This is a genomic window from uncultured Agrobacterium sp., from assembly GCA_913777615.1.
Lineage (GTDB): Bacteria > Pseudomonadota > Alphaproteobacteria > Rhizobiales > Rhizobiaceae > Agrobacterium.
In genome coordinates this window covers 169171-226080 of record CAJYTK010000022.1, presented here as the reverse complement: position 1 = coordinate 226080, position 56910 = coordinate 169171, and the positions used below count along the sequence as shown (strand labels likewise).

54 protein-coding genes (2 of these 54 cut by a window edge) are annotated in these 56910 nt (G+C 57.4%); 28 read left to right on the top strand and 26 right to left on the bottom strand.

The genetic code is table 11. The annotated features are described in order from the left end of the window. Positions 1 to 99 carry the 5' end (the start) of a DNA replication/repair protein RecF gene (gene recF, locus QZ862_RS20575; RefSeq protein ID WP_296101577.1) on the bottom strand. Its footprint begins 1026 nt before the window's first position, so only the first 99 of its 1125 coding nucleotides appear in the window; it begins with the start codon at positions 97 to 99; the stop codon falls past the left edge of the window. Between the two features lie 193 nt (positions 100 to 292). On the opposite strand from recF, the gene QZ862_RS20570 reads away from it, so the two are divergent. Continuing rightward, positions 293 to 1402, top strand: coding sequence for an alpha/beta hydrolase (locus tag QZ862_RS20570; protein WP_296015928.1), 1110 nt, complete (start codon positions 293 to 295; stop codon positions 1400 to 1402). Between the two features lie 251 nt (positions 1403 to 1653). On the opposite strand, the gene QZ862_RS20565 is transcribed toward QZ862_RS20570, so the two are convergent. The 3 genes from QZ862_RS20565 to QZ862_RS20555 form a co-directional block, all read right to left on the bottom strand. Beyond that, a complete protein-coding gene (locus QZ862_RS20565) occupies positions 1654 to 2448 on the bottom strand; it encodes an ATP-binding cassette domain-containing protein (RefSeq protein WP_296015930.1) in 795 nt (264 codons plus the stop codon). Beyond that, on the bottom strand, positions 2448 to 3512 hold the full coding sequence (locus tag QZ862_RS20560; protein WP_296015932.1) for an ABC transporter permease: 1065 nt from the start codon (positions 3510 to 3512) through the stop codon (positions 2448 to 2450). Before QZ862_RS20560 ends, QZ862_RS20565 begins: the two co-directional genes overlap by 1 nt. A gap of 134 nt (positions 3513 to 3646) precedes the next feature. Beyond that, positions 3647 to 4669, bottom strand: a complete 1023-nt coding sequence (locus tag QZ862_RS20555; RefSeq protein WP_296015934.1) for a sugar ABC transporter substrate-binding protein — start codon at positions 4667 to 4669, stop codon at positions 3647 to 3649. 263 nt (positions 4670 to 4932) lie between these two features. On the opposite strand from QZ862_RS20555, the gene QZ862_RS20550 reads away from it, so the two are divergent. After that, positions 4933 to 6165, top strand: a complete 1233-nt coding sequence (locus QZ862_RS20550) for an ROK family transcriptional regulator (RefSeq protein ID WP_296015936.1) — start codon at positions 4933 to 4935, stop codon at positions 6163 to 6165. Positions 6166 to 6189: 24 nt separating this feature from the next. Here the strand turns inward: QZ862_RS20550 and QZ862_RS20545 are convergent, their stop codons facing one another. The 7 genes from QZ862_RS20545 to mepA all read right to left on the bottom strand — a co-directional run bounded on the left by QZ862_RS20545 (position 6190) and on the right by mepA (position 13164). Then, the gene (locus QZ862_RS20545; RefSeq protein WP_296101575.1) at positions 6190 to 7179 is read right to left on the bottom strand and encodes an Ldh family oxidoreductase; all 990 of its coding nucleotides are present in this window, start codon (positions 7177 to 7179) and stop codon (positions 6190 to 6192) included. Between the two features lie 79 nt (positions 7180 to 7258). Continuing rightward, entirely contained in the window at positions 7259 to 7894 is a 636-nt protein-coding gene (locus QZ862_RS20540; protein ID WP_296015941.1) for a 2,3-bisphosphoglycerate-dependent phosphoglycerate mutase, read from the bottom strand. 17 nt (positions 7895 to 7911) lie between these two features. After that, positions 7912 to 8739, bottom strand: coding sequence for a 4-hydroxy-tetrahydrodipicolinate reductase (gene dapB, locus QZ862_RS20535; protein ID WP_296101574.1), 828 nt, complete (start codon positions 8737 to 8739; stop codon positions 7912 to 7914). A gap of 17 nt (positions 8740 to 8756) precedes the next feature. Next, a complete protein-coding gene (locus tag QZ862_RS20530; protein ID WP_296101573.1) occupies positions 8757 to 10514 on the bottom strand; it encodes an ABC transporter ATP-binding protein in 1758 nt (585 codons plus the stop codon). Positions 10515 to 10639: 125 nt separating this feature from the next. Next, positions 10640 to 11656, bottom strand: coding sequence for a glucokinase (locus tag QZ862_RS20525; RefSeq protein ID WP_296101572.1), 1017 nt, complete (start codon positions 11654 to 11656; stop codon positions 10640 to 10642). 57 nt (positions 11657 to 11713) lie between these two features. Continuing rightward, positions 11714 to 12097 (bottom strand): methylglyoxal synthase, encoded by a 384-nt coding sequence (locus QZ862_RS20520; RefSeq protein WP_296101571.1) that lies wholly within the window; start codon positions 12095 to 12097, stop codon positions 11714 to 11716. Between the two features lie 83 nt (positions 12098 to 12180). Beyond that, entirely contained in the window at positions 12181 to 13164 is a 984-nt protein-coding gene (mepA, locus tag QZ862_RS20515) for a penicillin-insensitive murein endopeptidase (protein WP_296101669.1), read from the bottom strand. A 229-nt stretch (positions 13165 to 13393) separates the two neighbouring features. Between mepA and QZ862_RS20510 the strand changes: the two genes are divergently transcribed. The 7 genes from QZ862_RS20510 to QZ862_RS20480 all read left to right on the top strand — a co-directional run bounded on the left by QZ862_RS20510 (position 13394) and on the right by QZ862_RS20480 (position 23486). After that, entirely contained in the window at positions 13394 to 15238 is a 1845-nt protein-coding gene (locus QZ862_RS20510) for an extracellular solute-binding protein (RefSeq protein ID WP_296101570.1), read from the top strand. A gap of 146 nt (positions 15239 to 15384) precedes the next feature. Continuing rightward, positions 15385 to 16476, top strand: a complete 1092-nt coding sequence (locus tag QZ862_RS20505; protein WP_296101569.1) for a microcin C ABC transporter permease YejB — start codon at positions 15385 to 15387, stop codon at positions 16474 to 16476. Between the two features lie 41 nt (positions 16477 to 16517). Next, positions 16518 to 17630 (top strand): ABC transporter permease, encoded by a 1113-nt coding sequence (locus QZ862_RS20500; protein ID WP_296101668.1) that lies wholly within the window; start codon positions 16518 to 16520, stop codon positions 17628 to 17630. A 5-nt stretch (positions 17631 to 17635) separates the two neighbouring features. Further along, the gene (locus tag QZ862_RS20495; RefSeq protein ID WP_363315959.1) at positions 17636 to 19288 is read left to right on the top strand and encodes an ABC transporter ATP-binding protein; all 1653 of its coding nucleotides are present in this window, start codon (positions 17636 to 17638) and stop codon (positions 19286 to 19288) included. A 102-nt stretch (positions 19289 to 19390) separates the two neighbouring features. Next, positions 19391 to 20638: an FAD-binding oxidoreductase gene (locus QZ862_RS20490; RefSeq protein ID WP_296101567.1), complete on the top strand. Its 1248-nt coding sequence runs from the start codon at positions 19391 to 19393 to the stop codon at positions 20636 to 20638. 181 nt (positions 20639 to 20819) lie between these two features. Next, on the top strand, positions 20820 to 22181 hold the full coding sequence (locus QZ862_RS20485) for a glutamine synthetase family protein (protein ID WP_296015957.1): 1362 nt from the start codon (positions 20820 to 20822) through the stop codon (positions 22179 to 22181). A 3-nt stretch (positions 22182 to 22184) separates the two neighbouring features. Then, positions 22185 to 23486 carry an FAD-binding oxidoreductase gene (locus QZ862_RS20480; RefSeq protein ID WP_296101566.1) on the top strand — a complete coding sequence of 434 codons (1302 nt, stop codon included), beginning with the start codon at positions 22185 to 22187 and terminating at the stop codon, positions 23484 to 23486. On the opposite strand, the gene QZ862_RS20475 is transcribed toward QZ862_RS20480, so the two are convergent. Continuing rightward, positions 23481 to 23963, bottom strand: coding sequence for a gluconokinase (locus QZ862_RS20475; protein ID WP_296041169.1), 483 nt, complete (start codon positions 23961 to 23963; stop codon positions 23481 to 23483). The genes QZ862_RS20480 and QZ862_RS20475 overlap by 6 nt on opposite strands. A gap of 249 nt (positions 23964 to 24212) precedes the next feature. Here QZ862_RS20475 and QZ862_RS20470 point away from each other — a divergent pair, with 249 nt between their 5' ends. Then, positions 24213 to 24929, top strand: coding sequence for a YoaK family protein (locus tag QZ862_RS20470; RefSeq protein WP_296015959.1), 717 nt, complete (start codon positions 24213 to 24215; stop codon positions 24927 to 24929). Between the two features lie 4 nt (positions 24930 to 24933). On the opposite strand, the gene QZ862_RS20465 is transcribed toward QZ862_RS20470, so the two are convergent. Continuing rightward, the gene (locus QZ862_RS20465) at positions 24934 to 25386 is read right to left on the bottom strand and encodes a hypothetical protein (protein ID WP_296016028.1); all 453 of its coding nucleotides are present in this window, start codon (positions 25384 to 25386) and stop codon (positions 24934 to 24936) included. A gap of 329 nt (positions 25387 to 25715) precedes the next feature. On the opposite strand from QZ862_RS20465, the gene QZ862_RS20460 reads away from it, so the two are divergent. After that, on the top strand, positions 25716 to 26351 hold the full coding sequence (locus QZ862_RS20460) for a trimeric intracellular cation channel family protein (protein ID WP_296015961.1): 636 nt from the start codon (positions 25716 to 25718) through the stop codon (positions 26349 to 26351). Positions 26352 to 26512: 161 nt separating this feature from the next. Here the strand turns inward: QZ862_RS20460 and irrA are convergent, their stop codons facing one another. Then, positions 26513 to 26932 carry an iron response transcriptional regulator IrrA gene (irrA, locus tag QZ862_RS20455; RefSeq protein WP_296015963.1) on the bottom strand — a complete coding sequence of 140 codons (420 nt, stop codon included), beginning with the start codon at positions 26930 to 26932 and terminating at the stop codon, positions 26513 to 26515. Positions 26933 to 27230: 298 nt separating this feature from the next. Here irrA and fabA point away from each other — a divergent pair, with 298 nt between their 5' ends. The 5 genes from fabA (at position 27231) to QZ862_RS20430 (ending at position 31266) form a co-directional block, all read left to right on the top strand. After that, positions 27231 to 27746 carry a 3-hydroxyacyl-[acyl-carrier-protein] dehydratase FabA gene (fabA, locus tag QZ862_RS20450; protein ID WP_296015964.1) on the top strand — a complete coding sequence of 172 codons (516 nt, stop codon included), beginning with the start codon at positions 27231 to 27233 and terminating at the stop codon, positions 27744 to 27746. Between the two features lie 64 nt (positions 27747 to 27810). Further along, complete coding sequence (gene fabB / locus QZ862_RS20445) at positions 27811 to 29034, top strand: beta-ketoacyl-ACP synthase I (RefSeq protein WP_296101565.1); 1224 nt, start codon at positions 27811 to 27813, stop codon at positions 29032 to 29034. A gap of 6 nt (positions 29035 to 29040) precedes the next feature. Next, positions 29041 to 29847, top strand: a complete 807-nt coding sequence (gene fabI, locus QZ862_RS20440; protein ID WP_296040882.1) for an enoyl-ACP reductase FabI — start codon at positions 29041 to 29043, stop codon at positions 29845 to 29847. Positions 29848 to 30093: 246 nt separating this feature from the next. Then, a complete protein-coding gene (locus QZ862_RS20435; protein WP_296015971.1) occupies positions 30094 to 30675 on the top strand; it encodes a TadE/TadG family type IV pilus assembly protein in 582 nt (193 codons plus the stop codon). 9 nt (positions 30676 to 30684) lie between these two features. Further along, positions 30685 to 31266, top strand: a complete 582-nt coding sequence (locus QZ862_RS20430; protein WP_296101564.1) for a TadE/TadG family type IV pilus assembly protein — start codon at positions 30685 to 30687, stop codon at positions 31264 to 31266. Positions 31267 to 31534: 268 nt separating this feature from the next. On the opposite strand, the gene QZ862_RS20425 is transcribed toward QZ862_RS20430, so the two are convergent. After that, on the bottom strand, positions 31535 to 32854 hold the full coding sequence (locus QZ862_RS20425; RefSeq protein WP_296015975.1) for an MFS transporter: 1320 nt from the start codon (positions 32852 to 32854) through the stop codon (positions 31535 to 31537). A 300-nt stretch (positions 32855 to 33154) separates the two neighbouring features. Here QZ862_RS20425 and cyoA point away from each other — a divergent pair, with 300 nt between their 5' ends. The 8 genes from cyoA (at position 33155) to upp (ending at position 41305) form a co-directional block, all read left to right on the top strand. After that, positions 33155 to 34246: a ubiquinol oxidase subunit II gene (gene cyoA / locus QZ862_RS20420; protein WP_296101667.1), complete on the top strand. Its 1092-nt coding sequence runs from the start codon at positions 33155 to 33157 to the stop codon at positions 34244 to 34246. A gap of 63 nt (positions 34247 to 34309) precedes the next feature. Further along, positions 34310 to 36313, top strand: a complete 2004-nt coding sequence (gene cyoB / locus QZ862_RS20415; RefSeq protein WP_296101563.1) for a cytochrome o ubiquinol oxidase subunit I — start codon at positions 34310 to 34312, stop codon at positions 36311 to 36313. 3 nt (positions 36314 to 36316) lie between these two features. Next, on the top strand, positions 36317 to 36943 hold the full coding sequence (gene cyoC, locus QZ862_RS20410; protein ID WP_296101562.1) for a cytochrome o ubiquinol oxidase subunit III: 627 nt from the start codon (positions 36317 to 36319) through the stop codon (positions 36941 to 36943). Then, a complete protein-coding gene (gene cyoD, locus QZ862_RS20405; RefSeq protein ID WP_296101561.1) occupies positions 36943 to 37356 on the top strand; it encodes a cytochrome o ubiquinol oxidase subunit IV in 414 nt (137 codons plus the stop codon). Before cyoC ends, cyoD begins: the two co-directional genes overlap by 1 nt. 137 nt (positions 37357 to 37493) lie before the next feature. Continuing rightward, positions 37494 to 38279, top strand: a complete 786-nt coding sequence (locus QZ862_RS20400) for an SURF1 family protein (RefSeq protein WP_296101560.1) — start codon at positions 37494 to 37496, stop codon at positions 38277 to 38279. An 81-nt stretch (positions 38280 to 38360) separates the two neighbouring features. Next, the gene (locus QZ862_RS20395; RefSeq protein WP_296101559.1) at positions 38361 to 39581 is read left to right on the top strand and encodes a phosphopentomutase; all 1221 of its coding nucleotides are present in this window, start codon (positions 38361 to 38363) and stop codon (positions 39579 to 39581) included. Continuing rightward, positions 39578 to 40570, top strand: a complete 993-nt coding sequence (locus QZ862_RS20390) for an adenosine deaminase (protein ID WP_296101558.1) — start codon at positions 39578 to 39580, stop codon at positions 40568 to 40570. The genes QZ862_RS20395 and QZ862_RS20390 overlap by 4 nt, the downstream gene beginning before the upstream one ends. A gap of 105 nt (positions 40571 to 40675) precedes the next feature. Continuing rightward, positions 40676 to 41305: a uracil phosphoribosyltransferase gene (upp, locus tag QZ862_RS20385; protein ID WP_062427135.1), complete on the top strand. Its 630-nt coding sequence runs from the start codon at positions 40676 to 40678 to the stop codon at positions 41303 to 41305. Positions 41306 to 41482: 177 nt separating this feature from the next. On the opposite strand, the gene dnaA is transcribed toward upp, so the two are convergent. From dnaA to mutM, 4 genes are all read right to left on the bottom strand, one after another. Beyond that, positions 41483 to 43048: a chromosomal replication initiator protein DnaA gene (dnaA, locus tag QZ862_RS20380; RefSeq protein WP_296101557.1), complete on the bottom strand. Its 1566-nt coding sequence runs from the start codon at positions 43046 to 43048 to the stop codon at positions 41483 to 41485. Between the two features lie 774 nt (positions 43049 to 43822). Beyond that, positions 43823 to 44089, bottom strand: a complete 267-nt coding sequence (gene rpsT, locus QZ862_RS20375) for a 30S ribosomal protein S20 (RefSeq protein ID WP_062427133.1) — start codon at positions 44087 to 44089, stop codon at positions 43823 to 43825. A 258-nt stretch (positions 44090 to 44347) separates the two neighbouring features. After that, a complete protein-coding gene (locus QZ862_RS20370; RefSeq protein ID WP_296101556.1) occupies positions 44348 to 45121 on the bottom strand; it encodes an enoyl-CoA hydratase in 774 nt (257 codons plus the stop codon). 30 nt (positions 45122 to 45151) lie between these two features. Next, complete coding sequence (mutM, locus tag QZ862_RS20365; protein WP_296101555.1) at positions 45152 to 46057, bottom strand: bifunctional DNA-formamidopyrimidine glycosylase/DNA-(apurinic or apyrimidinic site) lyase; 906 nt, start codon at positions 46055 to 46057, stop codon at positions 45152 to 45154. A gap of 203 nt (positions 46058 to 46260) precedes the next feature. On the opposite strand from mutM, the gene ubiE reads away from it, so the two are divergent. Continuing rightward, positions 46261 to 47037, top strand: coding sequence for a bifunctional demethylmenaquinone methyltransferase/2-methoxy-6-polyprenyl-1,4-benzoquinol methylase UbiE (gene ubiE, locus QZ862_RS20360; protein WP_296083925.1), 777 nt, complete (start codon positions 46261 to 46263; stop codon positions 47035 to 47037). Positions 47038 to 47072: 35 nt separating this feature from the next. After that, positions 47073 to 48647: a 2-polyprenylphenol 6-hydroxylase gene (ubiB, locus tag QZ862_RS20355; protein ID WP_296101554.1), complete on the top strand. Its 1575-nt coding sequence runs from the start codon at positions 47073 to 47075 to the stop codon at positions 48645 to 48647. Between the two features lie 47 nt (positions 48648 to 48694). Here ubiB and hemW read toward each other — a convergent pair whose 3' ends face one another. Genes hemW through rph form a run of 3 tightly spaced genes read right to left on the bottom strand, consistent with a single transcriptional unit; the run spans position 48695 to position 51293 of the window. Then, positions 48695 to 49909, bottom strand: a complete 1215-nt coding sequence (hemW, locus tag QZ862_RS20350) for a radical SAM family heme chaperone HemW (protein ID WP_296101553.1) — start codon at positions 49907 to 49909, stop codon at positions 48695 to 48697. 8 nt (positions 49910 to 49917) lie between these two features. Next, positions 49918 to 50562, bottom strand: coding sequence for an RdgB/HAM1 family non-canonical purine NTP pyrophosphatase (gene rdgB, locus QZ862_RS20345; RefSeq protein ID WP_296101552.1), 645 nt, complete (start codon positions 50560 to 50562; stop codon positions 49918 to 49920). 14 nt (positions 50563 to 50576) lie between these two features. After that, positions 50577 to 51293 (bottom strand): ribonuclease PH, encoded by a 717-nt coding sequence (rph, locus tag QZ862_RS20340; protein WP_296015998.1) that lies wholly within the window; start codon positions 51291 to 51293, stop codon positions 50577 to 50579. A 164-nt stretch (positions 51294 to 51457) separates the two neighbouring features. On the opposite strand from rph, the gene hrcA reads away from it, so the two are divergent. Together hrcA and grpE are read left to right on the top strand one after the other, a co-directional pair. After that, a complete protein-coding gene (gene hrcA / locus QZ862_RS20335) occupies positions 51458 to 52549 on the top strand; it encodes a heat-inducible transcriptional repressor HrcA (protein WP_296015999.1) in 1092 nt (363 codons plus the stop codon). A 122-nt stretch (positions 52550 to 52671) separates the two neighbouring features. Beyond that, positions 52672 to 53307, top strand: a complete 636-nt coding sequence (gene grpE, locus QZ862_RS20330) for a nucleotide exchange factor GrpE (RefSeq protein ID WP_296083919.1) — start codon at positions 52672 to 52674, stop codon at positions 53305 to 53307. Between the two features lie 121 nt (positions 53308 to 53428). Here grpE and ptsN read toward each other — a convergent pair whose 3' ends face one another. The 4 genes from ptsN to lptB form a co-directional block, all read right to left on the bottom strand. Next, complete coding sequence (ptsN, locus tag QZ862_RS20325) at positions 53429 to 53890, bottom strand: PTS IIA-like nitrogen regulatory protein PtsN (protein ID WP_296016002.1); 462 nt, start codon at positions 53888 to 53890, stop codon at positions 53429 to 53431. A 68-nt stretch (positions 53891 to 53958) separates the two neighbouring features. Next, a complete protein-coding gene (gene raiA / locus QZ862_RS20320) occupies positions 53959 to 54534 on the bottom strand; it encodes a ribosome-associated translation inhibitor RaiA (RefSeq protein WP_296016004.1) in 576 nt (191 codons plus the stop codon). Between the two features lie 225 nt (positions 54535 to 54759). After that, complete coding sequence (gene rpoN, locus QZ862_RS20315) at positions 54760 to 56301, bottom strand: RNA polymerase factor sigma-54 (RefSeq protein WP_296101551.1); 1542 nt, start codon at positions 56299 to 56301, stop codon at positions 54760 to 54762. 208 nt (positions 56302 to 56509) lie between these two features. Next, positions 56510 to 56910: the 3' end of an LPS export ABC transporter ATP-binding protein gene (gene lptB, locus QZ862_RS20310; RefSeq protein ID WP_296016007.1), read on the bottom strand. Its footprint extends 406 nt past the window's final position; the window shows 401 of its 807 coding nt (coding positions 407–807); its start codon lies off the right edge, out of view — the gene reads right to left on this strand; the stop codon is at positions 56510 to 56512.

Here is a 56910-nt window from a genome sequence, read left to right as displayed (position 1 = left end):
AGTCAGCACGACATGGCGTTCATCCAACCGCAAGGATACCTCCGCGTAGTTGCGGAAATCCGTGAGCTTCAGTCGTGACAGGAAAACCTTGGCCGTCATGCCATATCCAGAATCGTCATGCCTACGACCTACAGTATCCCGAACGGTTTCGGAACGGCTTTCACTGAAAGAGCGTCCGGTTACAGGCCAACTTACGACCGAAATGTCGCTTACGTTTACGTGCGCGTCGGTCCGATTGCCAGGCACGGAAATTCTCGCTATCGATGCCTGTCTAATTTAGCGGATATTTTTCATGCTCAGGTTCGTTTCTCTGCTTATCACCCTTTGCCTGCTTGGGTCATGTGCCGCACGGCCTGGCGCCGAAGTATTGCAAGCCGTCAATACGAGGGTGGCATCGGGTAAGAGCATCACGGCCTATGTCGTCAGTACGCGTGAGCGCGAGCCGGGCAAAACATTGGCTTTTGGTGACGGGCGTGCCGAGACGCCGAATTATGCGCGCTTTGAAATTTCCATTCCGCCGGATCACCAGAAGGGCAAGATCGAGTGGCCTTCCAGAAAGTCCGATCCTCAGAAGAACTTCGTCGTGACAGATCGCGACATGCTGCCGAAAGACGCGTTCAAGCGCGATCTCGCCGATATCCTCACCTCCGGTAAAGATGTCGGCCTCTTCGTCCACGGCTATAATTACAGCTACCAGGAAGCACTCTTCCGGGCGACGCAGATGGCGGCGGATGCGGATATCAACGGTATACCTGTCGTCTTTTCGTGGCCCTCCATGGCGAATGTCACAGGATATGTTGCGGACAAGGAAGCGGCCACCTATTCCCGCGATGCCCTGGCAGACCTCTTGATCGATCTCGCGCAGAAATCGCCACGCAAGAATGTCATCGTCTTCGGCCATAGCATGGGGGCGTGGCTGGTCATGGAGGCCTTGCGCGAGCTTCGCCTTAAAGGCCGTAACGACGTCATCGCCAAGCTTCAGGTGGTGCTTGCGGCACCGGATATCGACACAGATGTGTTTCGCAAGCAGATCGAGGTCGTCGGTCGTCTTAATCCGCCGCTCGCCGTGCTCGTGTCCAAGGACGACCGGGCCTTGATGGCCGCGTCCATCCTGGCTGGCGAAAGAGACCGGGTTGGCGCACTGGACGTGAATGATCCGAAGATCAGAACGGCAGCTAAACGCGAGGGTGTCCAATTCATAGATATCTCGGAACTCGATTCCTCTGACGGTTTAAACCACGATCGGTATGCCGCGCTCGCCGCTCTGTTGCCGAAGCTCGACGAAAAGCGGCGTGGCGGCGGCAACGATCTTGGCCGTGCAGGAGCCTTCGTTCTAGATGCCGTCGGAGCGACGGTTTCAAGTCCGTTCCAGCTGGCAAGCAAGGTCGTCAATCCAAATTAGGACATTGCGGCCCGACCTGTTCCTTTATGATTGGGTTCTGACCTTTCAAGCGCCGTGAGTTATGTTGGACTCGCGACAGGACCGGTTGTCTGTCAGATGCTCTAGACGACCTTACACGCGACCGCTCAGCGTGTTTTGGCCATGTGCAAACGTAAAATTGCCGACCCCGAGGGGTCGGCAATCCTGATGATAGAATAAGGTGGCTCCTTGGAGGATCTCGTAAGATCATCCCAGGCCATACGTTTGGCGCCTTACGCCGCAATCTCCTGGCGGGGCGGTTCCTTGGCGCCCGTCATGAAGGCCACCGCATCCGACATCGAATGTTCCTTCGGATTGATGACGCACAGGCGCCTACCAAGACGATGGATATGGATGCGGTCGGCGACCTCGAACACATGCGGCATGTTGTGCGAGATGAGCACGATCGGCAGGCCTCTGCTACGTACCTCTAGAATGAGCTCCAGAACGCGTCGGCTTTCCTTGACGCCAAGTGCCGCCGTCGGTTCGTCCAGAATGACGACCTTGGAGCCGAAGGCTGCGGCTCTGGCCACTGCCACACCCTGACGCTGACCGCCGGAGAGCGTTTCGACCGCCTGATTGATGTTCTGAATGGTCATCAAACCAAGTTCGGACAGCTTCTCTCGGGCAAACTTGTCCATTGCCGCATTGTCGAGTTTGCGGAACACCGAGCCGAGAATGCCCGGCTTGCGGATTTCTCGTCCCAGAAACATGTTATCGGTAATCGACAGGGCCGGGGAAAGCGCGAGGTTCTGATAGACCGTCTCGATACCGGCATCGCGGGCCTCGAGCGGCGTCTTGAACTGAACCGGTTTGCCTTCCAGCCGGATCTCGCCTTCATCCGGGCGGATCGCTCCCGAGAGCGCCTTGATGAGCGAGGACTTGCCTGCCCCGTTGTCACCGATCACCGCCAGGATTTCTCCCGGATAGAGATCGAAGTCGGCATTGTCCAGCGCGGTCACGCGGCCATAACGCTTGACGAGACCATGACCAGAAAGAATGGGTTGTCTGTTCGTATCCTGGGCCATCAGACGGCTGCCTTTCTGATCCATTGATCCACTGCGACGGCGGCGATGATCAACCAGCCGGTCAACATAACCTTCCACTGCGGGTCTGCGCCGAGCATGTTGAGGCCCATGGAGACCACACCAACGAGCATAGCGCCAAAAAGCGTTCCGAGAATGGAGCCGCGCCCGCCGAAGAGCGAAATACCACCGATAACCGTCGCGGTAATGGCCTGAAGGTTGTAGTCGGTGACGGCAGCAGACGGCGAGATAGAGCCGTTACGACCGATGGCGACCCAGGCTGCAAAGGCTGCAATCACGCCAGCGATGGTGTAAACACTGAGAAGAACGCGACGGGTCTGAATGCCGGACAATTTTGCTGCTTCTGGATCGTCACCGACAGCGTAGACATGACGTCCCCAGGCCGTATGGTTCAATATGTACCAAAGCAGAGCGACAAGAGCCACCATGGCAATGACGCCGAGTGTGAAAATGGCAGAACCGATCCGGAAGTTGGTAGCGAAGATTTGCAGCAGCGGAGCGGCCTGCTGCACATCAGCATCGCGGATTGTCTCGTTCGCGGAGTAGATGAAATTCGTCGCCATGACGATATTCCACGAACCAAGAGTGACGATGAAGGGCGGCAGCTTGACCACGGCCACAAGAAAGCCATTGAGAAGGCCGCAAAGACCGCCGACCACGAAGCCTGCGAGCACCGCGATTCCTGTTGGCAGCCCGTATGTTACCGCCACATTGCCCATAACGACCGAGGAGATGACCATCACCACGCCGATTGAAAGATCGATGCCGGCGGTGAGAATGACCAGCGTCTGCGCCGAGCCGAGAATGCCGACGACCGCAATCTGCTGCAGAATAAGGGTCAAAGTGTAAGATGAAAAGAATCGTCCGCCGATCGTCAGGCCGAAAATGGCAATCGACAGGATCAGGACGATGAGTGGCACGGCGGCCGGTGTCGAGTGTAGAAAGTGCTGGGCGCGTTTGAGCGCGGAAACGCGTTGCTGATCGAAAGAGGCGACGTTCTTGTCGCTTCCGTCCAGCACGCGCTCGAATTCTTGAATTCCGCTCATGTTTCCTCCTCCCGCTCGCCAAACATCTATGCGCGGCGCCGAAATGTCAGACGGGTATTACGAAAGCGAATGGTTTTCGGTGAAGTTGGCCGGGAGCAATCCCGGCCGTCTTCTTCAGATGGTGATTGAGGGCATCAGCCCCAGCACTTCGCCAGGCCTTCCTTGACGCTGATCGAAGGCACACCTTTAACCGGCTTGTCGGTAACCAGCGAAACGCCGGTGTCGAAGAAGGACTTGCCTTCGGTTGGCTTCGGCTTTTCACCGGAGTCGGCAAACTTCTTGATGGCCTCGACGCCGAGAGCCGCCATCATCAGCGGATACTGCTGCGAGGTCGCTCCGATGACGCCCTCTTCGACCGACTTCACGCCTGGGCAACCGCCGTCAACCGAAACGATCAGAACGTTCTTCTCCATGCCCACGGCCTTAAGAGCCTGGTAGGCGCCGACAGCAGCCGGCTCGTTGATGGTGTGAATGACGTTGATGCCTGGGTCTTTCTGGAGAAGGTTTTCCATGGCCTTGCGACCACCTTCTTCATTGCCGTTCGTCACGTCGTGGCCAACGATGCGTGGATCGTTTTCGTCGCCGATCTTGTTCGGGTCCTTGGGGTCGATACCGAAGCCGATCATGAAGCCCTGGTCGCGAAGAACGTCGACGCTTGGCTGGTCAGGCGTAAGATCGAGGAAGCCCACCTTGGCATCCTTGGCTTTGTCGCCCATCGTGCCCTTGGCCCATTCGCCGATCAGCTTGCCAGCCAGCAGGTTGTCAGTCGCGAATGTTGCATCGGCAGAGTTGATTGGGTCGAGAGGCGTGTCAAGAGCGATCACCAGGATGCCCGCATCGCGTGCCTTCTTGACCGTCGGAACGATGCCCTTGGTGTCAGACGCGGTAATCAGAATGCCCTTGGCGCCGTCCGCAATGCAGGACTCGATAGCTGCAACCTGGCTTTCGGAGTCGCCGTCCACTTTGCCAGCGTAAGCCTTGAGCGTCACGCCCAGTTCCTTAGCCTTGGCGGTCGCGCCTTCCTTCATCTTGACGAAGAATGGGTTGGTGTCGGTCTTGGTGATAAGGCAGGCCGAAGTATCTGCAGCCGATGCGACCGAAGCAAAAGAAACGCCGAGCGCGAGCGCGCCCAAAAAGGCGGAAACGGTTGTTTTCATATGATCCTCCCAGTGAAAACAAACAGCCATTTGGATGACTGGTCTGCGGCCCTTCTCCTCCTAGATCAGGCGCCACTGACTGCAATCGAACCACCAAATTAACAGCCTGTCAATAAATAAATCCAATTGAATTATTAATTCGTTCTGTCATTCTTCCGAACGTCATGGAGGAGTGAACGGGAGGAGACCGGACGCTCTGTCGTAGAAGCTTTTAAAAATGGAGCGACCGCGCTAAAGCTTGCGCACGGTTGGGAGGAGGAGAGATGTCGCGATCACTGGAGATCCCGCAGACGCCATCTGCGGGCATTACCGATCTGGCCGGTGGCGCCAATCAGGTCCGGGTTCGCGCCTATAATGAAAGGTTGGTGCTATCTTTGGTGCGCCGACACAATGCCCTTTCGAAAGCCGAGATTGCAAGACGTAGCGGCCTCTCTGCCCAGACAGTCTCCGTCATCATGCGCTCGCTCGAAAAGGACGGTCTGCTCATCAGAGGCGAAGTTCTTCGAGGGCGCGTAGGACAGCCCTCGACGCCGATGCGGCTCAACCCGGACTCGGTCTATTCCTTCGGTGTCAAGATCGGCCGTCGCAGCGTCGATCTGGTACTGATGGATTTCGTAGGGCAAATCCGGATGCAGCTGCGTAACACCTATCCCTATCCGATGCCGGAATGGATTTTACCCTTCGTCACCGAAGGAATCGCCGAAATGGAGGCGAGACTGGGCCAGAAGCAGCGCGACAAAATTGCTGGCGTGGGCATAGCTGCGCCATTCGAGCTGTGGAGTTGGGCCAAGGAGGTCGGCGCGCCGGAAGGCGAAATGGACGTCTGGCGTGATATCGATCTGCGCCAGGAGGTCGCCGATGCCATCGACTATCCTGTCTTCCTTCAAAACGATGCCACCAGCGCCTGCGGTGCCGAAATGGTCTTTGGTAACGGCCAGGCCTATCCGGACTTTCTCTATGTCTTCATCGGTTCTTTCATTGGCGGCGGCGTCGTCTTGAATTCTGCCTTGTTCTCAGGGCGAACTGGATCGGCTGGATCGATCGGACCGCTGCCGGTTCAGGGGCAGGATGGGAAGACGGTGCAATTGCTCAAGATTGCCTCCATTTTCGTTCTCGAAGACCTGCTGCGAGCGAGAGGCATCGACCCCAAGCCGCTTTGGTTCTCCACCGATGAGTGGATCGATTTCGGCGAACCGCTGGAAATATGGGTTCGCAACACTGGCGCTGCGCTGGCCCAAGCGGTGATAGCCGCCGCCTCCATCATCGATTTTTCCACGGTCATCATCGATGGCGGCTTTCCGGGCTGGGTGCGCTCGCGCATCGTGCAGGCGACGCGTTCGGCCTTGACCTCTCACGACCTTCAGGGTGTAGCAGTGCCGGATATTATCGAGGGCGCTGTTGGAAGTCAGGCTCGTGCCATCGGCGGGGCCAGCCTCCCGCTGTTTTCCCGTTATCTTCTTGACCAGAATGTCTTGTTTAAGGAAACCTCAGCGTGAATCGGTCACCGGGTTTCTATAACGTCAGAGCGCTTGTATCTGGCGCAGGATGTCGTCTTCTATGACGATTCCGTTTTCCAGTGACTGCTTTCGAATTCCTTGACTGCGCCGACCTGGTAAGCGGGCGTTATCCTGGCTCTCGATCTCGTGCGCCATGAGGGAAACCCTTTCGGCCAGAACGTCGTTACCTGCAATCGTCGGGTCGATGGCTATGATCGTGTGGCCGAGCGAGGGCGCGGTGCCGGTGTCGTCGAGAAGCGACGATGCCTGAAAGCCGAAGTTGCCACCGGTGAGGCCCGCGGCCATGACTTCCACCATCAGCGCAAGTGCTGCCCCCTTGGCTTCGCCGGCTGGAACCATCGTGCCGTTGATCGCTTCGTTCGGATCTGTGGTGGGGTGGCCTTTCGCATCGCGAGCCCAATCATCGGGGATGGTCGTACCTCTCTGGCGGGCGGCCATGATCTTTCCACGTGCGACTTTCGACAGGGCGAGGTCGATCACGAGAGGATCTGCGCCCTTGATCGGCGCTGCAAAGGCAATGGGGTTGGTGCCATAGAGCGGCTTGATGCCACCCCAGGGGGCCATGGATGCCGGCGCGTTGGCCACCATGAAAGCGACTAGACCTTGTTCGGCCAGTCGCTCTACGGTCAAAGCCATAACGCCGGCATGATGCGAGCGCCCGACTGCCGCTAGTGCGATGCCCTGCTCACGCGCCAAGGGCACAAGTTGTTCGACGGCAAGATCAATAGCCGGATAAGCATAACCATTGCCTGCATCGATCGACAGGACGGCGGGCCGGACCTTTGTGGCGTTGGGGACAGCTTGTCCGTTGACCTTTCCAACATGAAGTTGGGCGACGTAGACAGGAATGCGGCGAAAACCGTGCCCGCCTTGGCCGCAGGCTTCCGCGGCGACCAATGCCCGCGCGACCGATCGGGCGTTTTTGGGCAAGACCTTGTTCCTTTCGAAGATTGAGGAAACAAAATCTTCGGCCGTCTCTATGCTGAATTTCATCGCTCGATCTTGGATATAAAGGAAGGGAAGGTGGGGGACGGAACCCTGGACGCCACGGTCGAAGGTCCCGCTGCATCAGTCAATGGGCGGCAGACATGTCGCCTAGCACGTCTTTGGACGCAACTGTGGAATCAGCGTTCAGCGTGTAGACCATCGGTACGCCGGTCGCCAGATTGAGCTTCAGAATCTCCTCCTTGCTCAGCTTGTCGAGAACCATTACCAGCGAGCGCAGCGAATTGCCGTGTGCGGCAACCAGGACCTTTTCGCCGCGTAGCACGCGCGGAAGGATTTCCGTCAGATAATAGGGCCATACGCGTGCGCCGGTGTCGCGCAGGCTTTCCCCACCGGGCGGAGGAATGTCGTAGGAGCGGCGCCAGATATGCACCTGCTCTTCGCCCCATTTTTCGCGAGCATCATCCTTGTTGAGACCGGAGAGATCGCCATAATCGCGCTCGTTGAGCGCCTCGTTTCGGATCGTTTCAAGACCGGACTGGCCGACATTGTCGAGCACGATCTGGCAGGTCTTCTGCGCACGGATGAGAGAAGAGGTATAGGCGACATCGAACTTGATGCCGTAATCGGCAAGTGCCTTGCCGCCCGCATTGGCTTCCTGCACGCCGAGTTCCGTCAGATCCGGGTCACGCCAGCCGGTGAAGAGGTTCTTGAGGTTCCAGTCACTTTGACCGTGACGAACGAGGACGAGGGTTCCGCTCATAAATACTCTCCAGTTGTTTATTGATTGTCGGCCAGACCGAGAACGTCCAGCATGGAATAGAAGCCTGGCTTCTTGTCGAAGGCCCAAATGGCAGCCGCAATCGCGCCGCGTCCGAAAATCGTGCGGTCTGCTGCATGGTGAGAGAAGGTCAACTGCTCGCCTTCACCAGCAAAGATCACGGAGTGATCGCCCACGACCGAGCCGCCGCGCAACGTCGCAAATCCGATGGTGCCAGCTTCCCGCGCGCCCGTATGGCCGTCACGCACCCTGACTGAGCGCTCGGCCAGATCAATGTTGCGACCCTTAGCTGCGGCCTCGCCAAGCAGAAGCGCCGTGCCGGATGGCGCGTCGACCTTGTGCTTGTGGTGCATCTCAAGAACCTCGATGTCCCATTGCTGTGGGCCGAGTGCTTTGGCGGCCTGGCGCGTCAGCACGGAGAGGAGGTTAACGCCGAGGCTCATATTTCCGGACTTGACGATGCGAGCGTGGCGTGCGGCGGCCTTGAACTTCTCTTCGTCCTCGACTGAGCAGCCTGTTGTCCCAATGACATGGACGATCCGCGCCTGGGCGGCGAGCCCGGAAAAGACGACGCTGGCCGCAGGTGAGGTGAAATCGACCACGCCTTCGGCATTGACGAAGGCTGCGAGTGCATCACTGGTGACGGGAACACCGGTTGGGCTAAGTCCAGCAAGCTCTCCAGCATCGCGTCCGACGAAAGGTGAGCCTTCGCGCTCGATGGCAGCATGGAGCGCCACGCCCGGTGTCTCGTGTATGAGCCGGATCAGCGTCTGCCCCATTCGGCCTGCGGCGCCGACCACCACCAATTTCATGTCGTTGCCGCTCATTTCATCACCCTGCACTCTTAAAGTCCGCGCACGCCTGTGGCCTGAAGATTATTGAGGCGAGCGTAAAGACCGTTTTCCTGCCGCGCAAGCGTCTCATGCGTTCCTTCTTCGACAACTTGCCCTTCATTCATCACCACGATCTTGTCGGCCTTGACGACGGTGGAGAGACGGTGAGCAATGACGATGACGGTGCGTCCGGTCATGGCTGTATCCAGGGCCTTCTGCACGACGGCTTCCGATTCGGTGTCCAGGGCGGAGGTCGCTTCATCAAGCAGAAGGATTGGCGCATTGCGCACCAGCGCGCGGGCAATCGACAGGCGCTGACGTTGGCCCCCCGACAGGGTCATACCGTTTTCGCCAACAGACGTATCGTAACCCAGTGGCTGTGCCAGGATGAAGTCATGCGCGAAGGCGAGCTTTGCTGCTTCTTCGATTTCCGCATCCGTCGCTTCCGGGCGGCCATAGCGAATATTGTCGCGGATGGTACCTTCGAAGAGATAGGGTTGCTGCGATACATAAGCGAGGTTGAGGCGCACCGAGCGTGTCGTCACGTCTGCAATGTTCTGCCCATCGATCAAGATCTCGCCGCCTGTCGGATCATAGAAGCGCGGCACAAGGTTGATGATCGTGGACTTTCCGGCTCCAGAGGGTCCGACGAGTGCCGTCGTTTTTCCGCCTTCGGCGATGAAGCTTACGCCTTTGAGGATCGGCCCGGAATCCTTGTAGGAAAAGACGACGTCGCGCAACTCCACCGTTGCATTGGTGATCTTCAGTGGAGCGGCGTTCTGCTTTTCCCTTTGGACCGGCTCCATGTCGAGGATTTCATAGATCATTTTGGCATTCACAACGGCTCGCTCCAGCGACACCTGAAGGCGGGCGAGACGTCGCGCTGGATCATATGCCAGCAGAAGGGCCGTCACGAAGGCGAAGAAAGCCCCGGGAGGAACATTGTTGTAGATTGCGCGGTAGGCGGCGTAGGCGAGTACGCTCGATACGGCGATACCGGCAATGGTTTCCGTAAGGGGCGCAGTTCGCTCGGACAGCCGGGCGATACGGTTCGAGCGTCTTTCGGCTGCATCGATTGTCGAGAAGACGCGCTCTTCAAGCGGCTTTTCCATCGTGAAAGCCTTGACGATCGCGATGCCCTGAAGCGTCTCCTGCATGGACCCCAGCACACGACTGCCGAGGATAATGGCTTCCTTGGTCGTTTCCCGAAGTCGTTTGGATATATAGCGTAAGCCAAGGACGAGCGGCGGCACGATGAACACGATGATGATCGACAGAAAGGGATCTTTGAAAATCATCACGCCGACCAGGGCGATGAAAGTCAGCATATCCCGGGCCACGGACGTGACCGTCAAGTTCATGACATCGCGAATGCCACCAATGTTCTGGCTGACCTGGGCTGCGAGATGCGCGGACCGGGATTCGCTCAAATAACCGACCGAAAGGGTCATCAAATGCGAGTAAAGTCGCTTTTGATAGCGGGCGACGATGTTGTTGCCAATTTTCGAGAGCGCAACGGATTGAAAGTAACTCGCAAGTCCCCGAAGGAAGAAAGCCATAAATATGGCGCCGCAGATCATGAACGCCAGATCAGCGCGTCTGTTGACGAAGGCCTCGTTGATAATGGAATCCATGATCCAGGCAGTGAACGCGGTCGATCCTGCCACAATGAGTAGGCAAAAAACGACGAGCACATAGCCCTTGATATGATCGCGCGCATTTTCTGCAAAAACGCGTTTCAGAACTGCAGCAATCGTGTCGGTGTCCATAGGACCCCGTGACTTGGCGGTTTTCAATCGCTCATCCACCTTTTGATGTTCCGGCGGCCGGGCCGCCTTTTCAACCGGCGTCTATATCCATTGGACCGGGTTTTGACCAGCCTGAAGTTCCGGGCCTAGCGCTGCCAGCGTCGGCCTTCCAGTGTAACGCCGAAATTGGATGGCGTTCTTGCAAAGGTGGAAAGGCCTGCAAGGGCTGCCTGTGGGTGGGTCACCACATGGGTCGGAATGGAGCGCATGAGGGCGCTGTGGGGGGCTTTATCTTCGAAGGCTGCGCGGAATTCGGGACGCTTTAGCGCCGGAATGATCTTCTGGGAGATGCCACCTGCAAGGTAAACCCCGCCACGCGCCATGAAGATCAGTGCCATGTCTCCAGCGACCCGACCAAGATAGGTGCTGAACAGGGAAAGGGTTTCCTCGGCCTGGGCGTTCGACGCGGCGAGACCGTGTGCGGTTACATCGGCCGGGTCGGAAAAGCTCGGTGTGATGCCATCTGCGGCGCAAATGGCCCGGTAGAGATTGACGAGGCCGCGACCGCAGAGAATCTGTTCGCCGGAGATACGGCCCTCGATCGCTTCGAGGTGCGGAAAGATCTGACGATCCCGCTCGGTCCGAGGCCCGAGATCGACATGGCCGCCCTCGCCAGGCACGGGGAACCACATGTTCCGCGCATAGACAAGGCCACCTACGCCCAGACCGGTGCCTGGGCCAAGCACGACGCGAGACGCCATCATGTCGGGACGGTCCGGTCCGATCAGTTCTCGATCACCATCGCCGAGTGCTGCAATTGCCAGAGCCTGAGCCTCGAAATCATTGACGACAACGACGTCGCTCAAGCCAAGATTGCTGAGCATCTCCTTCGGTTTGACGACCCAATGACAGTTGGTCAGCGGTATCTCGTTGGACTCGATCGGCCCAGCCACGGCGAGAAGCGCCGAAACGGGTTGGATGACGCTATTGCTCAGCACTGCCGTTTTGATGGCAGCGTCGATGGAGGGGTAATCCGCGGTTTTGACCGTGGTCAGATGGACGGCTTCAGATATGGCGTCGGGAAGGATGCAGAAACGGGCATTGGTGCCACCGATGTCTCCAATGAGGATCGGAAAGGATAGATGATCGTTCTGATTGGGCATCACTGCTCCTGAAGCCGCCTGATTTTGAAGACATGACCCGCCGCGTTCGGCGCGAGTCTATCCGTGTATATTGAAGTCGATCAGCCGTTCGGCCGTTGCGCGATTGAGCGCCATGGGTATGTCGTAGACGGTCGCAAGTCGTGTCAAGGCCTTCACATCGACATCATGCGGCATCGAGGTTAGAGGGTCGACGAAGAAGATCAGCATATCGACGTCGCCGGTCGCAATCATCGCGCCAATCTGCTGATCGCCGCCAAGCGGGCCACTCTTGAGGCGGATCACGTCCAGACCTGGACAGGCATCCTGCACGCGCCCACCGGTCGTTCCCGTCGCGACGATACGAAACGCTGACAGAGCATCCTGGTGCTCTAGAGCAAACTCCGCCATGTCGTCTTTTTTCTGATCATGCGCGATCAGCGCCACACAGCGTTTGCTATCCATAAAACACGCCCCATGCACCCGTTTAAATCGATTTGAAGCCTTCTATAGCAACTCTTTCGCGTTTGAAAAGCGAAGATCGGCCATCAATTCATCGACGGGCGGACAGATGGCCTTGGAACGTCGGCAGGCGGAACGGGCGCGCCAGGTGCCTGGGAGCCACCTGCCGCCGGCGCGGCGGAATTGATGTAGGCATTCTGTAGCGCGGGCTGTGCCCGGCCCGCGGCGGGAGCCGAAGCGACGGCAGCGCATGCTTTCGGCAGGTCCGATACCATCATTGGCCGTGGAGGCTTTGATGGCTTGGCATTCGGATCCTTCTTCGGCGCGGCCCAAGGCTCCTTGGTGAACCACCACGCAAGCGACTTGTCGCAGCCGTCACCTGGCCCAACCGCAGCCTGCGGCTTGCAGTCGGTGGCACCGGCGGGGCAGGCGAGACGAACGTGGAAATGCTCGTCATGGCCGTAGATGGGCCGGATCTTGCCCATATATGTCCGGTCACCCGTCCAGCTCTGGCAAAGCTTCTGCTTGATCGCCGGGTTGACGAAGATGCGTTCCACCTGCGGATAGCTTGCTGCCATCATCACCAGCCGTGCATTGAGTGGCGACCACTTACGGTCGTCCACTGTCAGGAACTTGCTCTTGTCGAGCATGGAGATGAACGGGGTGTCTTCGCGCTCCTGCGCGCTCATGATGTGGTCGGGCATCTTGCGCCACCAGATGTCCACATCCAGCCCGATCTGATGCGAGGCATGGCCGGTCAGCATCGGGCCGCCCCGTGGCTGCGAAATATCGCCGATCAGGAGGCCTGGCCAGCCGATCTTCTGGGAATCCTGAGCGAAGCGCTCAATAAAAGATATGAGTTGCGGTTGACCCCAGCGCCGGTTGCGCGACAGCCGCATCGCTTGGAAGCCTTGACCTTCTGTCGGCAGAGCAACGGCGCCTGACTGGCATCCTTTCGCGTAGGAACCATAAGACTTCGAAGGCCCGGCGGAGGGGAGATCGATATGGCCGAAGACCTGCTTTGCGGGTTGGTCTTCCGCATAGGCTGGCGCTAGATCTGCGCCGATCATCGAGATGACCGAAAAAGCGAAAAGCGAAAGCCTGCGCGCTGCCATTGTCTTTAATCTCATTCGTCGCCGCCTGCGATCCCGTTGATTCTGTGATGGGATATTACGCTGGATCGTAAATTTGGTGAAAGCATGTTTGTGAATAACCGCCTTGTGAGCTGGCATCCCTATTTTTTGACATGGTTTGGCTTATGCTTCATGGCAACAAGCACAATAAAAGGATCACCCGCCCATGGCTCTGGCAAGCGCAAAACCCCTCCTGCTCTTAGTAATGGGGGTGTCGCTTGTCGCGTCCTCGAGCGGGACGCAAGCGCAAGAAGCCGAGCAGTGGCGCGTGGGCATTGCCACGGTAGGGGAATTGAAACACCCCAAGGGTTTTGAGCGCTTCGACTATGTCAATCCGAATGCACCGAAGGGTGGCACGTTGCGTTTGTCGACAGCGGGTACCTATGACACCCTTAATCCGCTTCTCGCGAAGGGAGACGCGGCGACCGGTCTCGGCGTCGTATTCGATACGCTGATGAAGTCGTCCGAAGAGGAGCTTTCGGCGTCCTACGGGCTTCTTGCCGAAGCATTGACCTATCCGGACGATATATCGAAGGCGACGTTTAGATTGCGTGCAGAAGCGAAGTTCGCCGATGGCAAGTCCGTCACTCCCGAAGACGTCATTTTCAGCTTCGAAAAGGCGAAAGACCTCAATCCGCAGCTCGCAACCTACTACACGCACGTCACCAAAGCGGAAAAGACCGGCGACCGGGAGGTGACCTTCACCTTTGACGAGAAGAACAATCGCGAACTTCCGCAGATCGTCGGGCAATTGCTCGTCGTTCCCAAACACTGGTGGGAGGCCAACGGTCCGGATGGAAAGCCGCGTGACATTTCGCGCGGAACATTGGAGCCGGTCATGGGCTCCGGGCCCTACGAGATTGCCTCTGTGGCGCCGGGCTCTACGATCACTTACGAGCTGCGTGACGATTACTGGGGCAAAAACCTCAACGTCAATGTCGGTATGAACAACTTCAAGACAATCAGCTACACATTCTACACTGATCGCGATGTTGAGTTTCAGGCCTTCAAGGCGGGCAATACCGATTTCTGGCAGGAGAATTCCGCTGGACGGTGGGCAACGGGCTATGACTTTCCAGCCGTTAAAGATGGGCGGATCAAGCGCGAGGAGCTACCTAACATTTACCGCTCTGTCGGCATCATGCAGGCTTTCGTCCCGAATGCGCGTCGCGACAAGTTCAAGGACCCGAAAGTCCGCAAGGCCTTAAACCTCGCCTACGACTTTGAGGACATGAACAAGACGCTGTTTTTCGGTCAGTATCAGCGGATCAACAGCTTCTTCATGGGAAGCGACCTTGCCTCATCCGGCTTGCCGCAAGACAAAGAGCTGGAAATCCTCGAAGAAGTGAAAGATGAGGTGCCGCCAGAGGTCTTTACCACCGAATATCGCAATCCGCAGGGCGGTGATCCTGCCAAGCAACGCGACAACTTGCGCGAGGCCGTCAAACTCATGAAAGAGGCTGGCTACGAGTTGCGGGGCAACCGCATGGTGAATGCCAAGACGGGTCAGCCTTTCGATTTCGAGATTCTCGTGGATTCGCCCGCAATGGAGCGGGTCGTCCTGGCCTACACGCAAAACCTCAAGAGGATCGGCATCAACGTCGCCGTTCGCAATGTGGATACGTCGCAATACACCAATCGCACACGTGCCTTCGACTATGACATGATCGTCAATCTCTGGGCTCAGACCTCCAATCCGGGCAATGAACAAGCCGATTATTGGGGTTCGGCAGCAGCCACTCGTCAGGGTTCGAAGAACTTTGCCGGTATCAGCAATCCCGCCATCGATAAAATCATCCGCAAGATCATCTTTGCACCCACGCGTGAGGACCAGGTTGCCGCCGTCAAGGCGCTGGACCGAGTCCTCCTGGCAGGGAATTACGTCATTCCGCAATTCTACCGGGGCGAGATGACAGTTGCCTACTGGAACACCATCGTTCGCCCGACAGACTTGCCGTACTACGGCGTCGGTTTCCCGGAAGCATGGTGGTCGGCCAATGCCAGGAAATGAGCTTGGTCTTGCTTTATCGACCAAGCCTTGATTCACATGAATGAAGACGAATCATCGGGAAGGCGCGTGTCGCCGCCCGTCGGGAAAGGAAACGTTTTGACAGTGAGGATGACAGCGGCGTGCGCTTGCCTGGAGTGTGATCTCTAATGGGAGCCTATATTCTGCGGCGTCTGGCGCTGATGATACCCACCATCATCGGGATCATGGGCATCTCCTTCCTCGTCATCCAGTTTGCACCCGGTGGCCCGGTCGAGCAGGTCGTTGCACAGCTGTCCGGCTCCGGCGATAGTGCTGCCGATCGCTTGTCTGGCGGCGGCGACCTTATGGGTGGTGGTGGTCTGGATGAAAGCGGCTCGAAATATCGCGGCGCTCAGGGTCTCGATCCCGAACTCATCGCCAAGCTCGAAAAGCAGTTCGGCTTCGACAAGCCGCCGCTGACACGCTTTCTGGATATGATGTGGAATTATATCCGCTTCGATTTCGGCGACAGTTTCTTCAGGAACTCGTCTGTCATCGATCTCATTATCGATAAAATGCCGGTGTCGATCTCGCTTGGCTTCTGGATATTGATCATTTCCTACGCAATTTCCATTCCGCTCGGGATCAAGAAAGCGGTGGAGGACGGCTCCAAATTCGATGTCTGGACCTCCGGCATCGTCATTGTCGGTTACGCGGTGCCAAGCTTCCTTTTTGGCATTCTGTTGATCGTCCTCTTCGCTGGCGGCTCTTTCTTCGATTGGTTCCCGCTGCGGGGCCTTACCTCGGATAATTTTGCCGAATTGGCGTGGTGGCAGAAGATCATCGACTATTTCTGGCATTTGGCGCTGCCACTGACGGCACTCGTGCTCTCTGCCTTTGCCACCACAACGCTTTTGACCAAGAATTCCTTCATCGATGAGATCAAGAAGCAATATGTGGTGACCGCGCGCGCCAAAGGTCTGTCGGAGCGTAAGGTCCTTTATGGCCACGTCTTCCGCAACGCCATGCTTATCGTCATTGCTGGCTTCCCCGGCGCTTTCATCTCTGCTTTCTTCACCGGTTCGCTCTTGATCGAAAACATCTTCTCGCTGGATGGACTTGGGCGACTGGGCTATCTCTCCGTCGTCAATCGTGATTATCCGATCGTGTTCGGTACGCTCTTTATCTTCTCGCTCATGGGGCTGGTCGTCAGTCTGATTTCAGATCTGATCTACACTTGGATCGATCCGCGCATCGACTTCGAGCGGAGGGACGTGTGATGACTGTCTCCACGCCCACAACACCCCCTGCCGCAGAAGCGATGCCTGTGCAGAAGCGCCCTTTCTTTTCGCCCACGAGCATTCGCCGTTGGCAGAATTTCAAGGCCAATCGCCGCGGCTACTGGTCCTTCTGGATCTTTCTCGTACTGTTCGGCCTCAGCCTCTTCGCCGAGTTCATCGCCAACGACAAACCGATCCTCGCCTCCTACAAGGGCGAGCTTCTGGTTCCGGTCATGGTGGATTACCCGGAAGAGAAGTTTGGCGGCTTCCTGGCGCAAACGGATTACAAATCGTCCTTCATCCAGGACGAGATCAATGCCAACGGCTGGATGATCTGGCCGCCGATCCGCTATTCCTACCAGACCGTCAATTCCAACATTCCTCATTCTGCGCCAACGCCGCCCTTCTGGCTGATGGACAAAGAGCAGCGTTGCTCCGGTTATCCGCAAGGTGCGTCCGATCCCGGCTGTACGCTTGGCAACCTCAACTGGCTCGGCACAGACAATCAGGCGCGCGACGTCACCGCCCGCATCATTTATGGCTTCCGCATCTCGGTGCTGTTCGGCCTTGCGCTGACCATATGCTCGGCCATCGTCGGCGTGTCGGCTGGTGCCGTGCAGGGCTACTTCGGCGGCTGGACCGATCTTCTCATGCAGCGCTTCATCGAAATCTGGTCTTCCATGCCGGTGCTCTATATTCTGCTGATTATCGCAGCCATCCTGCCGCCCGGCTTCTTCGTGTTGCTCGGTATCATGCTGCTCTTCTCATGGGTCGGCTTCGTCGGCATCGTTCGTGCTGAATTCTTGAGAGCGCGCAATTTCGAATATGTGAATGCGGCACGTGCTCTCGGCGTCGGCAATGGCACCATCATGTTTCGCCATCTGCTACCAAACGCCATGGTGGCGACACTGACCTTCCTGCCCTTCATCCTGTCCGGCTCGATCACCACGCTGACCTCGCTCGACTTTCTGGGCTTTGGCATGCCGCCCGGCTCGCCGTCGCTTGGCGAGCTGATTGCCCAGGGCAAGAACAATCTTCAGGCGCCCTGGCTGGGGCTGACCGCCTTCTTCACCATGTCGATCATGCTGTCGCTTTTGATCTTCGTCGGCGAGGCGGTGCGCGATGCCTTCGATCCGCGCAAGACGTTCCGGTGATGGCCATGTCCCAAACAAACACGGAAACCATGACCGCACCCCTTCTCTCTGTCCGTGATCTTTCCGTCGCCTTTCATCAGGGCGGCAAGGAGAGCCTCGCGGTCGACCGCGTCTGCTTCGAGATCATGCCGGGCGAAGTGCTGGCGTTGGTGGGCGAATCCGGCTCGGGAAAGTCGGTGACGGCAAACTCCATCCTGAAGCTCTTGCCTTATCCTGCAGCAAGCCATCCGTCAGGCCAGATCCTCTTCGAGGGCAGGGACTTGCTCAATCTGCCTATGCGCGATCTGCGATCGGTGCGCGGCAACGACATCACCATGATCTTCCAGGAACCCATGACCTCGCTCAATCCGCTTCACAGCATCGAGCGGCAGATCGGCGAAATTCTGGAACTGCACCAAGCACTCACCGGCGCGGCCGCACGGGCACGTATTCTCGAGCTGCTCAATCAGGTGGGTATCCGCGAGCCTGAAAAGCGGCTGAAGGCCTTTCCGCACGAGCTTTCAGGCGGCCAGCGTCAGCGTGTGATGATTGCCATGGCACTTGCCAACCGCCCCAAGCTGCTGATTGCCGATGAGCCGACGACGGCGCTTGACGTGACGGTGCAGGCGCAAATTCTCGAGCTTCTGGCCGGGCTTAAAAATCAGCATCACATGTCCATGCTGTTCATCACTCATGATCTCGGCATCGTGCGAAAGTTTGCCGACCGCGTCTGCGTCATGACCAAGGGCAAGATCGTCGAGACCGGCACGGTGGAGCAGGTCTTCAACAATCCCCAGCACGCCTATACCCGCCATCTGCTGGCCGCCGAACCGAAGGGCGAGCCGCCGCCTGCCGACGACAGCAAGCCTGTGGTGATGCAGGGCGACGACATCAAGGTCTGGTTCCCGATCAAGGCCGGGCTGATGCGCAAGGTCGTGGATCACGTCAAAGCGGTGGATGGCATCGATATCACGCTTCGTGAAGGCCAGACGGTCGGCGTGGTGGGCGAATCGGGCTCCGGCAAGACGACGCTCGGACTTGCATTATCGCGGCTGATTTCCTCGAAAGGCCGCATCAGCTTCATCGGCCAGTCGATCGACAGCTATTCCTATTCCATGATGAAACCGCTCAGAAACCGGCTGCAGGTGGTGTTCCAGGATCCTTATGGTTCGCTGAGCCCGCGCATGTCGGTGGGCGACATCATTGCCGAAGGTCTGAAGGTTCATGAGACATCGCTCTCCTATGACGAGCGCGATCGGCGCGTCGCCAAGGCGCTGGAAGAGGTGGGGCTGGATCCTGCCACGCGCTGGCGTTATCCGCATGAATTCTCAGGCGGCCAGCGACAGCGTATCGCGATTGCGCGCGCCATGGTGCTGAAACCCCGCTTCGTCATGCTGGACGAGCCGACCTCGGCGCTGGACATGAGCGTGCAGGCGCAGGTCGTCGATCTCCTGCGCGATCTGCAGTCCAAACACAATCTGGCCTATCTCTTCATCAGCCACGACCTCAAGGTGGTGAAGGCGCTTGCCAATGAGGTTATCGTCATGCGCCACGGCAAGATCGTTGAAAGCGGTCCCGCCAAGTCGATCTTCGAAGCGCCGAAAGAAGAGTACACCCGTGCGCTGATGGCGGCAGCCTTCAATATCGAAGCGGTCAAGACTGCAGCCGTCAGCGAGTAGGGATTTTCGCCAAGAAGCCGTAAAGCGGTTTTGCTGTTGCGTTCCCCGGCGGGGAGCGCCATCTTCCTCAAGACGTCTGATGACGGACAGAGGAAGAAGAGCATGGCAGCGGATGTGATCGTATTGGGCGCCGGAATCATCGGAGTTTCGGTGGCGGTGCAACTGGCAAGGCGCGGAAAATCCGTCGTGCTTCTGGATCGTCGCGGTCCGGGTGAGGAAACATCCTTTGGCAATGCCGGTCTCATCCAGCGTGAGGGTGTCGTTCCTTATGGCTTCCCGCAGGATATTGGCCTACTGGCACGCTACTCGCTCAACAACCGCATCGATGCCCATTATCACATGGCCGCTGTCCCGAAAATCGCGCCGTTTCTGGCGCGATACTGGTATCATTCCCAACCTGCGCGCCATGCGGCGATTTCCCGGGCCTATACGCCTCTGATCGAACACTCGATCACCGAGCATTCGATCCTGATCGATGAGGCGAAAGCCCATGATCTCATCGTCAAGAACGGGTGGATGGAGGCGTATCGAACGGAAGTGAAGCGCGATGCCGACTTCGCCTTTGCCGAGCGGCTCGCCCGCGATCACGGCATTTCCCACACGAAGCTGACCCGGCAGGAGTTGGCTGAGGCCGAGCCCCATCTTTCTCAGGATTTCGTCGGCGGGTTGAAATGGAACGATCCGTGGTCGGTGCTTGACCCGCATGGGCTGACCATGGCTTACATGCGGTTGTTTGAGAGCCTTGGCGGTACCTTCGTCAAGGGCGATGCGGCGGCTCTATCGCAGACACCGGGCGGATGGAAAATTCAGACCGTCGACGGGCTTGTCGAGGCCGAGAGCGTCGTCGTTGCGCTTGGCCCATGGGCCGATACCGTGACGACGCGGCTTGGCTACCGCCTCCTTATGGGGGTGAAGCGTGGTTACCACATGCACTACGCGCCGCAAGAAGGAACAAAGCTTAACAACTGGCTGATCGATGCCGAGCGCGGTTATTTCCTGGCGCCGATGAAGAAAGGCATCCGCCTGACGACGGGCGCGGAATTTGCCGATCGCGACGCGCCGAAATCACCTGTCCAATTGTTCCGCGCAGAACGCGTGGCCCGAACCATCTTTCCGTTAGGGGGCAGGCTGGATGCGGAGCCCTGGATGGGAGCGCGTCCTTGCACGCCGGATATGATGCCGGTCATCGGCAAGGCGCCGCGCCATAAGAGCCTTTGGTTTGCGTTCGGTCATGCCCATCACGGCCTGACCCTTGGGCCTATCACCGGGCGCATTCTGGCGGAAGCCATACTTGGCGAAACCCCGGTCATCCCTCTCGCGCCCTACGCCGCGGAGCGCTTCAACCCCTAATATACAGAATGGGGGTGGCCTTCCTGCGAAAGCCTGCTTAACATGGCCAGCAGGGAGGAAAAGGGATGCAGCGGGGCATAGTGTCACGATGACGGCGCGATATCTGATTTACCAGCAGCAGGACGGCTTTCGTTAGTGCCGGCTTCCCCGGCAGACCGAAAGAGCAATTACCTCCTGGTGAATGATGGCTGATATCGAATACGCAAAGACCTTTTTCCAACAGAATCCCGACATCGAAATTCTCGAAGCCTTCGTCATAGATGCCAACGGCATTCCACGTGGCAAGTGGATCCCGCGAGAGCGGGCGCTCGACGTGCTGGAAAAAGGCATGGCTGTTCCTCGTTCCGTCTATGCGCTGGATATCTGGGGCCGCGATGTGAACGCTGCCGGTCTGGCGGAAGGAACGGGTGATCCTGATGGCTTGTGTTTTGCCGTACCGGGAACGCTGTCGCGCGTGACCTGGCTTGGGCGACCCACCGCGCAAGTGCTGCTCGCCATGACCGAGCCGGATGGCGCGGGCTTTTTTGCGGATCCCCGCCATGTTCTGGCCCAGGTGCTGTCCAGCTTTACCAAGCGTGGATTAACCCCGGTTGTGGCGACCGAACTTGAATTCTATCTGATCGATCCAGTCCGGTCCGCGCTAGATCCCGTTCGACCGCCCAACAGCCGGGAAGGGCGCTGGCACACAGGCCAGACGCAGGTTCTTTCAATTTCAGAACTTCAGGATTTCGAAGATGTCTTCCACGACATCGCGACGGCCTGCCGCGCTCAGAATGTGCTGGCCGACACCACGCTGCGTGAAAATGGCCCCGGCCAATATGAAATCAATCTCAATCACGTGCCCGATGCGCTACAGGCAGCGGATTTCGCCGTCTTTCTCAAACGGATCGTCAAGGGTGTCGCTCGCAAGCATGGGCTCGATGCAACCTTCATGGCCAAACCCTATGGCACTCAGGCAGGCAACGGCATGCACGTGCATTTCTCCGTTCTGGATAAGGATGGAAGAAATATCTACATGGGTGAAGATGGCCCTTCCGAAGCGCTGATGCACAGCGTTGGAGGCCTTCTGGAGAATATGGGAGAAAGCATGGCGGTGTTTGCACCGCACGCCAATTCCTATCGCCGCCTGCGCCCAAGCGAACATGCTCCCACCTATGCGTCATGGGGCTTCGATAACCGCTCTGCCGCGGTGCGCGTCATCACCGCCAGCAAACCTGCCACCCGCATCGAACACCGTGTGGCCGGCGCGGATACCAACCCATATCTTGTACTCGCCATGATCTTGAATGCGGCTCTGTCCGGCATGCGGGAGAAGCGCCAGCCCGGCGGCGCGATTGCTGGCGATAGCCACGCCATCAATCATGAGCCGCTGCCGACCAACTGGGACTACGCGGTACAGCGCTTTGGCCGCTCCAGCTTCGCCTATGCCACGCTCGGCCAGCGCTACAGAACGCTCTATGCGGCCTGCAAGCAGCAGGAAATTTCAGAATTCTCTCTTCGCGTCACCGATGTGGAATATGACGCCTATATCAGGACGGTGTGAATCATGGCTCACGTGACGGCGCTTCCCAACCCCGGGCATACAACCTCCTGGTATGCGGCTTCTGCCAATGACAAGACGGTACGCCCGACGCTCGAAGGCGAGATGCATGCGGATATCTGCATTATCGGCGCTGGCTTCACCGGCATGTCCGCGGCACTTGAGCTTGCGGAAAAAGGCTTCTCGGTCATCGTACTGGAAGGCACGCGCATCGGCTTTGGCGCATCCGGGCGCAATGGCGGGCAGATCGTCAATGGTTACAGCCGCGATCTGGAAACAATCGCGGGCCGCTATGGACACGAGAAAGCGGTTAAACTCGGTGAGATGTCGCTCGAAGGCGGCCAGATCATTCGCGAACGGGTGGCGAAATACGGCATCGACTGCGATCTGGTGGATGGCGGTTTCTTCGCAGCCTTCACGCCAAAGCAGATCAAGGAAATGGAAGCCAACAAGACCCATTGGGAGAAACATGGGCATTCCGGGCTAGAAATGGTGTCCAAGGCTGAGGTCGGTAAATATGTGAACTCGGACCGATATGCCGGTGGCATGATCGATCGTTTCGGCGGCCATATCCATCCGCTGAACTATGTGCTCGGTGAGGCGGCCGCGATTGAAAAACTGGGTGGCCGCATTTTCGAAAACTCCAGGGTGATTGGCGTCGACAAAGGTGCGAACCCGACGGTCAGGACCGCTCATGGCAAGGTCACGGCAAAATATGTGCTGGTCTGTGGCAATGCCTATCTCGGCAAGCTCTTGCCGGAAATCGGCGACCGGATGATGCCGGTGTCCAGCCAGGTGATGGCAACGGAGCGGCTCGATGCTGGCCTGATCGAAAACCTGCTTCCGGCAAACTACTGCGTCGAAGATGCCAACTACATTCTCGATTACTACCGTCGCACCTCCGACAATCGCCTGCTCTATGGCGGCGGTATCGGTTATGGCGGAAGCGATCCAGCCGATCTGACGAGCGTCATTCGTCCCAACATGCTCAAAACCTTTCCGCAGTTGAAGGACGTGAAGATCGACTTTGCCTGGAGCGGTAATTTCGCGCTGACGCTCACGCGCATCCCGCATATGGGGCGCCTGTCGGAGAACATCTATTTCTCCCACGGCGATAGCGGCCATGGCGTAACGACAACGCAATTGCTCGGGCGCATTCTGGCAGAAGTCGTTTCCGGTCAGGCAGGACGCTTCGATGTCTGGTCGTCGCTGCCGAATTTCCCATTCCCCGGCGGCAAGACGTTCCGCGTGCCGCTCACCATGCTGGGTGCGTGGTGGTACGGCCTGCGCGACAAGCTCGGACTATAGAGCTTTCAGCCCGGTCAGCGCGCGCTCGACGATCTCGTCGGGAGTGGCATCGATATTGACGGTCACGACGCCCGGTTCACCCGTTGGGACTTCCAGCGTGTCGAGTTGCGTCTTCAAAAGTGAGAGCGGCATGAAGTGGCCTTTACGCGCACCCATGCGGCTAGTCAAAAGCTCGACGCTGCCTTCCAAAAAGACAAAGGCCAACGGTCCGCCGCAAGCGGTCCGCAGCCGGTCGCGATAGGATTTTTTCAGAGCCGAGCATGAGATCACCACGCCGCCGGCCTCGTAACCTTGGCGTAGCTCTGCACCCACAAGATCGAGCCAAGGCCAGCGGTCCTCGTCGGTCAACGGAATACCCGCACTCATCTTCTCGACATTGGCTTTGGGATGCAGCCTGTCCCCCTCCTGAAACGGGATACCAAGCTTTTCCGCAAGCTCCGCGCCGACTGTGGATTTGCCGCAGCCGCTGACGCCCATCACGATGATTGCATGTTTCACGCAGAAAGCCTTTCATGATTTGAGCATCGGGCCTGATAGTCTCGAAAAGCGCGACGCGGTTTGGCGCGTCCGTCAGGACGCAGGGCGCTTTAGCAAGACCGCGAAGATAAGAAAATCGTTTTTATCAGGCATGGCTTCACAACCGCCCGGATCGCGTTGTTGAAATGGCAACATCCACATGCGTAGAATCCATGATCGCTCGCCGTAGTCTCTGCATGCTGAGGCACCATGACCATACAAAGACGCCGCAATATCATCAAGGCAAGACGCACCGGAATGGGGCTTTCGCTGGTGGCCGCCATTTCATTCGTCGCGGGAATGACGGACGCCGTGGGGCTGGTCATGTCAGGTGATTTCGTGTCGTTCATGACGGGGAACACGACGCGCGCGGCAATTGCCCTTGAGGCCGGGCAGTTTGATCATGCGTGGAAGCTTCTTCTCGCCATCGTCACTTTCGTCGCGGGCAATGCCGCAGGCATCATTATAGCCCATTCGTCGCACCGCCGTATCTTCACCGTACTTTGCTCGGTCGCCATTATGTTGGCAGTGGCAGCCCTGTTGCAGACCTCGCAATTGAAGCCCTTCGACTTCTATCTGATCGTCTTCGCCATGGGCACCATCAACGCGGCAGTCGAGCATATAGAAGGTCTGCCAATAGGGCTGACCTATGTGACGGGCGCTCTTTCGCGCTTCGGTCGCGGCATCGGTCGGTTGATTCTAGGGGAGCGCAAACGCGACTGGACGATCCAGCTCGTTCCTTGGATCGGCATGGTATCCGGAGCAATCAGCGGCGCCATCCTCGCCAGCGCAGTGCCGAAAAGCGCGCTTCTCGTCGTCAGCCTCTTGGTGTTCTTTGTGGCGCTGGCGAGCATGCTGATGCCACGCTCGCTTAGGAGCCGCTATAACCAGAGGGTTGCGATCACGCGTTTTCCCAATCGCGTTTGACGCTTCACTTGCGTGAAAGCGTCACGAAGGCCGTTCCGCGGACGCGAACCGTCATTTCACACGGCGCGCTGTCAGTGCGCTCGCAATAGCGCGGATGCATTTTCAGCACAAAGACCATGTTGCCGAAACGCTGAATGAAGTCATAGCCGTAGATCGTCGCAGTGGCGATCAACAGATAGCCGCCTTCCTTAACCTGAACGTAGAAATTGTAAGGGCAGCCATCGTCATTGCAGGTGGTGCTCTTGTGGCCGTCGCAGGTCAGTGCGCCGCGATTGGTCACTGCATCGATCAGGCCATCATTGTTGATGTCTATCCGCGAAATGAAGTCCGGCCCGAATTCGGCGACCTTGCATTGTTTCTGAAAAAAATTCTTCTCGTAGATTTCGGGATCGCTGAGAAGCTCCTGTTGCGCCAGCACCGGGACTGCCAGGCTAAAAAGCGCGAAAAGGCAAAACATGCAGGAGAGGAGACGTCTCAAGGCAAATATCCTTCATGATGATAGCCGCTTATCCCTTGTGTAGCGAAAGCGATCTGCTTTAGCCGCAAAGCCTGTCGCGATCCCGCAGCATCGCTCCCACGCTTTGCGGTGGTGTTTCGTCCATCGCCGCCGCGGCAAAACCGGCTGAGGATCTTGCATCGGTCACGCACGCGGCATGTCCATTAGCAAAACCGCTTCACCTTTACCGGATTTGCGTTATGGATGGCGCAGGCATGGTTTTGTCGAAGTGTATAATCAGCCGTGCTTGCGTCACACTGACCGACCGCGAAATTGAGGAGCGCCTCTCAATGTCACTTCTGGCTTTTCTCGATTATGCGGGCGTTGCCGTTTTTGCTGCGACGGGCGCTCTAGCGGCTTCGCGCAAGCAGCTGGATTTTATCGGATTCATGTTCTTTGCTGCGGTCACCGGCATTGGCGGCGGCACGTTGCGGGACCTGGTCCTTGGTCGTGCCCCGGTGTTCTGGGTGACCAATCCCACCTACATCCTTGTCTGCGTAGGCGTGGCTGCGGTCGTCTATTTCACCGCGCATCTCTTCGAATCCCGTTATCGCCTGCTGATCTGGCTCGATGCCATCGGGCTCTCGGCCTATTGCGTCATGGGCGCAGCCAAAGGGCTCGCGGCGACGGGTTCTCCAACCGTTGCCATCGTCACCGGGACGATGACGGCCACGTTCGGCGGCGTGTTGCGCGATATTCTGGCTGGCGAGCCGTCCGTTCTGCTGCGTCCGGAAATCTACATCAGCTGCGCGCTTGCGGGCGCCTGCGTGTTCACCCTTGTGCATTTCCTCGGCGCACCCCTGATCGTGTCGTCGTCGGCAGGTGTCTTGACGGCTTTTAGCATCAGAAGCGGAGCATTGATCTTTGGCTGGACATTTCCGCCTTACAGATCGCGCCCCGGACGGCCACCGGAAGACGTCATGTAGATCTTGGATTCTGATTAAGACATGCGACAAAACGAGAACCTAAAGCGCAGGATGCGAATTTGAAGATCGCGATGCGCTTTAGAAGTCTGCGGAGCGAACCTCCGAAACGATAAAGGCACCTCGCGGTGCCTCATGACGCCATTTGTGATGCAAGCGCACCATTAGCTGTCTTTACGCCGCAGACGGATTACCACGTCCACATGGGCGATTTCCATTCCCTGCGGGGGCTCGGGAAGATTGCTGATCTCAAGATTGTTCACGGGAATATCCAAGACCTCGTTTTCACCCTCGACGAAGAAGTGATGGTGATCCGAAACATTGGTGTCGAAATAGGTTTTCGCCCCCTCGACCGCCAGCACGCGGATCAGGCCTGCTTCGGTGAATTGATGCAGCGTATTGTAGACCGTTGCCAGGGATACGGGCACGCCGGCGGTAACAGCCTCGTCATGCAGTTCCTCGACCGTCAAATGACGGTCACCCTTGGCGAACAGCAAATCGCCGAGCGCAATGCGCTGGCGTGTCGGGCGCAGGCCGAAGCGGCGTAGCCGTGTTCCAATGTCCAAGGTGGCGTCGAATGCCATCGGTCCGGGTTCCTGAGAACGGTTATAAAGTACGTCTTGAGGATGCATATATCTTTTAAGGGCAAGGCTTTCAATAGTTTCCAGCGGAGCGGTCTGTCCTGTTGGCGCCAAAAGGGCCGTTTTTGCAATTTTCCTCTGGTTCCGTCCTTACGCTTCCTGTATGCGGGCGCCATATTGGGAACGGGCTTAGGGCAAGTTGGTCTGCTCTGAATATGTATGCTGCCCTTGTGGCGCTTCATTTTGAGCTTAACTTGCTTTACAGAAGTCTAGAAACACGACGAGACGGGAAACGGAAAGAATGGCAACGAGGCAATCCAGCTATAATTACGAGGAAATTCTGGCGTGTGGCCGCGGCGAGCTCTTCGGCCCAGGCAATGCACAGCTTCCTCTGCCTCCGATGCTGATGGTTCATCGTATCACTGAGATTTCCGAAACCGGCGGTGAGTTCGACAAGGGCTTCATCCGCGCGGAATATGATGTGAGCCCGGACGACTGGTACTTCCCCTGCCATTTCCAGGGTAACCCGATCATGCCTGGCTGCCTTGGCCTCGACGGCATGTGGCAGCTGACCGGCTTTTTCCTCGGTTGGCTGGGTGAACCTGGCCGCGGCATGGCGCTGTCGACCGGGGAAGTGAAGTTCAAGGGCATGGTTCGTCCTGAAACCAAACTCTTGCAGTATGGCATCGATTTCAAGCGCGTGATGCGCGGCCGGCTCGTGCTCGGCACCGCCGATGGCTGGCTGAAGGCCGATGGCGAAACCATCTATCAAGCGACGGACCTCCGCGTTGGTCTGTCTAAGGAAAAGACCGCCTGACGTCTTTAGCGAGACGGGCGCAACTCGCGCCATCTGCGGCAAGCTCTAAGAAAAGGTCACCTTCATGAGAAGAGTTGTAGTCACCGGCCTCGGTATCGTTTCATCGATCGGCAGCGACGCGGGCGAAGTCACGGCTTCCTTGAGAGACGCAAGGTCCGGCATTTCGTTCTCGCCCGACTTTGCCGAACACGGCTTCAAGTGCCAGGTCTGGGGCAAGCCATCGCTGGATCCGACCGATCTGGTAGACCGCCGCGCCATGCGCTTCCTCTCCCAGGGTGGAGCGTGGAACCATGTTGCAATGAAACAGGCGATCGCCGATTCCGGCCTGGAAGAAAGCGATATCAGCGGCAATGAGCGCACCGGCATCATCATGGGTTCGGGCGGTCCGTCCACGCGCACCATCGTCGAGGCATCCGACATCACGCTGAAGAACAATAGCCCCAAGCGCATCGGCCCGTTTGCCGTGCCGAAGGCCATGTCGTCGACGGCATCGGCAACCCTTGCCACATGGTTCAAGATCCACGGCGTCAACTACTCCATCTCGTCGGCCTGCTCGACGTCTGCGCACTGCATCGGCAATGCGGCTGAGATGATCCAATGGGGCAAGCAGGATGTGATGTTTGCCGGCGGTCATGAGGATCTCGACTGGTCCATGTCGAACCTGTTCGACGCTATGGGCGCCATGTCTTCCAAGTATAACGACACGCCTTCGGTCGCTTCGCGCGCCTATGACGTCAACCGCGATGGCTTCGTGATAGCCGGTGGCGCAGGCGTTCTGGTTCTGGAAGAGCTGGAACATGCCAAGGCCCGCGGCGCAAAGATCTATGCCGAGATCGTCGGCTACGGCGCAACCTCGGACGGTTACGACATGGTCGCTCCCTCCGGCGAAGGTGCCATACGCTGCATGCGCCAGGCGCTTGCGACGGTGACGGGCGATGTCGATTACGTCAACACCCACGGCACCTCCACGCCTGTCGGCGACAGCAAGGAAATCGGCGCGATCCGCGAGGTCTTTGGCGACAAGATCCCGCATATCCAGTCGACAAAGTCGCTGACGGGCCACTCGCTCGGCGCTGCCGGCGTTCAGGAGTCTATCTACGGTTTGTTGATGATGCAGGAGCGCTTCATCGGAGAAAGTGCCCATATCGAGACACTCGATCCGGAATTCGATGGCGTTCCGATCGTTCGCAAGCGGATCGATGACGCCAAGATCGACACTGTGCTTTCCAACTCGTTCGGCTTCGGCGGTACCAACGCCACGCTCGTCTTCCAGCGCTATAACGGATAATTGCCCATGAACGGCATCATGCAGGGTAAACGCGGCCTCATCATGGGCGTCGCAAACAATCACTCTATCGCCTGGGGTATCTCCAAGGCGCTGGCCGCGCAGGGCGCGGAACTGGCTTTCACCTACCAGGGAGAGGCGCTTGGCAAGCGCGTGAAGCCGCTCGCCGCAGAGCTTGGCTCCGATTTTATCGTGCCCTGCGATGTCGAAGATATCGCGTCCGTAGACGCGCTTTTCGAGGCGCTGCGTGAGCGTTGGGGTTCGATCGACTTTGTCGTTCATGCCATCGGCTTCTCCGACAAGAATGAGTTGAAGGGTCTCTACGCCGATACCACGCGCGAGAATTTCAGCCGCACGATGGTCATCTCCTGCTTCTCCTTCACCGAAATCGCCAAGCGGGCTGCAGGTCTGATGACAGATGGCGGTTCCATGTTGACGCTGACCTATAATGGGTCGCAGCGTGTCATTCCAAACTACAATGTCATGGGTGTCGCCAAAGCGGCTCTCGAGGCCTCGGTGCGCTATCTGGCTGCCGATTACGGTCCGAAGGGTATTCGCGTCAACGCCATCTCGGCAGGTCCCGTTCGTACGCTGGCAGGTGCCGGTATCTCGGATGCCAGAGCTATCTTTGCCTGGAACCTGAAGAACGCGCCGCTTCGGCGCACAGCCGATATCGACGATATCGGTGGATCGGCACTTTATCTCCTGTCGAACCTCTCCCGCGGCGTGACGGGCGAATGCCACTATGTGGATTGCGGCTATAACATCACCTCGGTGCCGACACTCGAAGAACTCCGTCGAGCTGACGCTGACTGAGCCTCTCTCGCCTGAAGCGTGTTGATTTTCACGCTTTCAGGCTCGTGACCATCGCATTTTTCCAAGCCCGGCCTAGCCGGGCTTTTCGCATTGGCGCGCGATCCAGCGGCATGGATAGATGCTGAAAATTGGCACATGCCGCAAATGCAAACCTTTCGGACAAGGAAATATAAACAAAGCCTCCATAATGATCTTTCCAGGTGACAATTCCTAAAGATCAGTTTCCGGCAGAGATAGAAAAACGTCATGCAAAGGCCAATGTTGCAAAAGGCATTATCTGGCAGGCTGATCCGTTCCCGCGACGGCGCCACAGCGATAGAATTTGCCCTTTTGGCACTGCCATATTTTCTGGTCGTCTTTGCGATTATCGAAACATTCATCGCGCTGATGGGCGAGCAGCTTTTCGTTAATGCGACCGATACGATGGCGCGAAAGTTGCGCACGGGGCAGATCAGCAGCACGATTACCAGAGAAGATTTTCGTCGGGCCTTCTGCCAGGAAGTCTCGGTACTCGTCACCTGCTCTGAAGACGAGATCAAAACCCCATCCAAGCTCTATATCGATCTTCGGCAATTCAATAGCTTCGCAGATATGCCCGCGGCCATTCCACTGATCAAGACCGGCGATTACTACGATCTCAATACGTCGACCTTTGGCTTTAAGCCCGGTGGATCTGGCACGATCAATATGCTGCGCTCCTACTATCGCTGGCAGGTCATGACGGATCTCATTCGTCCCTATCTGACGAAAATCCGCCCGGCCGATGGCTCGATGCCCTCCCATTTTCTCATCGTTGCGACGGACGCCTATCGCAACGAAAGCTACTAGTGAGCGGATATGACGATTGAATCTCGGCTATCGCATATAGGGACAGGCGGAATTTTTCGTCGCTTCGCCAGGGACAAAAAAGGCGTCGGCGCAATCGAGTTCGCCATCATCTTCCCACTGCTCGTTTCCCTCTATCTGACTTCATTTGAACTAACTCTGGGCTTCAGCGTATATAAGCGGGCGACGCGGTCTGCTGGAACGATAGCGGATAACGTTTCTGCGCAGTCGAGCGTCACCAAGGCTTATCTGAAGACGATGAAAAATCTCGCTGCCACGATATTGAGCCCCTATAGTGCTGATGGAATGAAGTTGAAGATCACGGGCATCGCGATCGACGCCAACCAGGTTGCGACGGTCGCTTGGTCCTGGGATCAGGATGACGGGCGCCCATATACGCTCGGTTCGCGCGTGGACGTACCGGCAAACTTACGCTCGGCCGCCGACTTTCTCGTTCATGCAGAATTCTCGGTGCCGCACGAACTCCTGACTGTCATGCCGACATTGTCTTCCAATTTGAAGACGATCACGATCAGTCGCGATTACTACTTCGCCAAGCGCGAGGGAGACCCCATCGTTTGCGGTGACTGCTGACGATGCGAAAGCACGTCGCGCGGTTCAAGCAGTGGCGGCAAACAAACGGCAGGCGAGGCGGCTTTAGAACACTTAGAATATTCGAACAGGTGTTAGAGGCAGTTATGGCGCCTGCCCCCCGTTTCTCCACTTCTCTCTTCGTGCATGTGCATGGTCGGCTTCAGGCACGCTTAACTGAAACAATTATGGTCGGTTGAAACAAGAGAGCTGCGGAACCGAAGGGTTCCGCAGCTTTGCTTCTAGAGGCAGGTCTTTACTGTCAGCGTGATCAGGCTGGCATATCGAGTTTACGGCTGAAGAACAGCGCCACGATTGTGCAAGCCGCGCCGGACAGCAGATAGAGACCGACAGCGAACAGGCCGAACTTGGACGAGAAGCCAAGCGCCACCAATGGTGCAAAACCGGCGCCGATCAGCCACGAGATATCGGAGGTGAGAGATGCACCGGTGTAGCGATATTCCCGGCTGAAGCGGGACGCGAGCGCTCCGCCAGCCTGGCCGAAGGAGAGGCCAAGGAGCGAAAAGCCGATCAGCACGAAGAGGTAACGGCCGATATCGCCAGATGCCATCAGGATAGGCGCCACGAAGCTGAAGATGCCGATCAGCGTTGCCGCGATCACCAGCAACTTGCGGCGACCGATACGGTCGGCAAGCGCGCCGGAAACGACGATCATTCCACCGCCGATGATCGCGCTGATGAACTGGACGAAGAGGAAGTCCGACAAGCGCTGCTGCGTATGCAGAACCACCCAGCTGATCGGGAAGACCGTAACGAGGTGAAAAAGAGCAAAGCTCGCAAGAGGCACGAACGCGCCGGTAATGACGACACGCGCCTGTGTACGCAGCATTTCGAACATGGGTTTCGGTTCAAGTTCATGCTGCGCCAGCATGGCCTGGAACTCAGGTGTCACGATCATACGCAGCCGTGCAAAAAGAGCCAGAACATTCAGTGCCAAGGCGACGAAGAAGGGGAAGCGCCAGCCCCAGCCAAGAAATTCCGGGTTGGACAGCTGCGTCACGAAGATGATGAAGAACGCGCTGGCAAGGCCAAAGCCCATGGCCGCACCGATTTGAGGCATCATCGCATACCAGCCACGCTGCCTTTCCGGCGCGTTCATGGCGAGAAGCGACACAAGGCCATCCCATGCGCCGCCGAGACCGAGACCCTGACCAATACGGAACACCGCCAGCAGGATCGGCGCGATGACGCCGACATCACTATAGGAGGGCAGGAAGCTGATCGCCATGGTTGAGCCGCAGAGGGTAAAGAGCGCAGCGGTCAGCTTGACGGCGCGCCCGAACTTTCGGTCGATCTGCAGGAAGATGAGCGAGCCGATGGGTCGCGCTACGAAGGCGAGCGAGAAAACCGCGAAGGAATAAAGGGTTGCCGTCAGTGGGTCCGCAAATGAAAAGAAGACGTAAGGGAAGACCAGAACGGAGGCGATTGCATAAACGAAAAAGTCGAAAAACTCCGTCATTCTCGCCAGAATGACAGCCATTGTGATACGGTCAGGGTCAACCGCGACAGGAGCCTGACCCGAAGGGGCACCAGAGCCCGGAAAAGTCGAAGCGGTGTCAGTATAGCTCATGATAATCCCTCCTAGATATTCCGAACCATGCCATAACGCAGGCGGCTCCTCATCCGTTGCGTTACATGCGGCGGATTGTCACACACTGCACTTCAAGCGTCAAACGGAATTGCCTGAAATTCCTTGCAGATCCGATGCCGTTTAGGGTATTTGTAAGATCAATGGCGATCTTCGCATCCGGGTGTCATTGTTGCAGCGCAAAACGCCGCTGCACCGCGACAAAATTACACATTTATTAAATGACATTTGGCAACTAATTCCAGTCCATACCGAATAATCGAGTTGAAGAACGTGCGCACGATCAAGAAACTTACCGCGGCCCTTGCGGGCCTTTCGTCGTTGCTGCTGCTCAGCGGCTGTGACCTCGTCGTCATGAACCCCTCGGGCGATGTCGCCCGCCAGCAGGCAGATCTGATCATCACTGCCACGGTTCTCATGCTGTTGATCATCGTTCCGGTCATCGCTCTGACAATCTTCTTCGCCTGGAAGTATCGCGAAGCCGCCAAGGCCACCGATTACGACCCCGAGTGGCACCACTCCACACGTCTGGAAATGGTCATCTGGTCGGCACCTGTCGCCATCATTCTGATGCTTGGCACCGTCACCTGGATCGCTACCCACCGTCTAGACCCATATCGTCCGCTCGATCGCATCGATGAAACCCGTGAAGTAACACAAGAGGTCAAGCCGCTGACGGTCGAAGTCGTCGCCATGGATTGGAAGTGGCTGTTCTTCTATCCCGAACTTGGCATCGGCAGCGTCAATGAATTCGCAGCCCCTGTCGACGTTCCGATCAACTTCAAGATCACCGGCACGACAGCAATGAACTCCTTCTTCGTGCCAGCGCTTGCCGGTCAGATTTACGCCATGGGCGGCATGCAGACCAAGCTTCACGCCGTGATCAATCGCGAAGGCGTCTATGACGGCTTTTCGGCGAATTTCTCCGGTCCCGGATTCTCGCATATGCGCTTCAAGTTCCATGGCCTTAGCCAGCAGGGCTTCGATCAATGGGTGGCCAAGGTCAAGGATGGCGGCAAGCCTTTCGGCCGGATGGAATATCTGGACTTTGCCAAGCCGAGCGAACGCAATCCGGTCGAATACTTCGCCAATGTCGATCCCGAGCTTTACGACGCCATTCTCAATCGCTGCGTCGAGCCGAACAAGCTGTGCATGCGCGACATGATGCATGTCGACGCCAATGGCGGCGGCGGCAAGGAGGGCATCGATATCGCCAAGGCGTTGAACTCCGTCGTCTGCACTCCGCTTTCGCCTTACGGTGTGGCCACCGGTCCTGGCTCCCTGCCTGCCACGATCGAAGGCCAGACCTTCGAGCCGGCTGCGCTGCCGCAGGTCAAGGCGCAAGCAGCCGCTGCTCCAGCCGACGCTGGCTGACATTGAAATGATTGTCTGCGGCGCGCTATCGCGCCGCCCTTAAGATTGAAGCAAGAGGCTAAAATGGTCGCCACCACCGATCAAACGTCGTTCCTGTTCGGGAAACTGACGTGGGAATCCATCCCGCTCCACGAGCCCATTCTCATTGTCACCTTCATTGCGGTGGCGATCGGCGGCGCAGCCGTCCTCGGTCTCGTCACCTATTTCCGCCTTTGGGGTTATCTTTGGAAGGAATGGTTTACATCGATCGACCATAAGAAGATCGGCATCATGTACATCATTCTGGCCCTCGTCATGCTTTTGCGCGGCTTCGCCGACGCGATCATGATGCGTGTCCAGCAGGCGATCGCCTCTGGTGGAGCGGAAGGCTACCTTCCGCCGCACCACTACGACCAGATCTTCACCGCGCACGGCGTCATCATGATCTTTTTCATGGCCATGCCGATGATCACCGGTTTGATGAACTACGTCGTGCCTCTACAGATCGGCGCGCGCGACGTGTCCTTCCCTTTCCTCAACAACTTCTCCTTCTGGATGACGACCGCAGGCGCGGTGATCACCATGATCTCGCTCTTTATCGGTGAATACGCTCAGACCGGCTGGCTGGCCTATCCGCCATTGTCTGGCATCGAGGGAAGTCCGAGCGTTGGCGTCGACTACTATATCTGGGGCCTGCAGATCGCTGGTGTGGGAACGACCTTGTCGGGTATCAACCTGATCGTCACCATCATCAAGATGCGCGCCCCTGGCATGACCATGATGCGCCTGCCGATCTTCGTCTGGACGTCGCTGTGTTCCAACATCCTGATCGTGGCATCCTTCCCGATCCTGACCGGCACGCTCGCCCTGCTGACGCTAGACCGTTATCTTGGCATGAACTTCTTCACCAATGACCTTGGTGGCAATCCGATGATGTACGTCAACCTCATCTGGATCTGGGGTCACCCTGAAGTCTACATCCTGGTTCTTCCAGCCTTCGGTATCTTCTCGGAAATCGTTGCGACCTTCTCCCAGAAGCGACTCTTCGGCTACACCTCGATGGTTTACGCGACCGCCGTTATCACCATCCTGGCCTATGTCGTGTGGCTGCACCACTTCTTCACCATGGGTTCTGGTGCCAGCGTCAACGCCTTCTTTGGCATCACGACGATGATCATCTCGATCCCGACGGGCGCGAAAATCTTCAATTGGCTCTTCACGATGTATAAGGGCCGGATCAAGTTCGACGTCCCGATGCTATGGGCGGTCGGCTTTATGATCACCTTCGTCATCGGCGGTATGACCGGCGTTCTGCTCGCCGTTCCTCCGGCTGACTTCGTACTGCACAACTCTCTGTTCCTGATCGCTCACTTCCACAACACGATCATCGGCGGCGTGGTCTTCGGTGTTCTGGCCGGTATCGTTTACTGGTTTCCGAAGGCTTTCGGCTTCCGCCTTGATCCGTTCTGGGGCAAGATGTCCTTCTGGTGCTGGTTCGTTGGCTTCTATGTTGCCTTCATGCCGCTCTACGTTCTCGGCCTGATGGGTGTGACCCGTCGTCTCAGCCAGTTCGAGGATACGTCCTTGCAAATCTGGTTCGTGATCGCTGCAATCGGCGCAGCCATCATTGCCGTCGGCATCGCTTCCTTCCTGCTGTCGATCGTCTTCGGATACCTGAAGCGCGAGCAGCTGCGCGACGTCACGGGCGACGCCTTCGATGGTCGCACGCTGGAATGGTCGACGTCTTCTCCGCCACCTGCCTATAACTTCGCCTTCACGCCGGTCGTGCATGATGTCGATGCCTGGGCAGACATGAAGAAGCGTGGCGCTGAGCGTCCTGTGGAGGGTTTCATCCCGATCCACATGCCGAAGAACACGGGCACGGGCGTCATCATCAGCGCCATCAGCGTCGCTCTTGGCTTCGGTCTGGTATGGCATATCTGGTGGCTTGCCGCTGCAAGCTTGCTCGCGATCATCGCGGTCTCGATTGCCCACACCTTCAACTACAATCGCGACTACTACATTCCGGAAACGGATGTGGCGGAAGTCGAAGCAGCGCGCACCAAGCTGCTGGCAACTCAGGCGTAACTCATGTCTCAAGCACCCGCACAGACCGCCGACAGCGCGGAAAAGCCGGTCTTCTACCTGAAGGAAGACCATCATCCGGAAAACGGCACCTCGCTCGGTTTCTGGCTCTATCTGATGAGCGACTGCCTGATCTTTGCAACGCTCTTCGCAACTTATGCCGTTGTCGGCCGCAGCTATGCGGCTGGTCCTTCGGGCGCGGATCTCTTCGATCTCAAGTTGGTTGCGATCAACACCGGCTTCCTGCTCTTCTCCTCCATCACCTATGGCTTTGCCATGCTGGAAGCGCAGAAGAAGAAGGTCAATTCGGCGCTGCTCTGGCTCGCCATTACCGGTGTCTTCGGTCTCTGCTTCCTCGGTCTTGAACTCTATGAGTTCCATCACCTGATCGAAGAGGGTGCCGGCCCGCATCGCTCCGCCTTTCTGTCCGCCTTCTTTGCGCTGGTCGGCACCCACGGCCTGCACGTCACCTTCGGCGTGATCTGGCTGGTCACGTTGATGGTGCAGGTCAAGAAGTTCGGCTTGCACGCGGAAAACATGCGTCGCCTGACATGCCTTTCGATGTTCTGGCACTTCCTCGACGTCATCTGGATCGGCGTCTTTTCCTTCGTCTATCTGGTTGGAGTTCTGTGATGAGTTCGAACACGCATTCGCACGGCCACGCGCATGGTCATGCCCATCATGGGGGCGATCATCACCATGAGAGCGGCGAGGATCATGGCTCCTTCAAGAGCTACATGATCGGCTTCATACTGTCGGTTATCCTCACTGCCATTCCTTTCTGGCTGGTGATGGGAGACGTTCTGGAAAGCCGCACCGCTACTGTGATCATCATCATGGCCTTTGGCGTGGTTCAGGTCTTCGTCCATATGATCTACTTCCTGCACATGAACACCAAGTCGCAGGGCGGCTGGACCTTCATGTCGCTGCTCTTCACGCTGGTCGTCGTCATGATCGCGCTCGTCGGCTCCCTCTGGGTCATGTACAACATGAACAAGAACATGATGCCGACCATGACGATGGAGCAGATGAAGAATCTGCCGTGACGCACCGGTTTTAATAATGAAGATCCGCGCCTGAATACGGCGCGGATCATCCCTCCGAGCAGACACATAACCCCATGAATCGGAGAGCGGATTCATGGGGTTATGTGTTTGAGCATGACGCTCTTGAGGAACACACCATGCAGACCCCGATCCAAACGGAAGGCAAAATGCGCATTCGCCCCGCCGTCGTTGTCGTCGTTCTGATGACTGTCATTCTTACAGGCATGTTATTGGCGCTCGGCACCTGGCAGGTGAAGCGACTGTCTTGGAAGCTCGATCTCATTCAGCAGGTAGAAGAGCGGGCCCATGCAGAGCCCGTAGACGCGCCGCCGCAATCGCAATGGGCAACACTGACCGATCCTTCGACATATGAGTATCGTCGCGTTCGGCTGACGGGCATCTTCCGCCATCAGGATGAGGTGCAGGTCTATACGGTGTCCGATCTTGGACCGGGCTTTTGGGTCTTGACCCCTTTGCAACGCGATGACGGCTCCGTCGTGATCGTCAATCGCGGCTTTGTACCAACCGACAAGCGAGACCCGGCTACGCGTCTTGCAGGCGAATTACCAGCCCGCGTAGACGTCATTGGTCTCATGCGGGCGCCGGAAACCGGTGGGCTCTTCCTGCGCACCAATGATCCTCAGAACAATCGCTGGTACTCACGCAATATTGCCGAGATCGCCAAGGACAAGTCGCTTGGAGATGTTGCGCCTTTCTACGTAGATGCCGATGCGACACCGAATCCGGGCGGCCTGCCGATCGGCGGCAAGACCATGCTGACCTTTCCAAACAACCATCTCTCCTATGCGATCACGTGGTACGTTCTGGCCGCAATGACCGTTGCTGCGGGCTGGTACGTGACGCGCAATCTGAATGCGCCGAAGCGTAATGAGGGGAATGACGCGGACGGTCCTTCCCAATAAAGCGTTTCACCTTTTCCTTTGTGGTGTTCTATATATCGGCGCTGCAAAGCGATAATCCTGTCGCGACTTTCATGGTGAAGCATGGCCCGCGCATTTCTGCTTGTTCTCGATTCTTTTGGCGTGGGCGGTGCGCCCGATGCCGAGCATTATGGAGATCTTGGCTCGAATACGCTCGGCCATATCGCCGAATTCTGCGCCGCAGGTGCGGCTGATAGAGCGGGGTTGAGATCGGGCCCGCTCAAGCTCCCGAACATGTCAGCGCTTGGCTTGCTTGAGATTGCGAGGCTTGCGAGCGGCACAAGTCTGGCCGGAATGCCGCCGCCAGAAAGGATTTACGGCTTGCACGGCTGCGCTAACGAAGTTTCCAAGGGTAAGGATACTCCCTCGGGGCATTGGGAGATTGCCGGAACACCAGTCCGTTTCGAGTGGGGCTACTTCCCGACCGAGGGGGAAGCCTTTTCGTCCGAACTGGTCGATGAGATTTGTGAGAAGGGCGAAGTGCCCGGTATCCTGGGGAATTGTCATGCCTCCGGCACCGACATCATTGCCCGCCTTGGTGAGGAGCATATCCGCACTGGAAAGCCCATCTGCTACACCTCGTCGGACTCGGTCTTCCAAATTGCCGCGCATGAGAGCCATTTTGGCCTTGATCGTTTGATCGCCCATTGCGAAGTGGTTCGAAAAATTCTCGACCCCTTGAATATCGGGCGCGTTATCGCTCGCCCCTTTATCGGGGAGACATCGGCGACCTTTACGCGTACCGGCAATCGGCGGGATTTTTCCGTGCTGCCGCCTGAACCGACACTTTTGGATCGTCTGGTCGATAGGGACCGCAAGGTGCTGGCGATCGGCAAGATCGGCGATATCTATGCCCATCAGGGCGTGTCGCGTGTCATCAAGGCAAATGGCAACGAGGCCTTGATGGACGCGACGCTTGAGGCCATGGAGGAAGCTCTGAACGGCGATCTCGTTTTCACCAATTTCGTCGATTTCGACATGCATTATGGTCATCGCCGCGATGTTGCGGGCTATGCCGCGGCATTGGAGATGTTCGATGCGCGACTTCCAGAAATTCACCGCAAGATGCAGCCGGGCGACCTCGCCATCCTGACTGCCGATCATGGCTGCGATCCCACCTGGCGAGGCACCGACCATACACGCGAACGCGTACCGATCATGGCCTTCGGCCCAGGCATTCGCGAGAGAAACATCGGAATTCGCTCAAGCTATGCCGATATTGGCGAGAGCATTGCCGCACACCTCAGCATACCGTCCGGAAGGCACGGCAGGAGTTTTATGTGACCCATCATCTGTTGAAAGCTGAAATCCACTGCCATTTGGAAGGAGCGGCGCCGCCCGCTCTCGTGTTAGAACAGGCGCGCAAATATAATGTTGATACGAGCGCGTTCCTGCGCGATGGCGCCTATGTCTGGAACGATTTTGCCGAGTTCATCCGCTGTTACGACGACGTGGCGCAGGTCTTCAGGACGGAAGAGGATTATGCAGCTCTGGCAGAGGCTTACTTGAGCGAACTCGCATGCGAGAATACCATCTACAGCGAACTGATCATTTCTCCCGATCACGGAGATCGCATCGGGCTCGGCGCGGATGCCTATTTATCCGGCATAGCCGAGGGCATGCGGCGTGCGAAGGACAAGACCGGGATCGAAGCGCGTATCATTGTCACCGGCGAACGCCATTTCGGACCTGACAGCGTGATTGCCGCTGCGCAATACGCCGCCAGGGTGGAGCATCCGCTGATTACCGGTTTCAACATGGCGGGTGAGGAGCGTATGGGGCGCGTTGCCGACTATGCTCGCGCCTTTGACATTGCCCGCGACGCGGGTCTCGGTCTCACCATTCATGCGGGCGAAGTCTGCGGCGCGTTCAGCGTCGCCGATGCGCTGGACCTCGTGAAGCCCCAGCGTATTGGCCACGGTGTACGCGCTATCGAGGATGCAGTCCTTGTAGAGCGCCTGGCAGAACTCGGGACGGTGTTGGAAGTTTGCCCAGGCTCCAACATTGCGCTCAGCGTCTATCCCGATTTCGAAAGCCACCCGTTGAAGCGACTGCGCGATGCTGGCGTTCGAACCTGCATCAGTTCCGATGACCCACCATTCTTCGCGACATCTCTGGCACAGGAATATGAGATTGCTCGACATGCCTTCGGCTTCTCCGATGGCGAGATCAATGCGCTTACCCGCACGGCGCTGGAAGCTGCCTTCGTCGATGAGGCCACCAGAAGCCGCCTCCTGGCGCGTTTCGATGCTTCGACAGGTGCTGCCTCTTGATGGCAAACCGGTAGACACGGTGTAAACCGGAAGGACGGTCTTGCGAAAAGCCAGCATTTGTTCGAAGAGAACAGAGATAAAAGTAAAAAGGAAAGGCCAGCGTCCATGGACGGCGTAACAGTCATCGACCACCCGCTTGTGCAGCACAAACTTACCTTCATGCGCAAGAAGGAAACCTCCACAGCAGGCTTCAGGCGTCTGTTGCGCGAGATTTCCACGCTGCTGTGCTATGAAGTGACGCGCGACCTGGACCTCACGATGGAAACCATCGAGACGCCCATGGAAACCATCGAGGCACCAGTGCTGGAAGGCAAGAAGCTGGTATTTGCCTCTATCCTTCGCGCAGGTAACGGCCTGCTTGAAGGCATGCTCGAACTCGTGCCGTCGGCGCGTGTCTCTCACATCGGCGTCTATCGCGATCACGATACGCTGGAAGCCGTCGAATATTACTTCAAGGCACCGGAAAGCCTGGACGCGCGCCTGATCATCGTCGTCGATCCTATGCTGGCCACCGGCAATTCCTCGATTGCAGCCGTCGAAAAGCTGAAAGAGCGCGGCGCGAAGAACATGCGCTTCCTCTGCCTGCTTGCAGCACCGGAAGGCATCAAGAACTTCCGCGAGGCGCACCCTGATGTGCCGATCTATACTGCGGCGATCGATCGCAAGCTGAACGAAAAGGGCTATATCGTCCCGGGTCTCGGCGACGCCGGCGACCGTATGTACGGCACCAAGTGATAGAAGGCTGAAGTCTCGATAGTCGACATGCATAAAGCCCGCCATCGGAGACGATAGGCGGGCTTTTCAATGGCAGTGCCGGGATGATCGAAGGACTTGTCTCCGACGGACCAAAGACTGGCGCCTGATACGGAGTTTAAAAGGGCGCGGTCAGGATTTCCTGCCGCGCCATCTTCATCAGGCGTTGTTTTCGTTGATCAGTCGCTTCAACAGCTCAACCTCATGGCCAAGCTTGCTGTCGCCCGAAATCAACTCCTCGATCTTGCGGACAGCGTGCAGCACCGTCGTGTGATCGCGTCCGCCGAAACGGCGACCGATTTCCGGGAAGGAGCGGGGGGTGAGCATCTTTGCAAGATACATGGCCACCTGGCGTGGCTTGACGATGACTCGGGTGCGGCGGTTCGACACCAGCTCCTGACGCGACACGTTATAATGGCGAGCGACGATCCGCTGAATGTCTTCGATGCGCACGCGCTTGGCTTCGCCAGCCCCAACGAGATGCGCGAGCAACTCGTCCACACGCTCGACGGACAAGTTCGGCTCAAAGGAGCGACGGAAGATCAGCTGGTTGAACGCGCCTTCCAGCTCACGACCGCTTGCAGTGACGCTGCGGGCAACATGGGACACGATATCCTCGCCGATTTCGAAGCTCGGATCTTCCTGACGGGCAGTCTCGATACGCTGTTTCAGCATTTCGTAGCGCATATCGTAATCCGGGCCTTCAATCTCGATGGCCATGCCACCCTGCAAACGTGAGCGGACGCGCGGATCGAGCGATTCCAGCTCCCATGGCGCGCGATCTGCAGCAACAACGACCTGCTTTGCGCTGTCGAGCAGCATGTTCAACAGATGGCAGAACTCATGCTGGATCATCTTGCCCTGCAAGAACTGCATGTCGTCGATGATCAGAAGATCGATATTGCGCAGCGTATCTTTCAGCGTCAGCGCGTCGTTGTCTCGAATAGCGGTGGCAAAGCGCCACATGAAGTATTCTGCCGTCAGATAGACGACACGCGGATTGCGTGGGCTGTCGACTGCGGCATTGGCGATGGCTTGCAGAAGATGCGTTTTTCCAAGGCCAACACCGGCATGGATGAAAAGCGGATTGAAACGCACCGCACCTGCACCGGCTTCCGCGATGGTCTTTGCGGCCGCCAGCGCAACGCGGTTCGATGAGCCTTCGACGAAGGTATCGAAGGTGAAGCGGCTATCGAGCGGCGAGCCGAAAAGCGGTCCGGAACCCGAAGAGCGCGAAGACGACACCGATGCGGTGCTGGCCTGCGCAGGAGTGCTTGATATCTGCGGCGGCATGAACGGCTTGGCGCGCTGTGCCGTGGGCGCAACGTCCTGCATCGGCTGCGCTCTGTCGTCAGGCTGCGCGGCCCGAACCGGACGGCTGGCAGAACGGACGAGAATCTCGACTTTCAGGACGTTCGGGTCCTCTGCCTGCACCAGACTGGTCATCAGGTCGATATAGCGGTTATTGATCCAGGATTTGAGAAATGTCGTAGGGACGGTGAAGCGAACGACGCTCTTGGACACCGAATGCAGCTTCAGCCTCGCAAACCAGCTCGCATATACTTCGGGACCAACCTGCGCCTTCAATCTCGCGCTAAAACGCTCGAACAGCGCATCGTTTTTCATATCAGATGTATTCCCCGCGGCATCATTGCCAACTGCATCACAAGCGTTCTGTGTGCGGTCCCCGTTTGCCACCGCACCCATTGCCAAATTCAATTGCATTACTGCCGCCTTTCAAATTGCCAATCATAGCCTGACAGAGCTCCAAAGCCCCGCCAGGGATACCCCTCTTATTGTCCCCGTTAAGATGGCCCCTCTAAAACCATCCTGAAGCGCAAGGCTTCCACCGCGAGCCGGCTATCCCAGTGACCTCTCCCTCATGAAGAGGCATGCTACATGTCAACGCATACTCACACATCACAACTCGGACACTTGTCATCAAGCCGCACGAATACATTTCTGCAACCTGCCGAGGTTGCAGCCAAGCATATCCAGTGACTTGAAAAAACGGGTCCGAAAAGAACCCGTCCGCAAGGGGCTGACGCCTTCGAACTTTGTTTCGAGATAGCTTGTGGATAGATATCCGCGCCCCTTGTCGAGATGCATTTAGGCAGGATCGCATACCGAGATCAATGGCGTTTTTTCTGTGGCCGAGCTGATCTGCCATTGACTCGTTGGAGCCGTTTTGCATCGGCGGCGACCCTGTTTGGAGAATCGCTTATGAATCAATGAGATTCATTTTCACGCTATTTTTGAGGCCTGTTTTGGCAAAAAAATAAAAAAATGCTTGACTCGAAATTGTGGCTGTCTCCCGCTGCGGCAGGACGGCGCGCCTTGAAAGACCTTCTGTAACTATTTGAAATTCATACGTTTTTTACGTCACGTGTTTGAAGCATAAATGTCATGCTAATGGTGAAAGCGTTAACGGACGGTTAGAATCGGAAAAAGCCCGGCCGAAGGGCCAGGCTTTTGAATCACAATATTGTCTTAGCCGGATTAGGCCGAAAGAGCCTTAACGCGCTGAGCCAGACGAGAAACCTTGCGCGATGCAGTGTTGAAGTGCATGACGCCCTTCGTGGCAGCGCGCTGGATCTCAGGCTGTGCAGCCTTGAGGGCTTCCGTCGCGACTGCGAGGTCGCCAGTTGCCAGGGCCTCTTCGACCTTGCGAATGAAACCGCGGACGCGCGAACGGCGAGCCTTGTTGACTGCGGTACGGCGAGCGATCTTGCGAGTCGCCTTTTTCGCCGAAGTTGTATTGGCCATGTATGCCTCTCTTCGAATTCAAACCAAAATCCGCAACCACAGGATAGGGTCGTTCGAAGACCTCATGTTCCAAAAGTGCGGGAGTAACTGGGACGAGCCGGATGGCGTTCCCTAACCGTGGGCGGGCATATAACCCTAAAGCCGCTGCCCGTCAACGCGTTTTGCATAAAAACACCCGAGATTCCGAATCCTTCTCAGTGAGCTGAAGTCGCAGGGAACTCGTCAGTCGTAACCGTCGCCCACCTGCGCGGACCGGCGCTATCGGTTCTGGAACAGGGGCTTTCTCTTCTCTATGAACGCGTCCATGCCTTCTTTCTGGTCTTGTGTGGCAAAAAGAGACTGAAAGAGGCGCCGCTCGAACCTCAGTCCTTCTGACAATGAAACCTCGAAGGAGCGGTTGACGCTTTCCTTTGCCATCAGCACAGATGCGCGCGAGAGCGATGATATTGTCGTGGCCGCTTCGACCGCTTCATCCAAAAGCCTGTCGGCGGGAACGATGCGCGAAACAAGGCCCGCACGCTCGGCCTCGGCTGCATCCATCTTGCGCCCGGTCAGCACCAGATCCATCGCCTTTGCCTTGCCGACTGCACGCGTCAGGCGTTGCGATCCGCCCATGCCTGGAATGATGCCAAGCGTGATCTCAGGCTGGCCGAACTTTGCCGTATCGGATGCGATGATGAAGTCGCACATCATGGCAAGCTCGCATCCTCCGCCAAGGGCAAATCCCGAGACGGCGGCGATCACAGGTTTGCGGTTGTCTGCCACATCGTCCCACCCACCCAAGAAATCACCGAGATAGGCATCGACAAAATCGAGCGTGCTCATTTCCTTGATGTCAGCGCCCGCGGCAAATGCCTTCTCCGACCCGGTGATGACGATTGCACCGATGGAGTCATCCACCGAGAAGGCTGCGAGAATATGGCGCAGCTCTTTCAAGAGCGTAGAGTTGAGCGCGTTCAACGCCTTCGGACGATTAAGCGTAACGATACCGACAGCGTCGCGCTTCTCGACAATAATGGTTTCGTAATCCATGGCTGTTGTCCTCTCCCTGACTTCCTGGCTCTATCTCTGACATGCTGCGCAATAGAAGGTGGAGCGCCCGCTCTGGGTGATCCGCTCCACCGTGCCGCCGCAACCAGGGAGGCGGCACGCATGGCCTTCCCGATCATAGACGGAAAATGAATGCTGAAAATATCCCAATGACCCATCGGTCTGAATATGATCGCGCAACGACGATCCGCCAGCGGCAATTGCATCGGCAATCACCGCACGGATGTTTTCAGTCAGGACTTCCAGCGCAGGCTTCGGTTTTCCAGTCTTCGTTACCAGCGTTCCGGCGCCACGAAGCGGCGAAAGATGGGAGCGCCACAAGGCTTCGCACACATAGATATTGCCAAGACCGGCAATGACCTTCTGATCGAGAAGAGCGCCCTTCAGCGGTTGAGACTTTCCCCGGAAGCGGCCAGCGAGATAGCTGGCGCTCAGAGCATTTCCTGTCGGCTCGGGGCCAAGTCCGGCAAAGGCCGGATAAAGGTCGATATCGGCGCGGCGCACCAGATGCATGAAGCCGAAGCGACGCGGGTCGTTATAGATGATGCGCGTCTTCTGTGCTCCAAGCGCCAGATGAAAGATAACGTGGTCGTGCTTGCCGTCCTTGGAGCGCGGGTGATGGAAATCTCCGGGTGTCTCGCCAGGTGTCTCGGGCGCATCGGCCTCGCTTTCGATGCGAAAGGAGCCGGACATGCCAAGATGCGAGACAATGGTGAGCCCGTTATCGAGTTCGATCAGCAGGTATTTCGCCCGACGCCCGAGCGACAGGATCTCGCGGCCTTCCACCAGTTCGGCAAAACCTTCCGGAAAAGGGAAACGCAAATCGGGGCGGGTGAGGAGAAGTCTTTCTATTCGGGCGCCTTCCATGACGGGCGATAGACCACGTCGAACGGTTTCCACTTCTGGCAATTCGGGCATGGCACTCTCTTAACGTCTGTTTATCACGGTGACCTTGTGGTCTATAGACGGCACACATACATGGCGTAGGCCATATCTATGTTGCAACAGATAGCGTTGCAGAGGCGTTTTCGCTATGTGTTGGTTTGAAGAGTTAGAGTATCCTCCGTGCGTCTCGAAGGAGGCACGGCCCTCTAGTCGCAATCGAAGAATGGAGACTGATCATGACCGAAGCCCGCACGACAGCCCAAGGCGGCATGGAAACCTCCTATGGCTTCCGTCAGGTCAATGAGGGCCAGAAGCAGGGCATGGTCAACGATGTCTTCCACAAGGTCGCCAAGCGCTACGATATCATGAACGACGTGATGTCGGCGGGCCTGCACCGGGTTTGGAAAGATGCGATGATCGGCGCGCTCTCCCCCCGCAAGGACCCGTCCTATAAGGTGCTCGATGTGGCCGGCGGCACAGGCGACATCGCTTTCCGCATCGTCGAAGCCTCCAATCGTTTGGCGCACGCCACGGTTCTCGACATCAACGGTTCCATGCTCGGCGTCGGCGAGGAGCGCGCTGCCAAGAAGGGTCTGACGGAAAACCTGACCTTCGTGGAGGCCAATGCGGAGGAACTGCCTTTCGAAGCGAACAGTTTCGACGCCTATACGATCGCTTTCGGCATCCGCAACGTTCCGCGCATCGATGTGGCGCTATCGGAAGCCTATAGGGTTCTAAAGCGCGGCGGGCGTCTTCTGGTGCTGGAGTTTTCCGAAGTGGAAATGCCGATCCTGGACAAGGTCTACGATGCCTGGTCCTTCAACGCCATTCCGCAATTCGGCAAGATGATCACGGGCGATGCAGAGCCTTACCAGTATCTGGTCGAATCTATCCGCAAGTTTCCAAGGCAGGATGATTTTGCCGCCATGATCCGCACCGCAGGTTTTTCTCGGGTGAGCTACACCAATTACACAGGCGGAATCGCCGCGCTGCATTCTGGCTGGAAACTCTGATCAATGGCATTTCCGGCACATAGCAAGGCATCCGCATGAGCACTCTCGGTGCATATTTTCGCCTGGCCAAGGTTGGCTGGGTTCTGGTTCGCGAGGGTGTGGTCCTAGCGCTCCCTGCCGAAGGGCTTCCAGCATCCGCCAAATTCGTCAAAGGCATGCTGAAACCGCTTGCGCGCAACACGGCGCTCAGAAGCGGGCGCAGCGACCGTCTCTCCAAGGCCGTCAGTCGGCTTGGACCATCCTACGTCAAGATGGGACAGTTTTTGGCGACCCGTCCAGACGTTGTGGGTGCGGACTTTGCCGAGGATCTGGCGGGTCTTCAGGATCGCATGGATTTCTTCCCGGTCGCCGCGGCCAAGGCGAATATCGAAGGCTCTCTCGGTCGTCCAATCTCTGAGCTCTATGTGGAATTTGGTGGTCCGATAGCCGCCGCCTCGATAGCGCAGGTTCATCCGGCCGTCATCGATACGCCGGCAGGACGCAAGAATGTAGCGGTCAAAGTTATCCGCCCCGGTGTCCGCCAACGCTTCCAGGACGATCTGGAAGCCATGTATCTGGTGGCTGATCTGCAGCAGCGTTTCGTTCGCTCCGCCCGGCGTCTAAGACCCGTCGAAGTCACAAAGACGCTGGAACAGACCACCAAGATCGAGATGGACCTGCGCCTCGAGGCGGCGGCTCTCTCCGAGCTTGCCGAAAACACGCAGGGCGATCCGGGCTTCCGGGTACCGGAGGTGGATTGGGAGCGCACCGGGCGCGATGTCGTGACCATGGAATGGATCGACGGCATCAAGATGTCGGACACCGAGGCTCTGAAAGCCGCCGGCCACGATCTGAATGCTTTGGCTGATACGCTGATCCAGTCCTTCCTGCGCCACACCTTGCGCGACGGCTTCTTCCACGCTGACATGCATCCCGGCAACCTCTTCGTCGATCCGAAGGGCATCATCGTTGCTGTCGACATGGGCATTGCCGGACGGCTGGGCAAAAAGGAACGTCGCTTCCTGGCGGAAATCCTCTATGGCTTCATCACCCGCGACTATATGCGCGTGGCAGAAGTGCATTTCGAGGCAGGCTACGTTCCAGCCCACCACGATATGGCAAGCTTCGCCCAGGCCATTCGCGCCATTGGCGAGCCGATCCATGGTCAGCCTGCTGAAACCATCTCCATGGGCAAGCTGCTGACGCTGCTCTTCGAGGTTACCGAACTCTTCGACATGGAAACGCGCCCCGAACTGGTCATGCTGCAAAAGACCATGGTCGTCGTCGAAGGCGTCTCACGTATCCTCAATCCGCGCTTCAACATGTGGAAGGCCGCAGACCCCGTCGTCAGCGGCTGGATCCGCGATAATCTCGGGCCAAAGCGTATCGTCACCGATCTGAAGGACGGCGTGAAGGCAGCAATCAAGCTGGCGGAAGCGGCCCCTGAGATTGCCGCCAAGACCGAAAAGCTGCATTCCGAACTGATGTATATGAGCGAAAACGGCCTGCGTTTCGATGATCGCACGGCTGAAGCCATCGGCAAGGCGGAAGCACGTCACACCCGTTGGGGGCGTCTGGCGCTTTGGGTCATTGCAGCAACCCTTGTTTATATTGCCTACAGGATCAGCTGATCGGCTCCATGGAGTCCTGCCGTAATGAACGCTTTGAGGCATCTGCCTCAAGCGAGATCGGCAACAACGGAATCCAGGATCAACATGCCGGACGGTGTGCAGCGAAGGCGTGAGTTTCCAAGACGTTCGACGAAACCGTGTTCCAGTAAAACGGCCTCGCGGTCCGGATCCAGATCGCGACCGGAAAATGCGCTCCAGCGGGCAAGATCGACGCCTTCGCGCAGGCGCAATCCCATGAGCAGCAACTCGTCGGCCTGTTCGTCAAGCCCCAGCAATTCCTGATCCACCATGCCGTGTCCATCGCGCTCCACAGATTGCAGCCATGTTTCAGGATGCCGCTCTGTGGCGGTCGCGAGTTTCTCACCGCCTTTTGTCAAGCGTCCATGGGCGCCGGGGCCAATGCCTGCATAATCGCCATAGCGCCAATAGGTGAGGTTGTGGCGGCTTTCCGCACCCGGTCGGGCGTGATTGGAGACCTCGTAGGCGGGAAGACCATGGCGCGCAGTAATGTCCTGCGTTGCTTCATAGAGCACTGCCGATTGCTCGCCATCCGGCACGATCAGCTTGCCTGCCTTATGCAGACCGTAAAAAGCGGTCCCTTCCTCGATGGTCAACTGGTAAAGCGACAGGTGGTCGACGGCATAGGAGATTGCCTCTTCAAGCTCCTTCTCCCACTCTTCTACCGTCTGATTGGGCCGGGCGTAGATAAGATCGAAAGACATGCGCGGAAAGATCTCGCGCGCCAGCCGGATGGCTTTGAGCGCGTCCGCGACATCGTGAAGGCGTCCAAGGAATTTCAGGTCGCGGTCATTCAGCGCCTGCACACCCATGGAAACACGGTTGACGCCAGCTGCCCGATAACCACGGAAACGCTCTGCCTCGACGCTGGAGGGGTTTGCCTCCATGGTGATCTCGATGCCATCCGGCACACTCCAGTGGCGGGCGATACCGTCGAGGATTGCGCCGACCGTCTGCGGATCCATCAGCGACGGCGTGCCGCCGCCCATGAAAATGCTGGTGACGACCTTCGGGCCGCTCAACTGCCGCATCGTTTCCATTTCACGAAGGAAGGCGGCAACGAACCGCTCCTGATCCACCGGCTGGTGGCGGACATGGCTGTTGAAATCGCAATAGGGACACTTGGCCGCGCAGAAGGGCCAGTGAACATAGATGGCGAAGCCGGGTTCACCCGTATCCGGAAGAAGGTCCGCATATCCGGACGGATGTGCGCCGGGCGCAGGAAAAAGGCCGCTCCCGGTCATCGTGCTGCTCATGCCTCCAGGCAGGTTTCGACAAAGATCTTGAAAGCGCGTGCGCGGTGCGAAAGCGCTGTCGCATCGCCCTGGCGCCAGCCATGCTTCTCATCGGACGACATTTCGCCGAAGCTCGTCGCATAGCCGTTGGGCTGGAAGATCGGATCGTAGCCGAAGCCGCTCATTCCGCGCGGCGGCCAGACGATCGTTCCCTCCACCTCACCGCGGAAAAATTCGGTATGGCCGTCCGGCCAGGCGAGGCAGAGCACGCTGACGAAGCGGCCGGTGCGTTGATCAGGTTTTGTCGCTCCACGCTCCTGAAGCGCGTCTTCCACCTTCTGCATCGCCATGGCAAAGTCACGCGTGCCGTTGCCGGTTTCAGCCCAGTCTGCGGTATAGACGCCCGGCGCGCCGTCCAGCGCATCGATCACCAGACCGGAGTCGTCGGAGAGCGCCGGCATGCCGGATGCAGTGGCAGACGCCAGCGCCTTGATGGCAGCGTTTTCTTCGAAAGTCGTGCCGGTTTCGGCGGGTTCTTTGAAGTTCAATTCGGCTGCCGATTTTGCCGAAAACCCGAGTGGGCCGATTAGATCGGCGATCTCGGCGATCTTGCCCTTGTTGTGGCTGGCAACGACGATGGTTTTGGTGTCAAGCTTGCGCATGTTTCGCGTCCCGTTCAGGCAATCGCCTGCTTCTGCATCTCTACAAGATCGGCACAGCCGGCCTTGGCAAGGCCAAGCAGCGTCAGGAACTCTTCTTCCGAGAAAGGCTTGCCTTCCGCGGTCCCTTGAATTTCCACGATGCCGCCGGAACCGGTGATGACGAAATTCGCGTCCGTCTCGGCGGAGGAATCTTCCAGATAGTCGAGATCGATCACCGGCTGATTGGCGAAGATGCCGCAGGAGATGGCAGCGATATGGTCTTTGAGGACCTTCTCGACCTTCAGCATGTTGCGGCTTTCCATCCACTTCAGGCAGTCGTGAAGAGCAATCCAGGCACCGGTGATGGAGGCGGTGCGGGTACCGCCATCGGCTTGGATGACATCGCAATCGATGCTGATCTGTCGCTCGCCGAGCGCTTGCAAGTCGACGACTGCGCGTAGCGACCGACCGATGAGGCGCTGGATTTCCTGCGTCCTGCCACCCTGCTTGCCGGACGATGCTTCACGCTTCATGCGCTCATGAGTGGAGCGTGGCAGCATGCCATATTCTGCGGTGACCCAACCCTTGCCGCTATTGCGCAGCCACGGTGGCGTCTTGTCTTCGAGGCTTGCCGTCACCAGCACATGCGTATCGCCGAACTTGACCAGACAGGATCCTTCGGCATGCTTGGAAAAGTTGCGCTCGAAGGACACCTTGCGCATCTGGTCGGTTTTTCTGCCTGAAGGCCGCATATGATCTGTCTCCGTCTGTGATGCCCGCCTTCTAAGGTCAGGGAGCAGGTTTTGCAAAGGAAAAGCGGCACAGGTGGCCGAAGAGCCGAATTTCCGTTTTCACTTGGAAGACCGAGTGACTATATTCAGGACAGTCAAAAACAGCTTCGGGAAGAATGAGCGGCATGGGCATAACTCCTCCCATTGGCAAAGAGCCCGGCGCGCTTCTGGACGATCGTTCGCGAGAAATCTTCAGGCGCATCGTGGAAGGTTATCTCGAAACAGGCGAACCGCTCGGTTCGCGCAGTCTCTCGCGCCTGCTTCCCATGTCGCTGTCGCCTGCCTCCGTGCGCAATGTCATGAGCGATCTGGAGGAGCTCGGCCTCATCTACTCGCCGCATGTGAGTGCCGGTCGGCTGCCCACACAGACAGGATTGCGCTTCTTCGTCGACGCTTTCATGCAGGTGGGTGAATTGCCCGAGGCAGAGCGCGCCAATATCGACCGTCATATCGGCCCGATTTCGGGTCGCGAGCAGTCCCTGGAAGGCCTTCTATACGAAGCGAGCAGCATGCTGTCCGGCATGTCGCGCGGAGCTGGGCTGGTGCTGACGGCCAAGAACGACGCCGTTCTGAAACATGTGGAATTCATCCGGCTCGAGCCCACGAAAGGGCTCGCGATTCTGGTCGGTGACCATAACCAGGTGGAAAACCGGATCATCGAACTGCCTGCCGGCATCACCTCGTCGCAATTGACGGAGGCTGCCAATTTCATCAATGCGCATCTCGGTGGCCAGACGCTGCCGGAACTGCGCTCCCAGATAGCGCGACAAAAGAATGAGCTTCAAAGCGCACTGAGTACGCTAGCGCAGGATCTGGTCGAGAGAGGGCTTGCCGTCTGGTCAGGCGACAATGAGGAAGGAAAACTTGGCCGTCTCATCGTGCGGGGCCGCTCCAATCTTCTCGAAGGACTGGCTGGCGAAGAGGATATAGATCGCGTTCGGCTTCTCTTTGACGATCTGGAGCGCAAGGAAAACCTGATCGAGATTCTCAATCTGGCGGAAACGGGTTCCGGCGTCAGAATCTTCATCGGCTCGGAGAACAAGCTGTTTTCGCTTTCGGGCTCGTCGTTGATTGTCGCGCCCTACAAGGACGACGAGAACCGGGTGGTGGGTGCTGTCGGCGTTATTGGTCCGACCCGGCTCAACTATTCGCGGATCGTTCCCATGGTGGATTACACCGCCCAGATCATGGCGCGGCTCTCGACCAAGCGGCGCTAAGCGCGACGTTGATTGAAAAATTGCTCCTTTTCCCCATAAGCCTTGATTTTTGCATGGCAAAGCTCGATATCGGGCTCAATCCAATTTGCAAGCCATAAGACACATATAATCTGGAGAACGTCATGACTGATGACACCAACAAGACCGGACCTGACGCGGGCGCTGCCGACGATGCAGTGGAAGCGACCACGGCGGAAAATGCGGTGCCTGAGCAGGCAGAACCCGATCCAATCGATGTGCTGAAGGCGGAAAATGCCGATCTACGCGACAAGTTTCTGCGTTTGGCGGCTGAGATGGACAATCTTCGCCGTCGCACAGAACGTGAGGTCAAGGACGCAAAGGCCTATTCCGTCGCTGGATTCGCGCGCGATATGCTGGCCGTATCCGACAACCTTCGCCGCGCGCTGGACACGATCCCGGAAGAGCTGAAGGCGAGCGCCGAAGCCAATATCAAAGGCTTGATCGAAGGCGTCGATATGACCGAACGCTCCATGCTGTCGGCACTCGAGCGTCACGGCGTGAAGAAGATCGAGGCCGAAGGCGAAAAATTCGATCCGAATTTTCATCAGGCCATGTTCGAAATCCCCAACACCACCGTACCGAACAACACCGTCGTTCAGGTGGTGCAGGCGGGCTTCACCATTGGCGACCGCGTTCTTCGCCCGGCCATGGTCGGCGTTGCGAAGGGTGGCCCGAAGGCTGAAGCCCCTGCCGGTGCCGAACCCGGTACCAGCGTCTTCAATGAGAAAGACGCCTGAGAATTATCTTCGCTTCATCGGAGTGAATAAGTCAAAGGCCCTGACATCCTATCGATGTCCGGGCCTTTGCTCTATGGTATGAATGCCAGAACGACAGTTTTCGTGAAGCCTATTTCGGCGTTCAGGCGGCGTTCACCTGCTCTTGGTTAAGAAAGGTGTAAATCGCGGTATCGGAGTCTGTCGCACGAAGCTTCGCCACCAGTTCCGTATCGCGCAAGACGCGCGCGATGCGAGACAGAGCCTTGAGGTGGTCGGCGCCAGCGCCTTCGGGGGCAAGCAGGAGAAAGACCAGATCGACCGGCTGGTCGTCCAGCGCCTCGAAGTCGACGGGTGTTTCAAGGCGTGCGAATACCCCGGTGATGGAGGAGATGCTGCTGAGCTTTCCATGTGGAATGGCAATGCCGTGGCCGACGCCGGTGGAGCCAAGCCGTTCGCGCTGCAGGATGACGTCGAATATATCCCGCTCGGAAACCCCGGTGATACGGGATGCCTTTGCTGCCAGTTCCTGAAGGAGTTGCTTCTTGGAATTGACCTTGAGTGCGGGAATAATCGCATCCTGGTGCAGCAAATCTGCCAATGCCATTTCTTTTTCCTTCATGCCATCGAGACGAACCGGGAGACGCGTGAAGCGTCTCCCGGATCTTCTAGACTTCAGCTCTTGATCATCGCCGCGTCGATCCAGCCGATATTTCCATCGTGGCGACGGTAGACGATGTTGAGTTCTTTCGACGGGCTGCGGAACAGCAGAACTGGCTCGTCGGTCATATCGAGAGCCATGACTGCGCTCGCAACCGTCATGGTTTTGATCTGTTTGGAAGTCTCGGCCACGATCGTCGGGGCGAAATCTTCCGCGATTTCCTCATCCTCATCCGGAACCGCGTCCATCACCCTGTAGGCGACTTCCTCATCGATGCCTTTGGCGGATGAACCGTTATGGTGATCCTTCAGCCGGCGCTTGTAACGACGCAGGCGCTTTTCGATACGCTCTGCCGCCGCATCGAAGCTGGCCTGCGGATCATTGGCCTGTCCTGCCGCGTGCAGAACAACACCGGTGTCGAGGTGGATCTTGCAGTCTGAAGCAAAAAGCTGGCCCGACTTCGCGACCGTCACTTGGCCTGAATACCCCCCATCGAAGTATTTGGTAACGGCTTGGCTTATATTGTCCTCGATCTTTTGACGGAAAGACTCGCCCACATCCATATGTTTACCAGATACACGCACACTCATGGAATTTTTCCTTTTTCAGTGATTTGCGTGTACCAGCTTACGTCAAGCTGAGCGCTCATCCAAGCGTTTCGCGATCTCTTTCGCGTCTTTGCCGCCGAATGCCGCTGCCCCCTCAACGAAATTCCGCATTGAGGCCCCAGCCTCGTCTGCGGCGAGCTTCTAGCCTTGTCGGTATGGCAAGTCAATCGTCAATGTTAAGTGTTTGTAAAATATAAAAGAAAGGCGTTAAGCCGACGCCAGTCGCGCAAGGGCTTTTTTCTCCCGACGTCGCTGAACGGAGGAGGGGATGTTCATCGCTTCACGATATTTTGCGACCGTGCGTCGCGCCAGATCAATGCCATTTTTCTTTAGCTGATCGACAATATCGTCATCGGAGAGAACGGACTCCGGGGCCTCCTGGGCAATCATCATACGGATACGATGTCGTACCGCTTCTGCTGAATGATTGTCGCCGCCTTCCGAGGAGCCGATCGAAACGCTGAAGAAATATTTGAGCTCGAAGACGCCTCTCGGCGTCAGCATGTATTTTCGCGACGTGACGCGGCTCACCGTCGATTCATGCATTTTGATGGCGTCGGCAACCTGCTTCAGATTGAGTGGACGAAGATGATCGACGCCATGCTGGAGAAACGCATCCTGCTGGCGCACAATTTCGCTAGCCACCTTCATGATGGTCCTCGCCCGCTGGTCGAGACTGCGTGTCAACCAGTTGGCCGTCTGCATGCACGTCGAGAGAAATTCGTCGTCTTCTCCTGCCTGGGGCTTCAACTTGGAAACCTCGGTGAAATAGCTGTGATTGACCAAGACACGCGGCAGCGTCTCTGGATTGAGGTCGATCAGCCAGCCACCATCGTTCGATGGATGAACGATGATGTCTGGAATGATGGTTTCGCACGCGCCTGTTTCGAAACCTGCGCCCGGCCGCGGATTGAGACTGCGGATCTCGCTCAGCATGTCGAGAAGATCATCCTCATCCACGTTACACAGCTTCTTCAGCGTAACGAAATCCCGCTTTGCCAGAAGTTCCAGATTGCCGACGAATGCACGCATGGCAGGGTCCAGACGGTCTTTCTGTTGAAGCTGGATGGACAGACATTCGCTTAACGTGCGGGCGAAGACGCCTGGCGGATCGAAGGTCTGGAGAATGCGTAGGACCCGCTCGACATCTTTTGCCGATCTGCCAAGGCGATCCGTAATATCGCTGATGGCGTCGACCGCGACATAACCGCTCTCGTCCAGATGATCGAGAAGGGCGTCTGCTGTCATGCGGTCAGTCGTGCCGGTAATCGAAAACGGCACCTGCTGGGCAATGTGGTCGTGCAGGCTCGGCTTACGTGCGACAAAATCATCAAGGTCGTAGTCGTCCGCGACCTCCGCGCCGGGCATAGACTTCCACTGTCCAAGAAGCTCCGGCGCATCTGCTCTGCGTCCGCTTTCGTCATCTGGAAAGACATTGCCAAAATTGGTGTCCAGCGCTTCGTTGAGAATGGGCGCATCATCGGCATACCATTCGGTCGCTTCCGACGCGTGCGGCGGCTCTATCGCATCCGCAACGGGCGTCCCGTCCCTATTGTCATTGCTGAATGTTTCGCCAAACTCACTATCATTTGCCGCAATTTCAAGCAGAGGATTTTTTTCGACTTCCTGTGCGATGAAGTTGACCAGTTCCATATGCGTCATCTGAAGCAGCTGGATCGACTGCATCAGTTGCGGAGTCATCACAAGTGACTGATTTTGACGCAATAACAAGCTGGCTGACAAGGCCATGACCGACACTCGACTCCCAAACGAACCCCATTTTACCAGATTTTTTGATTTTTCGGTAAAACGAAAAGAACTTGGCCCAAAAATTGCTTTTTATTTGGGTTTGGTCAAGATCAAGACTAGGGAAGGGCGTAAGAATCTTTGCCGCAAAAAGACGTCAACTCATCATCTTACCGTCAGAAATCGAGGCCGTGCCTGGATCTGAGCAAGGCTAGAGGCTGAAGTTGTTTCCGAGGTAGAGGCGGCGAACATCGGCGTTATTGACGATCTCGTCGGCGCGACCATGGGTCAACACTTCACCCGCATGGATGATATAGGCACGATCGATAAGGCCGAGTGTTTCACGGACATTATGGTCGGTAATCAAAACGCCGATCCCGCGCGCCGTCAAGTGGCGCACCAGATTCTGGATATCGCTGACGGAAATCGGATCGACGCCCGCAAAGGGTTCGTCCAGCAGCATGAAGGTGGGATCGGTTGCCAGAGCGCGCGCGATTTCAAGGCGACGACGTTCGCCGCCCGAAAGTGCAACCGCTGGGGATTTACGCAGCTGCGAAATATGGAACTCTTCAAGCAGCTCATCGAGCTTGCGGTTTCTCTTCTTGGCGTCCT

Excerpts from the sequence above, each read along its gene's own strand:
- QZ862_RS20570 (WP_296015928.1), top strand. The coding sequence starts at position 293 with ATGCTCAGGTTCGTTTCTCTGCTTATCACCCTTTGCCTGCTTGGGTCA.
- QZ862_RS20565 (WP_296015930.1), bottom strand. The coding sequence starts at position 2,448 with ATGGCCCAGGATACGAACAGACAACCCATTCTTTCTGGTCATGGTCTC.
- QZ862_RS20560 (WP_296015932.1), bottom strand. The coding sequence starts at position 3,512 with ATGAGCGGAATTCAAGAATTCGAGCGCGTGCTGGACGGAAGCGACAAG.
- QZ862_RS20555 (WP_296015934.1), bottom strand. The coding sequence starts at position 4,669 with ATGAAAACAACCGTTTCCGCCTTTTTGGGCGCGCTCGCGCTCGGCGTT.
- QZ862_RS20550 (WP_296015936.1), top strand. The coding sequence starts at position 4,933 with ATGTCGCGATCACTGGAGATCCCGCAGACGCCATCTGCGGGCATTACC.
- QZ862_RS20545 (WP_296101575.1), bottom strand. The coding sequence starts at position 7,179 with ATGAAATTCAGCATAGAGACGGCCGAAGATTTTGTTTCCTCAATCTTC.
- QZ862_RS20540 (WP_296015941.1), bottom strand. The coding sequence starts at position 7,894 with ATGAGCGGAACCCTCGTCCTCGTTCGTCACGGTCAAAGTGACTGGAAC.
- dapB (WP_296101574.1), bottom strand. The coding sequence starts at position 8,739 with ATGAGCGGCAACGACATGAAATTGGTGGTGGTCGGCGCCGCAGGCCGA.
- QZ862_RS20530 (WP_296101573.1), bottom strand. The coding sequence starts at position 10,514 with ATGGACACCGACACGATTGCTGCAGTTCTGAAACGCGTTTTTGCAGAA.
- QZ862_RS20525 (WP_296101572.1), bottom strand. The coding sequence starts at position 11,656 with ATGCCCAATCAGAACGATCATCTATCCTTTCCGATCCTCATTGGAGAC.
- QZ862_RS20520 (WP_296101571.1), bottom strand. The coding sequence starts at position 12,097 with ATGGATAGCAAACGCTGTGTGGCGCTGATCGCGCATGATCAGAAAAAA.
- mepA (WP_296101669.1), bottom strand. The coding sequence starts at position 13,164 with ATGATCGGCGCAGATCTAGCGCCAGCCTATGCGGAAGACCAACCCGCA.
- QZ862_RS20510 (WP_296101570.1), top strand. The coding sequence starts at position 13,394 with ATGGCTCTGGCAAGCGCAAAACCCCTCCTGCTCTTAGTAATGGGGGTG.
- QZ862_RS20505 (WP_296101569.1), top strand. The coding sequence starts at position 15,385 with ATGGGAGCCTATATTCTGCGGCGTCTGGCGCTGATGATACCCACCATC.
- QZ862_RS20500 (WP_296101668.1), top strand. The coding sequence starts at position 16,518 with ATGCCTGTGCAGAAGCGCCCTTTCTTTTCGCCCACGAGCATTCGCCGT.
- QZ862_RS20495 (WP_363315959.1), top strand. The coding sequence starts at position 17,636 with ATGTCCCAAACAAACACGGAAACCATGACCGCACCCCTTCTCTCTGTC.
- QZ862_RS20490 (WP_296101567.1), top strand. The coding sequence starts at position 19,391 with ATGGCAGCGGATGTGATCGTATTGGGCGCCGGAATCATCGGAGTTTCG.
- QZ862_RS20485 (WP_296015957.1), top strand. The coding sequence starts at position 20,820 with ATGATGGCTGATATCGAATACGCAAAGACCTTTTTCCAACAGAATCCC.
- QZ862_RS20480 (WP_296101566.1), top strand. The coding sequence starts at position 22,185 with ATGGCTCACGTGACGGCGCTTCCCAACCCCGGGCATACAACCTCCTGG.
- QZ862_RS20475 (WP_296041169.1), bottom strand. The coding sequence starts at position 23,963 with ATGGGCGTCAGCGGCTGCGGCAAATCCACAGTCGGCGCGGAGCTTGCG.
- QZ862_RS20470 (WP_296015959.1), top strand. The coding sequence starts at position 24,213 with ATGACCATACAAAGACGCCGCAATATCATCAAGGCAAGACGCACCGGA.
- QZ862_RS20465 (WP_296016028.1), bottom strand. The coding sequence starts at position 25,386 with ATGTTTTGCCTTTTCGCGCTTTTTAGCCTGGCAGTCCCGGTGCTGGCG.
- QZ862_RS20460 (WP_296015961.1), top strand. The coding sequence starts at position 25,716 with ATGTCACTTCTGGCTTTTCTCGATTATGCGGGCGTTGCCGTTTTTGCT.
- irrA (WP_296015963.1), bottom strand. The coding sequence starts at position 26,932 with ATGGCATTCGACGCCACCTTGGACATTGGAACACGGCTACGCCGCTTC.
- fabA (WP_296015964.1), top strand. The coding sequence starts at position 27,231 with ATGGCAACGAGGCAATCCAGCTATAATTACGAGGAAATTCTGGCGTGT.
- fabB (WP_296101565.1), top strand. The coding sequence starts at position 27,811 with ATGAGAAGAGTTGTAGTCACCGGCCTCGGTATCGTTTCATCGATCGGC.
- fabI (WP_296040882.1), top strand. The coding sequence starts at position 29,041 with ATGAACGGCATCATGCAGGGTAAACGCGGCCTCATCATGGGCGTCGCA.
- QZ862_RS20435 (WP_296015971.1), top strand. The coding sequence starts at position 30,094 with ATGCAAAGGCCAATGTTGCAAAAGGCATTATCTGGCAGGCTGATCCGT.
- QZ862_RS20430 (WP_296101564.1), top strand. The coding sequence starts at position 30,685 with ATGACGATTGAATCTCGGCTATCGCATATAGGGACAGGCGGAATTTTT.
- QZ862_RS20425 (WP_296015975.1), bottom strand. The coding sequence starts at position 32,854 with ATGAGCTATACTGACACCGCTTCGACTTTTCCGGGCTCTGGTGCCCCT.
- cyoB (WP_296101563.1), top strand. The coding sequence starts at position 34,310 with ATGGTCGCCACCACCGATCAAACGTCGTTCCTGTTCGGGAAACTGACG.
- cyoC (WP_296101562.1), top strand. The coding sequence starts at position 36,317 with ATGTCTCAAGCACCCGCACAGACCGCCGACAGCGCGGAAAAGCCGGTC.
- cyoD (WP_296101561.1), top strand. The coding sequence starts at position 36,943 with ATGAGTTCGAACACGCATTCGCACGGCCACGCGCATGGTCATGCCCAT.
- QZ862_RS20400 (WP_296101560.1), top strand. The coding sequence starts at position 37,494 with ATGCAGACCCCGATCCAAACGGAAGGCAAAATGCGCATTCGCCCCGCC.
- QZ862_RS20395 (WP_296101559.1), top strand. The coding sequence starts at position 38,361 with ATGGCCCGCGCATTTCTGCTTGTTCTCGATTCTTTTGGCGTGGGCGGT.
- upp (WP_062427135.1), top strand. The coding sequence starts at position 40,676 with ATGGACGGCGTAACAGTCATCGACCACCCGCTTGTGCAGCACAAACTT.
- dnaA (WP_296101557.1), bottom strand. The coding sequence starts at position 43,048 with ATGCAATTGAATTTGGCAATGGGTGCGGTGGCAAACGGGGACCGCACA.
- rpsT (WP_062427133.1), bottom strand. The coding sequence starts at position 44,089 with ATGGCCAATACAACTTCGGCGAAAAAGGCGACTCGCAAGATCGCTCGC.
- QZ862_RS20370 (WP_296101556.1), bottom strand. The coding sequence starts at position 45,121 with ATGGATTACGAAACCATTATTGTCGAGAAGCGCGACGCTGTCGGTATC.
- mutM (WP_296101555.1), bottom strand. The coding sequence starts at position 46,057 with ATGCCCGAATTGCCAGAAGTGGAAACCGTTCGACGTGGTCTATCGCCC.
- ubiE (WP_296083925.1), top strand. The coding sequence starts at position 46,261 with ATGACCGAAGCCCGCACGACAGCCCAAGGCGGCATGGAAACCTCCTAT.
- ubiB (WP_296101554.1), top strand. The coding sequence starts at position 47,073 with ATGAGCACTCTCGGTGCATATTTTCGCCTGGCCAAGGTTGGCTGGGTT.
- hemW (WP_296101553.1), bottom strand. The coding sequence starts at position 49,909 with ATGACCGGGAGCGGCCTTTTTCCTGCGCCCGGCGCACATCCGTCCGGA.
- rdgB (WP_296101552.1), bottom strand. The coding sequence starts at position 50,562 with ATGCGCAAGCTTGACACCAAAACCATCGTCGTTGCCAGCCACAACAAG.
- rph (WP_296015998.1), bottom strand. The coding sequence starts at position 51,293 with ATGCGGCCTTCAGGCAGAAAAACCGACCAGATGCGCAAGGTGTCCTTC.
- hrcA (WP_296015999.1), top strand. The coding sequence starts at position 51,458 with ATGGGCATAACTCCTCCCATTGGCAAAGAGCCCGGCGCGCTTCTGGAC.
- grpE (WP_296083919.1), top strand. The coding sequence starts at position 52,672 with ATGACTGATGACACCAACAAGACCGGACCTGACGCGGGCGCTGCCGAC.
- ptsN (WP_296016002.1), bottom strand. The coding sequence starts at position 53,890 with ATGGCATTGGCAGATTTGCTGCACCAGGATGCGATTATTCCCGCACTC.
- raiA (WP_296016004.1), bottom strand. The coding sequence starts at position 54,534 with ATGAGTGTGCGTGTATCTGGTAAACATATGGATGTGGGCGAGTCTTTC.
- rpoN (WP_296101551.1), bottom strand. The coding sequence starts at position 56,301 with ATGGCCTTGTCAGCCAGCTTGTTATTGCGTCAAAATCAGTCACTTGTG.